General features: G+C 45.6%; 52 protein-coding genes, 2 tRNA genes and 1 riboswitch (1 of these 55 running past the window's edge). Of the genes, 23 read left to right on the top strand and 31 right to left on the bottom strand.

The window, feature by feature from the left end:
• The 4 genes from BM367_RS06755 to BM367_RS06740 form a co-directional block, all read right to left on the bottom strand.
• Nucleotides 1-64, bottom strand: the beginning of a protein-coding gene (locus BM367_RS06755; RefSeq protein ID WP_092459178.1) for an HlyD family secretion protein. The gene continues 989 nt to the left of window position 1, outside the view; 64 of the gene's 1,053 nt are visible here — the first part of the coding sequence; the start codon lies at nucleotides 62-64; its stop codon lies off the left edge, out of view.
• A gap of 46 nt (nucleotides 65-110) precedes the next feature.
• Entirely contained in the window at nucleotides 111-1,448 is a 1,338-nt protein-coding gene (locus BM367_RS06750; RefSeq protein WP_143103975.1) for a TolC family protein, read from the bottom strand.
• Nucleotides 1,449-1,516: 68 nt separating this feature from the next.
• Nucleotides 1,517-2,134 (bottom strand): TetR/AcrR family transcriptional regulator, encoded by a 618-nt coding sequence (locus BM367_RS06745; RefSeq protein ID WP_092459174.1) that lies wholly within the window; start codon nucleotides 2,132-2,134, stop codon nucleotides 1,517-1,519.
• Nucleotides 2,135-2,265: 131 nt separating this feature from the next.
• On the bottom strand, nucleotides 2,266-2,922 hold the full coding sequence (locus BM367_RS06740) for a tetratricopeptide repeat protein (protein WP_092459172.1): 657 nt from the start codon (nucleotides 2,920-2,922) through the stop codon (nucleotides 2,266-2,268).
• Between the two features lie 48 nt (nucleotides 2,923-2,970).
• On the opposite strand from BM367_RS06740, the gene BM367_RS06735 reads away from it, so the two are divergent.
• Both BM367_RS06735 and BM367_RS06730 read left to right on the top strand, forming a co-directional pair.
• Nucleotides 2,971-3,594 carry a MarC family protein gene (locus BM367_RS06735; protein WP_245759924.1) on the top strand — a complete coding sequence of 208 codons (624 nt, stop codon included), beginning with the start codon at nucleotides 2,971-2,973 and terminating at the stop codon, nucleotides 3,592-3,594.
• A 38-nt stretch (nucleotides 3,595-3,632) separates the two neighbouring features.
• Nucleotides 3,633-3,704: transfer RNA gene (locus BM367_RS06730), tRNA-Arg, on the top strand.
• Here the strand turns inward: BM367_RS06730 and BM367_RS06725 are convergent.
• Nucleotides 3,702-5,990: an NADP-dependent malic enzyme gene (locus tag BM367_RS06725; protein WP_092459170.1), complete on the bottom strand. Its 2,289-nt coding sequence runs from the start codon at nucleotides 5,988-5,990 to the stop codon at nucleotides 3,702-3,704. The two genes, BM367_RS06730 and BM367_RS06725, sit on opposite strands and share 3 nt — an antisense overlap.
• 19 nt (nucleotides 5,991-6,009) lie before the next feature.
• Between BM367_RS06725 and BM367_RS06720 the strand changes: the two genes are divergently transcribed.
• On the top strand, nucleotides 6,010-6,513 hold the full coding sequence (locus BM367_RS06720; protein ID WP_092459168.1) for a DUF4293 domain-containing protein: 504 nt from the start codon (nucleotides 6,010-6,012) through the stop codon (nucleotides 6,511-6,513).
• A 9-nt stretch (nucleotides 6,514-6,522) separates the two neighbouring features.
• On the opposite strand, the gene BM367_RS06715 is transcribed toward BM367_RS06720, so the two are convergent.
• Nucleotides 6,523-7,758 carry a T9SS type A sorting domain-containing protein gene (locus BM367_RS06715; RefSeq protein ID WP_092459166.1) on the bottom strand — a complete coding sequence of 412 codons (1,236 nt, stop codon included), beginning with the start codon at nucleotides 7,756-7,758 and terminating at the stop codon, nucleotides 6,523-6,525.
• Between the two features lie 207 nt (nucleotides 7,759-7,965).
• Nucleotides 7,966-8,919 carry a D-2-hydroxyacid dehydrogenase gene (locus BM367_RS06710; protein ID WP_092459164.1) on the bottom strand — a complete coding sequence of 318 codons (954 nt, stop codon included), beginning with the start codon at nucleotides 8,917-8,919 and terminating at the stop codon, nucleotides 7,966-7,968.
• Nucleotides 8,920-9,065: 146 nt separating this feature from the next.
• On the opposite strand from BM367_RS06710, the gene BM367_RS06705 reads away from it, so the two are divergent.
• From BM367_RS06705 to BM367_RS06695, 3 genes are all read left to right on the top strand, one after another.
• Complete coding sequence (locus tag BM367_RS06705) at nucleotides 9,066-10,259, top strand: glycoside hydrolase family 27 protein (RefSeq protein WP_092459162.1); 1,194 nt, start codon at nucleotides 9,066-9,068, stop codon at nucleotides 10,257-10,259.
• 90 nt (nucleotides 10,260-10,349) lie between these two features.
• Complete coding sequence (locus tag BM367_RS06700; protein ID WP_222842584.1) at nucleotides 10,350-10,793, top strand: carboxymuconolactone decarboxylase family protein; 444 nt, start codon at nucleotides 10,350-10,352, stop codon at nucleotides 10,791-10,793.
• Between the two features lie 50 nt (nucleotides 10,794-10,843).
• Nucleotides 10,844-11,824, top strand: a complete 981-nt coding sequence (locus tag BM367_RS06695) for an EamA family transporter (protein ID WP_092459158.1) — start codon at nucleotides 10,844-10,846, stop codon at nucleotides 11,822-11,824.
• Between the two features lie 5 nt (nucleotides 11,825-11,829).
• Here BM367_RS06695 and BM367_RS06690 read toward each other — a convergent pair whose 3' ends face one another.
• The 3 genes from BM367_RS06690 to BM367_RS06680 form a co-directional block, all read right to left on the bottom strand.
• Nucleotides 11,830-12,810, bottom strand: coding sequence for a potassium channel beta subunit family protein (locus tag BM367_RS06690; protein ID WP_092459156.1), 981 nt, complete (start codon nucleotides 12,808-12,810; stop codon nucleotides 11,830-11,832).
• Between the two features lie 185 nt (nucleotides 12,811-12,995).
• Nucleotides 12,996-13,586 (bottom strand): LPS export ABC transporter periplasmic protein LptC, encoded by a 591-nt coding sequence (gene lptC, locus BM367_RS06685; RefSeq protein ID WP_092459154.1) that lies wholly within the window; start codon nucleotides 13,584-13,586, stop codon nucleotides 12,996-12,998.
• Nucleotides 13,587-13,589: 3 nt separating this feature from the next.
• On the bottom strand, nucleotides 13,590-14,225 hold the full coding sequence (locus BM367_RS06680) for an LON peptidase substrate-binding domain-containing protein (RefSeq protein WP_092459153.1): 636 nt from the start codon (nucleotides 14,223-14,225) through the stop codon (nucleotides 13,590-13,592).
• A gap of 63 nt (nucleotides 14,226-14,288) precedes the next feature.
• Between BM367_RS06680 and BM367_RS06675 the strand changes: the two genes are divergently transcribed.
• The 5 genes from BM367_RS06675 to BM367_RS06655 all read left to right on the top strand — a co-directional run bounded on the left by BM367_RS06675 (nucleotide 14,289) and on the right by BM367_RS06655 (nucleotide 18,106).
• Nucleotides 14,289-15,047, top strand: a complete 759-nt coding sequence (locus tag BM367_RS06675) for a glycosyltransferase family 2 protein (RefSeq protein ID WP_092459151.1) — start codon at nucleotides 14,289-14,291, stop codon at nucleotides 15,045-15,047.
• Nucleotides 15,048-15,267: 220 nt separating this feature from the next.
• The gene (msrB, locus tag BM367_RS06670) at nucleotides 15,268-15,708 is read left to right on the top strand and encodes a peptide-methionine (R)-S-oxide reductase MsrB (RefSeq protein WP_222842583.1); all 441 of its coding nucleotides are present in this window, start codon (nucleotides 15,268-15,270) and stop codon (nucleotides 15,706-15,708) included.
• A gap of 97 nt (nucleotides 15,709-15,805) precedes the next feature.
• A complete protein-coding gene (locus BM367_RS06665; protein WP_143103974.1) occupies nucleotides 15,806-16,348 on the top strand; it encodes a L,D-transpeptidase family protein in 543 nt (180 codons plus the stop codon).
• Nucleotides 16,349-16,535: 187 nt separating this feature from the next.
• Nucleotides 16,536-17,231, top strand: coding sequence for a ferritin-like domain-containing protein (locus BM367_RS06660; protein WP_092459148.1), 696 nt, complete (start codon nucleotides 16,536-16,538; stop codon nucleotides 17,229-17,231).
• Between the two features lie 35 nt (nucleotides 17,232-17,266).
• Nucleotides 17,267-18,106 carry a ferritin-like domain-containing protein gene (locus BM367_RS06655; RefSeq protein WP_092459146.1) on the top strand — a complete coding sequence of 280 codons (840 nt, stop codon included), beginning with the start codon at nucleotides 17,267-17,269 and terminating at the stop codon, nucleotides 18,104-18,106.
• Nucleotides 18,107-18,174: 68 nt separating this feature from the next.
• Here the strand turns inward: BM367_RS06655 and proC are convergent, their stop codons facing one another.
• The 16 genes from proC to BM367_RS06575 form a co-directional block, all read right to left on the bottom strand.
• On the bottom strand, nucleotides 18,175-18,987 hold the full coding sequence (gene proC / locus BM367_RS06650) for a pyrroline-5-carboxylate reductase (RefSeq protein ID WP_092459145.1): 813 nt from the start codon (nucleotides 18,985-18,987) through the stop codon (nucleotides 18,175-18,177).
• An 82-nt stretch (nucleotides 18,988-19,069) separates the two neighbouring features.
• The gene (gene dusB / locus BM367_RS06645) at nucleotides 19,070-20,086 is read right to left on the bottom strand and encodes a tRNA dihydrouridine synthase DusB (RefSeq protein ID WP_092459143.1); all 1,017 of its coding nucleotides are present in this window, start codon (nucleotides 20,084-20,086) and stop codon (nucleotides 19,070-19,072) included.
• 80 nt (nucleotides 20,087-20,166) lie between these two features.
• A complete protein-coding gene (locus BM367_RS06640) occupies nucleotides 20,167-20,712 on the bottom strand; it encodes a DUF420 domain-containing protein (protein WP_092460953.1) in 546 nt (181 codons plus the stop codon).
• A 22-nt stretch (nucleotides 20,713-20,734) separates the two neighbouring features.
• Complete coding sequence (locus tag BM367_RS06635) at nucleotides 20,735-21,412, bottom strand: SCO family protein (protein ID WP_092459141.1); 678 nt, start codon at nucleotides 21,410-21,412, stop codon at nucleotides 20,735-20,737.
• Nucleotides 21,413-21,517: 105 nt separating this feature from the next.
• Nucleotides 21,518-21,916, bottom strand: a complete 399-nt coding sequence (locus BM367_RS06630; protein ID WP_245759923.1) for a cytochrome C oxidase subunit IV family protein — start codon at nucleotides 21,914-21,916, stop codon at nucleotides 21,518-21,520.
• Between the two features lie 23 nt (nucleotides 21,917-21,939).
• Nucleotides 21,940-22,620, bottom strand: a complete 681-nt coding sequence (locus BM367_RS06625; protein WP_092460951.1) for a cytochrome c oxidase subunit 3 — start codon at nucleotides 22,618-22,620, stop codon at nucleotides 21,940-21,942.
• A gap of 22 nt (nucleotides 22,621-22,642) precedes the next feature.
• Entirely contained in the window at nucleotides 22,643-23,209 is a 567-nt protein-coding gene (locus tag BM367_RS06620; RefSeq protein ID WP_092459139.1) for a cytochrome c oxidase subunit 3, read from the bottom strand.
• 14 nt (nucleotides 23,210-23,223) lie between these two features.
• Entirely contained in the window at nucleotides 23,224-24,126 is a 903-nt protein-coding gene (gene cyoE / locus BM367_RS06615) for a heme o synthase (protein ID WP_245759922.1), read from the bottom strand.
• Nucleotides 24,127-24,143: 17 nt separating this feature from the next.
• Nucleotides 24,144-25,994 carry a cytochrome c oxidase subunit I gene (locus BM367_RS06610; protein ID WP_092459137.1) on the bottom strand — a complete coding sequence of 617 codons (1,851 nt, stop codon included), beginning with the start codon at nucleotides 25,992-25,994 and terminating at the stop codon, nucleotides 24,144-24,146.
• Between the two features lie 33 nt (nucleotides 25,995-26,027).
• A complete protein-coding gene (locus BM367_RS06605; RefSeq protein WP_092459135.1) occupies nucleotides 26,028-27,080 on the bottom strand; it encodes a cytochrome c oxidase subunit II in 1,053 nt (350 codons plus the stop codon).
• A gap of 147 nt (nucleotides 27,081-27,227) precedes the next feature.
• On the bottom strand, nucleotides 27,228-28,436 hold the full coding sequence (locus tag BM367_RS06600; protein WP_092459133.1) for a hypothetical protein: 1,209 nt from the start codon (nucleotides 28,434-28,436) through the stop codon (nucleotides 27,228-27,230).
• A gap of 33 nt (nucleotides 28,437-28,469) precedes the next feature.
• Complete coding sequence (locus BM367_RS06595; RefSeq protein ID WP_177224137.1) at nucleotides 28,470-29,096, bottom strand: c-type cytochrome; 627 nt, start codon at nucleotides 29,094-29,096, stop codon at nucleotides 28,470-28,472.
• 22 nt (nucleotides 29,097-29,118) lie between these two features.
• Nucleotides 29,119-29,712, bottom strand: coding sequence for a DUF3341 domain-containing protein (locus BM367_RS06590; protein WP_092459129.1), 594 nt, complete (start codon nucleotides 29,710-29,712; stop codon nucleotides 29,119-29,121).
• Between the two features lie 35 nt (nucleotides 29,713-29,747).
• Complete coding sequence (nrfD, locus tag BM367_RS06585; RefSeq protein ID WP_092459127.1) at nucleotides 29,748-31,193, bottom strand: NrfD/PsrC family molybdoenzyme membrane anchor subunit; 1,446 nt, start codon at nucleotides 31,191-31,193, stop codon at nucleotides 29,748-29,750.
• A gap of 37 nt (nucleotides 31,194-31,230) precedes the next feature.
• Complete coding sequence (locus BM367_RS06580; RefSeq protein WP_092459125.1) at nucleotides 31,231-34,317, bottom strand: TAT-variant-translocated molybdopterin oxidoreductase; 3,087 nt, start codon at nucleotides 34,315-34,317, stop codon at nucleotides 31,231-31,233.
• A gap of 54 nt (nucleotides 34,318-34,371) precedes the next feature.
• Nucleotides 34,372-35,658, bottom strand: a complete 1,287-nt coding sequence (locus tag BM367_RS06575) for a c-type cytochrome (RefSeq protein WP_092459123.1) — start codon at nucleotides 35,656-35,658, stop codon at nucleotides 34,372-34,374.
• Nucleotides 35,659-35,928: 270 nt separating this feature from the next.
• On the opposite strand from BM367_RS06575, the gene purN reads away from it, so the two are divergent.
• Nucleotides 35,929-36,519 (top strand): phosphoribosylglycinamide formyltransferase, encoded by a 591-nt coding sequence (purN, locus tag BM367_RS06570; RefSeq protein ID WP_092459121.1) that lies wholly within the window; start codon nucleotides 35,929-35,931, stop codon nucleotides 36,517-36,519.
• An 86-nt stretch (nucleotides 36,520-36,605) separates the two neighbouring features.
• Nucleotides 36,606-37,217, top strand: a complete 612-nt coding sequence (locus tag BM367_RS06565) for an SCO family protein (RefSeq protein WP_092459119.1) — start codon at nucleotides 36,606-36,608, stop codon at nucleotides 37,215-37,217.
• Between the two features lie 4 nt (nucleotides 37,218-37,221).
• Here the strand turns inward: BM367_RS06565 and BM367_RS06560 are convergent, their stop codons facing one another.
• Nucleotides 37,222-38,376: a glycoside hydrolase family 172 protein gene (locus BM367_RS06560; protein WP_092459117.1), complete on the bottom strand. Its 1,155-nt coding sequence runs from the start codon at nucleotides 38,374-38,376 to the stop codon at nucleotides 37,222-37,224.
• Between the two features lie 173 nt (nucleotides 38,377-38,549).
• Nucleotides 38,550-38,758: riboswitch (cobalamin riboswitch) on the top strand.
• 160 nt (nucleotides 38,759-38,918) lie between these two features.
• Between BM367_RS06560 and metE the strand changes: the two genes are divergently transcribed.
• From metE to BM367_RS06545, 3 genes are read left to right on the top strand one after another with little or no spacing between them, the layout of a single operon-like run.
• Nucleotides 38,919-41,249, top strand: a complete 2,331-nt coding sequence (gene metE, locus BM367_RS06555; protein ID WP_092459116.1) for a 5-methyltetrahydropteroyltriglutamate--homocysteine S-methyltransferase — start codon at nucleotides 38,919-38,921, stop codon at nucleotides 41,247-41,249.
• Nucleotides 41,250-41,259: 10 nt separating this feature from the next.
• Nucleotides 41,260-42,018, top strand: a complete 759-nt coding sequence (locus BM367_RS06550; RefSeq protein WP_092459114.1) for a glycoside hydrolase family 25 protein — start codon at nucleotides 41,260-41,262, stop codon at nucleotides 42,016-42,018.
• Between the two features lie 37 nt (nucleotides 42,019-42,055).
• Nucleotides 42,056-42,343: a hypothetical protein gene (locus BM367_RS06545; protein WP_143103973.1), complete on the top strand. Its 288-nt coding sequence runs from the start codon at nucleotides 42,056-42,058 to the stop codon at nucleotides 42,341-42,343.
• On the opposite strand, the gene BM367_RS06540 is transcribed toward BM367_RS06545, so the two are convergent.
• The gene (locus tag BM367_RS06540) at nucleotides 42,340-43,146 is read right to left on the bottom strand and encodes a hypothetical protein (protein WP_222842582.1); all 807 of its coding nucleotides are present in this window, start codon (nucleotides 43,144-43,146) and stop codon (nucleotides 42,340-42,342) included. The two genes, BM367_RS06545 and BM367_RS06540, sit on opposite strands and share 4 nt — an antisense overlap.
• A gap of 107 nt (nucleotides 43,147-43,253) precedes the next feature.
• Here BM367_RS06540 and BM367_RS06535 point away from each other — a divergent pair, with 107 nt between their 5' ends.
• Nucleotides 43,254-44,204 carry a hydrogen peroxide-inducible genes activator gene (locus tag BM367_RS06535; RefSeq protein ID WP_092460949.1) on the top strand — a complete coding sequence of 317 codons (951 nt, stop codon included), beginning with the start codon at nucleotides 43,254-43,256 and terminating at the stop codon, nucleotides 44,202-44,204.
• 6 nt (nucleotides 44,205-44,210) lie between these two features.
• Here BM367_RS06535 and BM367_RS06530 read toward each other — a convergent pair whose 3' ends face one another.
• Nucleotides 44,211-44,570 (bottom strand): response regulator, encoded by a 360-nt coding sequence (locus tag BM367_RS06530; RefSeq protein ID WP_092459108.1) that lies wholly within the window; start codon nucleotides 44,568-44,570, stop codon nucleotides 44,211-44,213.
• Between the two features lie 92 nt (nucleotides 44,571-44,662).
• Nucleotides 44,663-47,608, bottom strand: a complete 2,946-nt coding sequence (locus BM367_RS06525; protein WP_092459106.1) for a PAS domain S-box protein — start codon at nucleotides 47,606-47,608, stop codon at nucleotides 44,663-44,665.
• Nucleotides 47,609-47,870: 262 nt separating this feature from the next.
• Here BM367_RS06525 and BM367_RS06520 point away from each other — a divergent pair, with 262 nt between their 5' ends.
• On the top strand, nucleotides 47,871-48,653 hold the full coding sequence (locus BM367_RS06520) for an outer membrane beta-barrel protein (RefSeq protein WP_092459104.1): 783 nt from the start codon (nucleotides 47,871-47,873) through the stop codon (nucleotides 48,651-48,653).
• A 24-nt stretch (nucleotides 48,654-48,677) separates the two neighbouring features.
• On the opposite strand, the gene BM367_RS06515 is transcribed toward BM367_RS06520, so the two are convergent.
• A complete protein-coding gene (locus BM367_RS06515; protein WP_092459102.1) occupies nucleotides 48,678-50,789 on the bottom strand; it encodes a S9 family peptidase in 2,112 nt (703 codons plus the stop codon).
• On the opposite strand from BM367_RS06515, the gene hflX reads away from it, so the two are divergent.
• The 5 genes from hflX (at nucleotide 50,727) to cas2 (ending at nucleotide 57,590) form a co-directional block, all read left to right on the top strand.
• Nucleotides 50,727-52,043, top strand: coding sequence for a GTPase HflX (gene hflX, locus BM367_RS06510; protein WP_245759921.1), 1,317 nt, complete (start codon nucleotides 50,727-50,729; stop codon nucleotides 52,041-52,043). The genes BM367_RS06515 and hflX overlap by 63 nt on opposite strands.
• A gap of 80 nt (nucleotides 52,044-52,123) precedes the next feature.
• A tRNA-Asn gene (locus tag BM367_RS06505) sits at nucleotides 52,124-52,197 on the top strand.
• Between the two features lie 238 nt (nucleotides 52,198-52,435).
• Nucleotides 52,436-56,215, top strand: coding sequence for a type II CRISPR RNA-guided endonuclease Cas9 (gene cas9, locus BM367_RS06500; protein ID WP_092459098.1), 3,780 nt, complete (start codon nucleotides 52,436-52,438; stop codon nucleotides 56,213-56,215).
• Nucleotides 56,216-56,342: 127 nt separating this feature from the next.
• Nucleotides 56,343-57,239, top strand: a complete 897-nt coding sequence (gene cas1 / locus BM367_RS06495) for a type II CRISPR-associated endonuclease Cas1 (RefSeq protein ID WP_092459096.1) — start codon at nucleotides 56,343-56,345, stop codon at nucleotides 57,237-57,239.
• Nucleotides 57,240-57,284: 45 nt separating this feature from the next.
• Nucleotides 57,285-57,590, top strand: coding sequence for a CRISPR-associated endonuclease Cas2 (gene cas2 / locus BM367_RS06490; RefSeq protein ID WP_092460948.1), 306 nt, complete (start codon nucleotides 57,285-57,287; stop codon nucleotides 57,588-57,590).
• Nucleotides 57,591-57,671 lie beyond the last annotated feature (81 nt).

The raw sequence follows: 57,671 nt of genomic DNA, 5'->3' as shown, positions 1-57,671 counted from the left end.
CCAGGCCCAAAACAATGGGCATAATAGTTTTGCCAATCGATCTCTTTCCTGTTCTTTTTTCCATAGGTGATGTACAATTTAATGTCGAATCAATATGTTTACATTTTCTGTTATTGTGATAATGTGCCTGTAGATGCCAGCAGCTGATAATAAGCCAGCACGGCATCTACCTGCGCTAATTGCAAATCAACCCTGGCTTTAAACAGCAAGGTTTCTGCATCAATACGATCTGTGGTGCTGGCCAGCTGATTGCGATATTTTGATTCCATCATCCGGTCATTCTCTTCAGCCTGTGCCAATGCTACCTGTAACACTTTGATGCGTTGCATGGCCAGCTGATAATTGCGGTATTGCTGATGAATTTCCTCTTTGATCTGATCAGTGAGCAGCGATTGTTGCAATTGAGTTTCTGTTTTTTGCACCTGTGCTTCAGCAATGCGATGCGGTGCGGTATAGAGACTGCTAATACTCCATCCCAGTGTGAGCCCTACCGTTACCGGAGCCAGATAGGTATTTTTGGGTGGGAAGAAATCATTGTTCGGATTGATGTAGTATCCACTCACACCCACTCCCAGCGTAGGCAGGCGGCTATCTTTTTCTTTTCTAATCTGCAAATCATTCAACTGCAGGCGATATTGAAATGCTTGCAGATCTTTTCGGTTCTGCAAAGCCATTTGCAGATAGGTTTCCATAGGTTGCAAAGAGAATGCTTCGGGCAAGCTATCCGGCATAATTTCGGTTGTATCAGGCAATCCCAGCAAGATATTCAGATTGTAATTCACAATCTTGCGATTGTTTTCAAGATCCAATGCGGTAAGCTGCACATCGGAAAGCTGCAGCTGAAAACGAAGCACATCGTTTTGCGTAGCCAATCCTTGCTCTTCAAAATGCCGGGTTTCAATCAATCGTTGCTGAACATCTTCAATATTTTGTGCCACCACTTTCTGATTGCCTATGATTTTCAGCAAACTTCCATAGGTTTGAATGATTGCATTTGTAATTTGATTGCGATAGTTGGAAGTATCAAGTGATGCTATTTTTTCCAGTATTTCGGCTGATTGCCTCGCATATCGCAATTGATTACCTGCAAAAATCGGCTCCTGAATGGATAAAGTACCCAGGTAAAGACGCGATGTACCTGGCAGATGCAGCGTATCCCGACCGAATACGAGCTGTTTGGTAGGAATGAAAGCTTCACTCGCACCATAACTAATTTTTGCAGAGGGCAGCATGGCATCTTTTGCCTGCTGATACTGCAACAAAGCCTGTTGCACCCTGGCACGGGAAATCTTCAGCTGTTTGCTGTTTTGCAGTCCCAGCTCAATGGCCTGCTGCAGCGAAAGATGAAGCGTATCTTGTGCTGATGCTGTAAAACCCAGATACATAAACAATACTACAGGAATCCAAACTGCTTTCCATTCAATGAATCGTTTGCTTTTTCTATACATATGCTGCAAGTCTTTCTGAATCAGATAAAACCAAATTTTATTTTGCACCTGCAATCGGATATACTTTACTATTCCATATCACAGGTCAGATAAGTAATAATCAATTTTTTTAAATGTTTTTTCACCCTGCTTTTTATGCGCATGCTATATTCATCAAAACTGATTTCCGGAATATGCATGAGCTGGCAATAAAAAGATTTGGAAAGAGTTACCTGTGAAATAGTACCTATGATGGTAGCTACTGTGAGTTCAATATCTACTTTCCTAAATATTTTTTTTCGCTGGCCTTCTTCGATGATTTTTTTGATGATTTCCAGATTTTGTTTTTTGATTTCAATCATCTGATCTTTAATCTTTTTTTCAGAAATCATCGAAAGCTGCCGGCTCATGATGTTGTGAAACCTATGATGCGTAAGAATACGGTCTACATACAGGTCAATGACTTTTTCAATTTTATGAACAGGGTGATCGTCCGGATTTTTCTTTAATGCATCCAACAAATCACTCGTGTACCCTGCACGATACTGGATAAGCGACTCCAGGAGCTTTTCTTTGGAACCGAAATAATAGGATATCATGGCGATATTTACACCGGCTCTGTTGGCAATATCGCGCACAGATGTGCCCTCATAACCCTTTTCGGCAAACAGTTCCTCAGCAGCTTCCAGGATTTTTTCTTTCTTCATCTGCGACGCTTATCCTATAAAGTGTCGCAAAGTTAAACGAACGTTTGATTTAAACAAATGTTTGTTTGCAGGAATTACAGAAAATTAACAATCATATCCTTGATGCATGTTTTTAACAAACGCTCTAAGATTTATCCGGGAATGCGGGTAATATATTTTTCCATTTCTTTGATTTGCTTCACGAGCTCGGGGGTAGTGGGCTTCAGGTCCTTGGCTTTTTTAAAATACATTTTCACAGCTTTAAAATCACGCCGGTTCATGGCGATGGCACTTAATTGCAGATAAGCAGCTGCTGTATTTTCTTTATCCGGCAAACCCAATCTGATGGCGGTTCGCAGGTTGGCATAAGCAGTCTTCAGATCACCTTTTTGGTAGGCAATAGCCCCTAACTGAAAATAAGATACCCCTTCATATTCCTTCATGGTCTTGCTCTTCGTCTCCAGGCTTTTTTTAATGTTTTCTTCTGCACTGGATAAATCCTGGTTGACCATGTCCAGATTGGAGCGAATCAGGTAATAAGCCTGGCGTAAGGGCTTAAACAATAATCTGGGGAAACGAATCGTATTGAGCAACCGGCGGGCTTCCTCAAACTCACCAGCCTCTACGGCTTCCTGAATCAGCCGCATGGGACCCACCATAAAATGTCCGACCAGCAAAATCAAACCCAGCAAATAAATGATCCAGGCAATGAGAATACCGCTGCTGATGTTTACCCACACACCAATGGCTATTACCACGATGGCAACATACAAACGATACAGGATAAGATATCTCCAGATTTTTTTCATGAAATGTTCTTTATTTTCTTGAAATGGGCTGACAAATTTACGATTTCCATGCCCATAGAAATCACCTGGAAAACCTGGATATTTGAAATGCAAAATCAGATACGAATGCTTCATATCAAAGACATTGTAACTATTACATTCACTTTGTTTGCTGTGATTGACATATTGGGTTCCATTCCAGTATTGATTGCATTGAAAGAAAAACTGGGCCGCATCCAGCCCGTGCGGGCCACGCTGGCTTCCGGGCTGCTGATGATTTTATTTCTGCTGGTAGGTGAACCTTTTCTGGCACTGATGGGTGTAGATATTCATTCCTTTGCTGTGGCGGGTTCGGTAGTGATTTTCATTTTAGGGCTGGAAATGGTATTGGGGGTTGAGTTTTTCAAAAGTGAAAAAAGTACGCAAGCCGGTGAGCTGGTGCCCATCGCCTTCCCGCTAATTGCGGGTTCGGGTACATTGACCACGATCATGTCGCTGAAAGCCAATTTCAATTTTTATGATATCCTGATTGGCATTTTAATTAACCTGATTGTGATTTATGTCGTACTGCGTTCTTTGCATTACATCGAGCGCATGCTGGGCGAAGCCGGTTTGCTGGTTGTCCGGAAATTTTTTGGTGTGACTTTAATTGCCATTGCGGTAAAAATATTCAAAACCAATCTGGGTATCTGATCTGCAGAGTAGGGAAGAATTGCTAATTTTGCCGGGCTGGCCCCGTAGTACAATGGATAGTACATGAGTCTCCGGAACTCAGGATCCGCGTTCGATTCGCGGCGGGGTCACTGAAGATTATCCTGTTTGCGGCATTTCTGCTGTGCATCCACCACTGCAATTGTAACCATATTGACAATCTGCCTGACTGTGCTGCCCAGTTGCAAGACGTGCACAGGTTTTTTCATCCCCAGCAGGATCGGACCAATAGCTTCAAATCCTGCCACACCCATCAGCAGATGATAGGCAATATTGCCGGCTGCCAGGTTCGGAAAAATCAGGGTATTCACATCTCCTTTCAGCAAATCAGTAAACGGATAATTGTCGCGCAGCACTTCTTTATTGAATGCCAGGCTGGCCTGAATTTCTCCATCTACCAGCAGATCGGGATTTTTTTGTTTGACGATTTGCACGGCATCGCGCACCAGAATGGCTTCGGGTGTGTCGCTGGTGCCGAAATTGGAATAAGAAAGCATAGCCACCACCGGCTTGATACCAAACTGCTCCACTTCACGGGCCACCAGCAACGTGATGTCGGCCAGCTCTTCGGAAGTAGGATTCAGGTTGATAGTAGTATCGGCCAGAAACAACGGTCCTTTGCGGGTAAGGATAATGTACATGCCAGCCACCCGCTTCACGCCGGGTTCTGTGCCAATGATTTGCAAAGCCGGACGAATGGTATCCGGATAATTGCGCAACAAACCCGAAATAAATGCATCGGCTTCGCCGGTTTCTACCATCATGCAGCCAAATGGGGTCCGGGACCGCATGGCCTTGCGGGCTTCGTAGAGATTAACACCTCGTCGTTTTCGCTTATCAAAATAAATTTCACCAAAACGAAAACGTTTTTCCTCCATCTCGTCGGCCTGCGGATCAATAATGGGTACGCCCGGCAACTCAATGCCATTTTCCCGCATGAGCCGCTCGATTTTGCGTTTGTCGCCCAGCAGAATAGGATGGGCAATTTTTTCCTCCAGCACAATTCTGGCTGCTTTCAGGATTTTCACATTATCGGCATCGGCAAAAACAACTTTGCGAGGGTCCTTGCGCGCTTGTGTTCCCAGCGAACGAATAAGCTGATTATCGAGCCCCAGCCTGTTGCTGAGCTCCACCCGATAAGCTTCCCAATCGGTAATCTGTTTCTGCGCCACACCACTTTCCATGGCTGCTCTGGCCACCGCCGGAGCTACGGTGGTAATAAGCCTGGGATCAAAAGGCTTGGGGATGATGTATTGGCGGCCAAATGAAAGTGTCTTTTCCCGGTAGGCAATATTTACAATATCGGGCACCGGCTGGCGGGCCAGCTCTGCCAGTGCATACACGGCAGCCAGCTTCATGGCCTCATTGATCTGGGTGGCACGCACGTCCAGGGCACCCCGAAAAATGTAGGGAAAGCCCAGCACATTGTTAACTTGATTGGGATAATCCGAACGCCCGGTGGCCATAATGATATCGGGACGAACCCGGATAGCTGTTTCATAATCAATTTCGGGTTCAGGATTGGCAAGGGCAAATACGATTGGATCTTTAGCCATCACGGTCAACATATCGGCCCTGAGCACATTGCCCACACTTAATCCCAGAAAAACATCGGCTCCTACCAGCGCTTCGGCCATGGTTTTGACCGGCAGATCCGTGGCAAAAGCCCGGCGGATCTCATCCAGATCGGTACGGTCAGTACTGAGCACACCATCTTTATCAAACATGATGATATGCTCTTTTTTGGCTCCCAAAGCCAGATATAATTTAGCACAAGCAATAGCTGCTGCACCGGCACCGCATACCACAATTTTTACCTGATCAATTTGCTTGCCTACCAGCAATAAAGCGTTGATAAGTGCAGCACCTGATATGATGGCCGTACCGTGCTGATCATCGTGCATCACGGGAATATGCATTTCCCGGCGCAGGCGTTCTTCAATGTAAAAACACTCCGGGCTCTTGATATCCTCCAGGTTGATACCGCCAAATGTGGGTTCCAGGGCTTTTACTACTTGTACAAATTCATCTACATTCCTGACATTCACCTCCAGGTCAAACACATCAATGTCGGCAAACATTTTAAAAAGCACGCTTTTCCCTTCCATCACAGGTTTGCTGGCTTCCGGACCTATATCGCCCAGGCCCAGCACCGCCGTACCATTGGTGATAACAGCCACCAGATTGCCCCTGGCAGTATATTGGTAAACGGCTTCCCGGTTCTGATGGATTTCCATGCAGGGCTGGGCAACTCCAGGAGTATAGGCCAAAGAAAGATCACGCTGAGACTTGGTTTCCTTGGTGGGGACCACCTCAATTTTTCCGGGACGGTCTTTGGCATGGTATTGCAAAGCATCCTGCCAGGTAGTGTCGTTCATAATTCAACAGGCTTAGCAAATGCAAGTTAACAAACCTCGTGCAGAAGCCCCTATGCAAATGGGGATTGCTTATCTTTACACCAAACAAAATGGCATGATTCAACGCATTCAAACCGTTTACCTGCTGCTATCAGGCCTTTGTGCTGTACTAAGCTGGAAGATTCCGTTCGGCAAAGTAGAACTGCTCAATCAACCCGTGAAAGTGTATGTGGCCAACGACAGCTTTCCACTTACATTGCTCATGATCCTAGCCATTCTCCTTGCAATTATTGCCATTTTTCTTTTTAAAAAACGCCGCCTGCAGCTACGCCTTAGCTGGCTGGGATTTCTGGTAGGAGCTGTTGCCTTATTCCTGGAATATTCCATCGTACACGATTTTCAGACACAACCCGCCCTGGTTCAGCGGGCATATTACTGGATAGGTATTGCTTTGCCTGTATTGATGATGTTGTTTTTCTTGCTGGCTGCAAGGGGTATTCGCAGGGACGAAAAGCTGGTGCGCTCGCTCAACCGGCTTCGGTGAATTTATTGTTTACAGATGCACTACTGGGAAGGCATAAGCTGGTGCTTGCCATTCCTGAATCCACAAATAATACAAACCCGCGGGCAAACCCTGAAGCGGGACATTGAGCTGAGTTTGACCTGCCCGAAGATGCCCGCTCCACCTTGTTTTTCCATCGAGGCCAAGCAGCCGGCATTCTACCCTGTTTTGCAAGGGCATGCTCCATTCCACATACAACCTGTCGTGCGCAGGATTGGGGTAAATCCGCTTTAGATAGGGCGTACGCCAAACCACTTTTACTACCGGACTGTAAACAACGTGCCCGTCTAACTCAACTATGCTAAGGCGGTAAAACCAGCTCCCAGCGCTCTCAGGAAAATCAGTAAAATGATAGGTTTGCTGCACATCACTATTTCCTGCAGCCGGTACCTGTCCAACAGGCTCAAAATGCATCGCATCGGGGCTTCGTTCTACCACAAAGCGCGCGATGTGCTGCTCGCTATCTGTGATCCAACGCAAAACCACGGCCAATTTAATCATTTCTGCCTCAAATAAAACCAGCCGCAGCGGCATATCTTGCTCATGAGCTTCTACGGCCAGGTTGTCAATAGCAATTCTTGGCCGTGATCCTTTGCTGCCACCTGAACTATTGAAACTGTAGAATCGAAACATGACAACATGATTGGCTAAACTGTCGGGCAGATCCGTCTGCAGATGAATGGTAGTATCCTGATAGTTAATGGCTTCAAATTGCAAATCCGGAATCAAATGAAAGGCCTGCAAATCAATGCTGTAATACACCTGCAACCTGGCTCGCCTGTCAGAGCCCGGGTTGCCGTTATGAATGGAAGAAACATCGAAAGCAAATTTTCCCGGAATGATATGTTGAAAGTCCACCCAAAAGTCCACAGCCAGCGCGCTGGAATAATCTTCACTGCCGGAAGTAAGCAATTCCAGATAGGTCTCAGAGGTTGTGGAAGGGCTTTTATGCACTCCGGGAGTAAGATATGCTTTAGCGAAAGTGTCGGTAGTGATCGTAGTGGTGATTCCATCGGGAATGGTGCCACCTGGCCGTATGCCTACTGGCGACCAGTGTTCGGCTCCGGCTCCATCTGTAAAGCCATCTGCCCAGTTGCGCACGCTGTCGAAATGCTCTTCAAATCGTAAATTGGGTTGATTTACAAGCGATACCGGAGTCTGGCTCCATCCGAAAAAAACAGGACATAGGTCTGCCCCGATGCACAATAGGGTAATCCAGGGTTTCATTTTTCAAAGGGTTTTATAATCGCATTCCATTACACATTGCAGGAAATATCAGCTCGCCCCCATCCAATTCGCCCGGCATTTTTCAGGAGGATAGGTCAACCGATGTGTGTAGAAGCTGGAAAGAGAAAAGAAAACACTTACACCAGACAATGACTCATGAAAAATAAGGCAAACAAAGCATTTATGCAAGGGATATTGAAACTTTATTCAGTTTACGACATGGATGGGTTTGCCGGCCTGAAACGCTTTCAAGTTTTCTACAACCTGGTTCATTAATCGTTGGCGTGCGGCACGGGTAGCCCAGGCCTGGTGGGGAGTGATAATGCAATTGCGGGCATGCAACAGAGGATGGTCGGCCGGAGGAGGTTCTACTGAAAGTACATCGAGCCCGGCACCGGCGATTAAGCCACTATTCAAGGCTTCGGCCAAATCGTTTTCCTCAATCAGTCCCCCGCGGGCGGTGTTAATAAGAAAGGCGCCCGGCTTCATCAGCGATAATAAAGCCTTATTCACAAAACCGGCGTTGCTGGCTGTGAGTGGACAATGCAGGGTAACCACGTCGGCCTGCCGAAAACAGGTTTGCACATCTACAAATTCCACCCCATCCATCAGATCGCGCTCCGGATGGGTATGCACGGCCAGCACACGCATGCCCATAGCCAGCCCAATCCTTGCCACAGCTCGACCGATCCGGCCCAGACCCACAATACCCAGCGTGAGTCTATGTAATTCAATTAATGGGGTCAATTGATAGCTAAAGTCGGCACAGGCCGTCCAATCACCCGCATGCACACTTTGGTTGTGCAGCCCTACATGCTGGGTGAGCTCCAGCAACAGGGCAAACGTATGCTGAGCTACGGAAAACGTACTATAATCGGGCACATGGGTAACCACAATACCTTTTTTTCTGGCTGCAGCAACATCTACCACATTGTACCCTGTAGCCATCACGCCAATATATTGCAGGGAAGGAGCCTGCTGGATAACATCGCTCGGTATCACCACTTTATTGGTAAGGATAGCATCCGCATGTGCCACGCGATCCCATAACTGATCGGGCGTGGTACGATCGTAAATATGTACCTCACCCAGCTTCAACAGAGGTTCCCGGCTTAAATCACCCGGATTCAGGGTATATCCATCCAATAGGGCTATACGCATGTGAAAAAATCTTTTGGGATAAAAAAGAAAACAAACAGATCACTCATTGAAAAAGCCTGGAAATTTGTCTTTATATCCGTACAAAAGTTCAAAATTGTCCGGGATTGTTCAAAAATTTGTGTTTATTCATCTAAAAACCTGCTACCATGTTTAAATTTTCTGTTTCCCGCCTGCTTTGCCTGAGTGGGATATGCTTTTCAGCTCTGTATTTTTCGGCAAGTGCCCAGAGCTCCCAGGCCTCTTCCGTAACCCCCAACGGGCTGGCTCCCACACCTCCTATGGGCTGGAATAGCTGGAACCATTTTGGCTGCAACATTGATGAAAATATCATCAAAGAAATGGCCGATGCCATGGTATCGAGTGGCATGAAAGATGCCGGATATGAATACATCAATATTGACGATTGCTGGATGGATACCGTACGGGATGCGCAGGGCCGGCTGCAAGCCGATCCAAAGCGTTTTCCGCATGGCATCAAATGGCTGGCCGACTACGTGCACAGCAAAGGATTGAAACTGGGCATTTATTCTTCTGCCGGCACCAAAACCTGCGCGGGCTATCCGGCCAGCCTGGATCATGAAGAAATTGATGCAAAAACGTTTGCCAGCTGGGGCGTGGATTATCTGAAATATGACAATTGCTACAATCAGGGCCGCCCGCTTATTGAGCGCTACCAGGCCATGCAGCAGGCACTGGCTCATTGTGGCCGTCCTATTGTTTTCAGTATCTGCGAATGGGGCCTGGAAAACCCCTGGGAATGGGCTCCCCGATTGGGTAATCTATGGCGAACAACCGGTGATATTCGCGACAGCTGGGAAAGTGTGATGAGTATTCTCGATCAGCAGGTGGGCCTGGCCAGTTATGCCGGCCCCGGCCACTGGAACGACCCCGATATGCTGGAAGTGGGCAATGGCGGCATGACTACCACCGAATACCGGGCGCATTTCAGCCTCTGGTGTATCCTCGCTGCCCCGCTGATTGCAGGCAACGACCTGCGCCACATGAGCCCGGAAACCAAAGAAATTCTCACCAACCGGGATATGATTGCTGTAGATCAGGATCCACTCGGAAAAGAAGGATATAAACTGCAGGATGATGGTGATGAGGAAATCTGGGTAAAGGAAATGGCCGACGGCAGTCGGGTGGTGCTTTTCCTGAACCGGGGCGAACATACGGCATTTATGACTACAGACGCTCACCAGGTGGGCCTTCCTGATGCACCGCAATATCGGCTTAGAGACCTATGGTCCCACAAGGAATCGCATACCGAATCCCTGATCCGTGGCTTTGTACCATCCCACGGTGTGCTGGTATTCCGCGTGTGGCCAGTAAAATCATAATGTCAGAATAATTTCAGAATGCTGTTTCAAAATAATGGGCTGCGGCCTTTTTCTCGGTCAGGGGCGTAATTTGTTGACCAAAATAAGGTTATGTTTTCACAGCGAATGGATCTTCCTTCCCTGGCACCCGAAGCTTATGAAGCTATGAGGGGGCTGGAAGCTTATATCCGCCAAAGCGGGCTCGATCGCAGGTTGTATGAACTGATCAAAATCCGAGCTTCCCAAATCAATGGGTGTGTGTTTTGTCTGAATATGCATACCCGCGAAGCACGCGCCCTCGGGGAAACCGAACAACGCATTTATGCTTTGAATGCCTGGCAGGAAGCTCCTTACTATACGGAAAAGGAAAGAGCAGCGCTGGCGCTTACCGAAGCCATTACCCGGGTGGCCGAAACCCGCGTTCCCGATGAAGTGTTTGAAGCTGCGCGACAGCATTTTGATGAAAAGGAACTGGCCGCACTCATCATAGGCATTACCACCATCAATGCGTGGAACCGGCTGGCTATCGCGACCCGCATACCCCCAAAAGATTAAATGAAACCCATACAAAGGCTACCTTTGCAACAGCCGAATTGTTTCACTTCATGAACTTTCCAGCTTCCCGGCGCTCACGCCGCTATCTGACACCTTCTTACTTAGCTGTTGCGCTGGTGAGTTTTTTCTGGGGCACTACCTATCCGGCTATCCGGGTGGGTGTGGCACACATGCCCGGATTGATGCTGGCCTCGGTGCGGCAAACGCTCGCCGGGACCTTGTTGATTTTGTTTTACCTCTTGAAAGGACAGGCCTTGCCCCGACCTTCGGAAATGGGCAAGCTGCTGATCATGGGATTTTTGCTGTTAGGAATTAGCAACGGACTTTTAAGCTGGGCTGAACAATATCTTCCCAGCGGGCTGGCTGCTATTATGGCTGCCACCTGCCCGCTCGCCATTGTATGGTTTAGCATCTGGTTCATGCCTGGCTCCAGATTCACGGCCGGATTATATCTGGGGATGGTGTTGGGTCTCTGTGGCATTGTAATTATCTTTTCACCGGAAATTTTTCATACTCCCACACATGGATTTTTGCTGGGAGCAGGTCTTATCCTTTGTTCGGTTATAAGCTGGGCAGGTGGTACCATTTATGCTGCCCGGCATCCGCTTTCCCTTCCCCTGCTGTATGCAACCGGCTGGCAGATGCTGCTGGGAGGTATGACCCTGATGCCAATCTGCGTGTTTACAGGGCAATCCATTCCCTTATCGCGCATCCCATCGGAAGCATGGTGGGCTATCGGATATCTCATTGTATTTGGCTCCATGATTGGTTATGTGGCTTATGTGTACGCCATTTCCACCCTACCGCCGGCACAGGTTTCCATCTATGCCTACATCAATCCACTTGTGGCTGTAGCCATAGGTGTCTGGTGGCTGAAAGAACCATTGACCTTGCGCACAATCTTGGGCGCAGGGGTTACGCTTTGCGGGGTATATCTGGTTCAGAAAAGTTTTAAACCTGCTTCTTCAAAATCTGCCTCACCTCCTCCAAAGGCCGAAATCCCCGGAGTTCGGACACATCCGGAATTGTAACAGGCCTATTCATTAGGCCTATTGTCCACAATAGCCTCTATTTGTTGCAAAATTTCATCCCGCAGTTGATGATAAAACTGAACTGCCCGTATGTTTTCCTCCAGCTGCGAAAGCCTGCTGGCTCCAAGTATTACAGTACTTACATGCGGATTGCGTATACACCATGCAATGGCCAGCACAGCCAGGCTCACGCCACAGGCATCAGCCAATTTTTGCAAGGCCTTTACCTTTTCAAGGTTTTGGGGTGTCAGCAATTTTTCTTTTAACCATTCATATCCGGGAAGTCCCAACCGGCTATCGCGGGGAATACCTGCGTTGTATTTTCCGGTGAGCAGGCTGGAGGCCAGCGGGCTCCAGGTGGTGGTTCCCAAGCCAATGCTTTCGTATAGGGGCAAAAATTCTTTTTCTACTTTTTCCCGATAAAAGAGATTATACTGTGGCTGTTCCATAGCGGGGCCTATAAGCCCATAGCGTTCTGCAATCATGTGGGCCTCCATAATCTGAGCCGCACTCCATTCCGAGGTTCCCCAATAAAGAATCTTGCCTTGCTGAAGCAAATGGTTCATGGCCCAAACCACTTCTGAAATGGGAACCTGAGGATCGGGGCGATGGCAAAAGTATAAATCCAGATAATCGACCTGCAGGCGCTGCAGGGCTTCATGACAGGCTTCTATGATATGCTTGCGGCTAAGCCCGTGCTGGTTGGGTTTGTTTTCCTTGCCATGCCATCCAAAAAACACTTTGCTGGAAATCACATAGGAAGAGCGCTCCCATCGCTTTTGTTTAAGCACTTTGCCCATCAGCTTTTCTGATTCGCCACCCGCATAACTTTCGGCATTATCAAAAAAATTTATCCCTTGATCATAAGCATAACCCATGAGGGCATCTGCCAGATGTTCATCTACCTGATGATGAAAGGTGGTCCAGCTGCCATAGGAAACTACGCTCAGCTGCAGGCCCGATTTTCCTAATCTTCTGTATTCCATGGTGTAAGATTTACACAAGAAAAAAATTTAATGATCCCCCCATCGTTTGTCAAGTATCAGAATTCACATCATGTGGACAAATTTTAATAGGTTTTATGGCATGGATGTTGGTATTTTTACCAAAAGGATTTTAGGTTAAAATAGGTTAAAGCGTTGAAGGCTCCGTTTATACGGAGCCTTAGCTTTTACGGGCCAGGCAATTCACTTTTGTTCACCATTATCTGGCTGTTTTCTACTTCCAGCACTTTATATGTTGTAAAATCAGCCGAAGCTTCCAACCCTTTTCCGTAAATCAACTGAGAAGCCGTGGTAATTTTCACCTGGCCTGGAGCTACAAAAAGCTGGCGTCGGGGATCCCAGTACAGGCTATCACACTCGAGCCGTTCCCCCTGCACATTCATGACCACTACATGATTTTCCACGGTAATGCGGTTGTTTTCTTCGTACAATACACCTTCGCCTGCTGTTAAAGTTGACTGAACCCGCAGGCTATCATCAAAAAAATGAGCCACCACACCGCCATACATAATGACTCGGGGGGTATCGGTCTGAAAATGTTTTAAATAGGGCGCCAGAATTTCCGCACGCACTTTGCCACCCTGGCTGTAAAGAATACGCACACTATCGGCAGATTCCACGTTGGTGAACGGAGCATGCAGTGCATGAATATCTTCCAGTTTATTCACACACCCGGTGTGAAGCAAAAACAAAAATCCCACACCACACAGCCCGATGCATTTTGCACGACGCATCACAGGTATGATTGATCTTTTCATGGGTCAAAAATCAGGAATTTGCAGTTCCCTGAAATGACCATTCATTTTTATTTTTTCTCTGAGTTTTTCAATCTCATCAATCAGGGGCCTGATGTTTTTCAGATGCCTGCGCAAATATTCCTGCCGCTGCCGCTCATGCAGGAGTTCCAGCATCTGATATTCACCTTCCAATCCTAAACATGCATGATGAGCCAGGTCATAAGTGGAAAGATGGTCAATCGGTTTATCGAATGATTTTTCCAGATGCAATTTCTGGTGAAGCCAATGCAACGCCTGCACCAATGATTGCATGAGCCGGTGATCTCCCTCGGTATGGTTATCCGGATAATGCACAATGGCCCCAGCATAGGGTTTTTGCGGAATGTCGCGAATCACTTCCAGAATCCGGAACACCTTCAATCCACGAGTGCGAATATCCAGACTGCCATCTGAATGGATTTTTTCGATATGTAACAGCCGCATAAGTGTGCCATATTCATGCAACCTACCTTTGATTACCGGTGGAATCCCGAAATCTTTTCCCTGTTCAGCACATTCCCGGATCATTTGCTGATAGCGTTTTTCACGAACATGCAGGTTCAGCTGCTCACCGGGATATACCACAAGTTCCAGCGGAAAAATGGGAATGAAATTCGTCATATTTCAATATTAATGAAAAAATCAGAATTTGCCTGCGCATTCAGGATTTGACACTATACGGACATGCAATCTATTTCAGCAATCGTGATTACATACAATGCGGCTGCGCATTTGCGGGCCTGCCTGCAATCCTTGCTGCCTGTGGCTTCGGACGTGCTGGTCGTAGATAGTTTTTCCACAGATCGAACAGCTGAGATTGCACAAACCTTCCCTGTACGATTTGTCCAGCATGCATGGGAAGGTTATGGCCAGCAAAAGAACTGGGCTATGGAACAGGTGCAACACGATTATGTGCTATTTATTGATGCCGATGAAGTGCTTTCAGCGGAATTGCAACAATCTATCCTCGATGCCCGCCAGCAAGGACTTTCCGGTTGTTACATGTTGCAAAGGTTGAATCGGTATTTCAATCGCTGGATATATCATGGACTTGAATATCCGGATCATAAGATACGTCTGTTTGATCGCCGGCAAGCGACATGGAGCACAGATCCCGTGCATGAAACCGTTGTTTTCCATGCAGAAGTGCAAACCCATTTGTTAAACGGGTATTTGCTGCATTACACTTATCAGGATATGCATACGCTGTGGTTGAAAATAGACCAATATGCGCAATTGGGTGCTAAAAAACTTCATCAGCAGGGCAAAAAATCATCCCCCTGGCAATGGATCTCTCATCCTTTTGCCACATTCTGGAAAGCTTATCTGCTCAAATCCGGATGGAAAGAGGGAACAGCAGGATTGCTGCTTGCCTTTCTTGCAGCCATTTCTGTGTTTCTGAAATATGTGCGCTTATGGCTGAAACAGCATCAGCTGAATTAAAAATTCTGTTAAAACTGGTGGTTTATTCAACTGCAATCTTCTTTGATGCGTAACTTATAAGACTTTATGTGTTATTCATTTGAAGATGCATACCTTCATGTCCAATATTTTCCGATACAGATGGATGGGCATAGCTGCGATCGGTTTGTGCTGTTACGGATGCAGTTTTTCACAACCTCGGCCATCTCATCAGGTATCATCAACCATTCAATCTTTTACCATGGATCACAGCCATAATCCGTATTATTCTCGGACAGACACCACAACTTTGCATGTTTCTGACGCCGAATGGAAAAAAATTTTACCCCCGGAAGTGTATCGGGTTGCCCGTGAAAAAGGTACGGAACCACCATTTCACAATCGTTTCTGGAATTTCAATGGCAAAGGCACGTATTACTGTGCCGTATGCGGTAATCCACTGTTTCGCTCAGATGCCAAATTTGCCAGCAGTTGCGGCTGGCCCAGCTTTTTTGAACCGGTTCGCAAAAACAGTGTGATTTACAAACCCGATCATTCCTTCGGCATGGAACGCACGGAAGTGATCTGTGCCCGCTGCGGATCGCATCTGGGACATGTATTCGAAGACGGCCCTCCACCCACAGGTTTGCGTTATTGCATGAATTCCATTGTGTTGGATTTTGTGCCCGACAGCACACCGTAAATTAAATCTGCCCACCGGCAGGCAAGTACGCTGTTGAATCACTTAAACATGTAAAAATAAATGAACAGGGTTTGCGTTATTGCAAAAAACCCTGCAGATGCTTTCCCTCATAAGCCTGATTTTTTCTGTGATGTGGGTATTGCATCCGGCTGATCCGGGCGATCGGATTGATGTGAAACATGTGGACCCGGATAAAGTGTTTTTGCTGATTGATAAATTGCATCATCGCCTGTATGTATATGAAGATACCCGCTTGCTGGCTTCGTTTCCTGCTGTGTTTGGCAGCAACGATCTGTCGGATAAAATGATGGCCGGCGACCGTAAGACACCGGAAGGTTTATTTCATATTATTGCCAAACGATACGATAACCGCTGGTGTCGTTTCCTGCTGCTGGATTATCCTACAACTGCTGATTATCAAAAGTTTAATGCAAGAAAAGCAGCCCATCTGATTCCGGAAAATGCTCAGATTGGCGGTGGTATTGGCATTCATGGTACCTGGCCAAAAGATGATTTTGTGTTTACCTACATGCAAAATTGGACCAATGGATGCATCAGCATTCCCAACGAAGCCATCCGACAGATTTTTGAAATTGTCAAAATCGGTACGCCTGTGCTAATCAAAAGACAGATTCCCTGATTGCTTCTGCACGACAAATCATACAAATTATTTCATTCCATATTCGGGCATGTACAGAAACAAAATCAATCCGATTTTAATCTTTCGGAAAATAAAATTTTGAATTTTCAAATCCAGGCACAAAGATGTTTCGTAATTAAAATCAGATTCAAGAAACTGATTTGTTCATCCTTAAAACAATATCATTATGAAACATCAGAATGTGCCTGTTTCGCAGGATCAAATGCTCATGCACAAATTGCCACGCAGAGCTTTTCTTCGATATGCAGGTTTCGGATCAATAGGTCTCACTGCATGGATGATGGCTGCCAGCTGTCATAAAGATCACAACAGTTCACCTTCTGCAGAAGAAGTAACACTGGGTAGTGGCGATGTAGGAATACTGAATTATGCTTATGCGCTTGAACAGCTGGAAGCTGCATTTTACACACAGGTGGTGCAAACACCCTATAGTGGTATCACCGACATGGAATTATCTTTTTTTACGGATATCAGGGATCATGAAATTGCACACCGTGAATTTTTCAAAGCAGCATTGAGTACCCAAGCCATTGCCAGCCTACAGTTTGATTTCAGCAGCATCAATTTCAGCAGCCGCAGCAGTGTGATTGCAACAGCCAAAGCATTTGAAGATTTAGGTGTTTCAGCTTACAATGGTGCGGGTGTGTATTTGCAAACACCTGATTATCTGACGCTGGCCGGTAAGATTGTATCTGTGGAAGCACGCCATGCTGCTTACCTGCGAGAGCTGGTGATGACCGATACTTTTGTGGATAGTGATGTGGTTGATCAAAACGGACTTGATTTATCACGCAAACCATCTGAAGTACTGGTCATTGCTTCCACATATATCAAAACAAAAATCAACAGTCAATTGCCTTAACATAATTTTTCAAACCATTTCAAAATCATTATACCATGAACATGTATCGTATTTTCCGGGCTATTGAAGAAATAGATCCCGAAGTGTATGAACGCATCAACACAAGGCGCGAAGCGATGAAAGAATTTGCACAAGTAGGCAAAAAGCTTTCTCTTGCTGCATTACCACTTGCTTTGGGTGCTATGTTAAACAAAGCATACGCACAAAGTAACACATCTGCAAGTGTAGTGGATATCCTGAATTATGCTCTTACGCTTGAATATCTGGAAGCTACTTTTTACAGCATGGGAGCTACCCAGGGCAGTGCTTTGATTCCAAATGCAAATGATCTGACAGCTATTCAGAAAATCAGTGCCGACGAAACAGCACATGTAAACTTTCTGAAAGCCGTGATTCCCCAGCTGGGTGGCACACCGGTCAACAAACCCAATTTTGATTTTACCGCCAATGGCACCTTTGCCGATGTGTTTTCCAACTATCAAACCTTTTTGGCAGTTGCACAGGCTTTTGAAGATACCGGTGTTCGCGCCTACAAAGGACAAGCCGCTAACATAATGAGCAACAGCACCGTGTTGCAGGCAGCGCTGAATATTCATTCCGTAGAAGCCCGTCATGCTTCAAAAATCAGGTTGATGCGGCGGCTGAACGGCTTCAGCAACAGCGTAAAACCGTGGATAACCGGCAATGATACAGGCGGGATTGGATCATCGGTGCAACCCGTGTATGCAGGTGAAGATAACACCGTGCAGGCGGGTGTGCAGATCACAGGTATTGGCGGACTTTCCATCAGCGCCAGTGCAGCCTCCGAGGCCTTCGATGAACCATTGGATATGCAATCAGTACTGGCCATAGCCAGTTTATTCATTAAATCCTGACGCTGAATATAGCATATGTCTCAGGTGGTGAAAGGCCCGTCTGGTCTGCAGGCGGGTCTTATTTATTTTTATTCATCTCTGGCAATTTTACGGTATGAAACCGTGATACCTTTGATGAGAGATGAACTGAAGCCCTGATGTTCCATTTCATTCAAACCCGCTATGGTACAACCCTTCGGGGTCGTTACCTTATCAATTTCTTCTTCGGGATGACGATTACCACGGATAAGCAATTCAGCTGCACCTTTTACGGTTTGTGCCGCAATCAGATTGGCTGTCCGGGCATCAAAGCCAATTTCAATACCGCCCTGTATGCTGGCACGGATGAAACGCAGGGCATACGCAATGCCACAAGCACCGAGAATGGTAGCAGCATCCATGAGTTTTTCGTCAATCACAATGGCTTTGCCTAATTGATTAAACAATTGTTCCGTCCAGGTAATTTGTTCAGTTGTTGCTTTTTTGAAACTCAGGCAGGTCATCGATTCGCGAATAGCAATGGCGGTATTGGGCATGGCCCGAATAACGGCCACCGGCTTTGCAAGCAAGGCAGTTAATTCATCTATCGTTACGCCTGTTACCACACTGATCAGCAAATGCTTTTCCGGAAGCAGGGCCGGAGCCACCTCGGTGAGCACATCTTTCACATTGTATGGCTTAACAGCCAGAATCACCACATCGGCCTGCTGAACTGCTGCCGAATTGCTGGTGAGCAACTGCACGCCTTTTTGTTCCAAATAGCGGATAGGAGCAAGATTGCGACGGGTAATAATCAACTGATCGGGCAACAGAAAACCCGTTTGCAACAAACCTTCGGCAATAGATGTACCCAGATTACCCCCACCAATAATCGCAATACGGGAAATAGCAATAGACGACATAGGGATTTTTTTGAAAACATGTAAAGTTAACGGGAAAATATTAGAAAGATTCTTAAAAAAGATCAAGAATGAAGCCTTTCATCTAACAAACCCCTGTAGGCGCGGGAGTCATCTTTCCGGTACTATAATGAAATGCTATTTCATGGAGGATGTCTTCTACTTCTGCAAGGCTTGTTGCCTGCATCAGCCGGGTTTTATATTCGCGAATAGCAGGCAGATTCTTGAAATAATGACCATAATGGCAGCGCATTTCCACCACACCGATCCGTTCACCCTTCCATGCCACAGCTGCATGCAGATGCTTCAGGCATACCCGCACCCTTTCAGTGATATCGGGTGGAGGTAAATGTTTGCCGGTTTGCAGGAAATATTTGATTTCCCGGAAGATCCAGGGATAACCGATGGCTGCCCGTCCAATCATAATTCCATCCACACCGTAACGCTGCTTCATTTCCAGCGCTTTTTCGGGACTATCTACATCCCCATTGCCAAACACAGGGATATGCATGCGCGGATTATTTTTCACTTCCCCGATCAAGGTCCAATCGGCCACACCTTTGTACATCTGGGTGCGGGTACGACCGTGTATGGTGATGGCCTGAATGCCTACATCCTGCAGGCGTTCGGCCACTTCTACAATATTCTTGGATTGTTCATCCCATCCCAAACGGGTTTTTACTGTCACCGGTAAACGGGTAGCTTTCACCACGGCAGCCGTGAGCTTTACCATTTTCGGTACATCTTTCAGGATGGCCGCACCAGCCCCCTTACACACCACTTTTTTGACCGGACAACCGTAATTGATATCGAGCAGATCGGGCTGAGCTGCTTCCACAATCTGGGCAGCCTCGGCCATAACTTCATCATCACCGCCAAAAATCTGAATGCCAATGGGGCGTTCTGCATCAAAAATATCCAGCTTTTTGCGGCTTTTCATGGCATCGCGGATCAGCCCCTCTGAAGAGACAAATTCGGTGTACATCAGATCGGCTCCTTGCTCTTTGCATACGGCGCGGAATGGCGGATCACTCACGTCTTCCATGGGTGCCAGCAACAACGGAAAATCGGGCAGCTCAATATGGGCAATTCTTACCGGCATAACCAACCAATCAAATTTCTTTCATACAAAGTTACGCCCTCAGCTTCACATTCACCCGTTATCTACTAATGATATCCGTTTTAATGCGGATAGTATGGAGAAATAAGTACATATACCAGCACACCCGTAACTGCTACATAAAACCAGAGCGGCCAGGTAATGCGGGCAATTTTTTTATGTCTGTCAAATCTTCCCTGCAGGGCTCTTACCAGTGTAATCAATACCAAAGGTACTATCACTGCTGCCAGTAAGATATGGGTAATTAAAATAAAAAAATACACATACCGGATGACACCCTCTCCTCCGAAATGTGTTTCGGGTGCCAGGCTGTGATAAATGACATAGGAAATTAAAAAAAGCACAGAAAGCACTACGGCGGCCAGATTGCAACGCATATGCCATTGACGTTGACCATGTTTTATGAAATACAAACTTGCAAGCAACAAAATTGCCGTCACGGAATTGCAGATGGCATTGAAAAAAGGCAGGATAGTCAACCGGAATCCCACACGTATGTCGGGATGCGGAAGAATGAAAAGTGCGGCAACTACCAGTGGAATGACCACCGAAATAGTTACGATAATACCCGTGTAAGAATGTTGAACCCCATTTTTTTGTTTATCCATATTCATTATCGGACGTAAAATTTTATTTTTTCTTTTCTTTTTCAAGCATCAGCAAAGCAATATCATTCATGCACACCGGCAGCTGGCTGCTATCAGCTGGATTATAAAATCCTCTTACATATTGATGTTTATCAAGCAAAACCCATAAAGTAGTATCAGAAAGCTCTTCCAGAGGCAAATTGATACCTGTATCAAATAACATCTGATTGAGTTGATCCACATGCGCAGCATCCGTTGTGAGAAACCACCAGCTGTCTTCATCAATTTGCAACTGATTGGCAACGGCTTTCATAATGTCCACACCATCATCATGGGGGTTATAAGAAATAGTCAGCATCAGCAATGCAGAATCATTTTTATGAAAAGCATCCTGTACCATTTTCATACGCTTTAGCCAGTGATAACCTGAATCATCCTGGCAACTAAAACAATAAAAACTGATCAGTACAACTTTGCCCTGTAAATCTTTAAGCGTAACTACATGCCGGAGCTGGTTGATAAAATAGATTTCATTCAGCCGATAATACATGGTATCATACACCCATCCCTGAGGCGTACGGGAAGAATCAACGCGATCAAAATAATAGCCAGGCATATTCAGGTCACGCTTGCTGAAGTGCACCATCGCCCAGAATCCAATCAGCGGCAACAGGATGATAAGCACGAAGCCTAATATCATTTTTTGATTGCGCCTCTGCATGAGGAGTGTGTTGTGGTAAAACGAATTTCGGGAAAATAAAAATAAATATGCAGGATGTCGGTTGCATCCTGCATAAAATATTTGAATTTAATCTACCCATGCAGGTCAGGGAGCCGGACTCACCTGTTCAGTCTGCGTGACGCGGCGCTCCCTATCCACACGCCATGAATTTCCATCGGTTAAAAATGCAGTGATAAACCAGATGAAAAGCAGCAAAGGAATCATAATGGAAAGAATCAGGTTCTTCACTTCATGACGAAGATGCATGAATTCAGCCACAATATAAAATGCTTTTACCAGTGTAAGACTCAGGAAAATTACATTTCGCAGCAAGACTGGTGGCATACCCGTAAAATAATGAACAGTAGCCAGCGCAATTTCAACAAGTGTGACAATTAATAAGATCCAGAATACACGCCAGATGCGGGCTACGGTAGAGTCAAACGCATGTGCACTTTCATCTTCAAGTGTTGCCGCAAGCGTTGTCTGTTGTTCCATTTCCATATCTGCAGATTTTAAATCTGAAACTACAAAAGATAAAAACAGGTGAACACAAATACCCATACCAAATCCACAAAATGCCAGTATAACCCAACTTTTTCTACCATTTCATAATGACCCCGGCGATCATAGGTGCCTTTCAAGACATTAATTAACACAATAGTATTGATCACAACTCCCGAAAACACATGTCCTCCATGAAAACCAGTAATGGTGAAAAAGAATGCACCAAATGCAGCCGGGCCGGGCGTGTGGTGTCCATCGACAATGGGTCCAAACATGTTATGCGATATGGTAGTGCCTCCTTCAATCAGATGTGTCCATTCATAGGCCTGACAGCTTAAAAACAAAATACCTCCCAGAATGGTAAGCGATAACCATTTAGCCACTTCTTTACGCCTGCGCAGATGACCAGCATGTACGGCAAGCACCATGGTTACCGAACTCATAATGAGAATAAAGGTCATTAAACTTACAAACACCAGCGGTAACTTGGCATTGATAAATGGAGCCTTGTCGAATACCTCGTTCGGATCAGGCCAATAGCTGGCACTCAGGCGCGTGGTGCCATAGGAAATTAAAAATGCACCAAACGTAAAAGCGTCTGACATCAGGAAAAACCACATCATCAGCTTGCCATAGCTGACGTTGTAAGGAGAAACACCTCCTTTCCAGTTCACTTTCTGCGTGCTTGCAATCGTACTCATAACATTGGGCAATTTCAATTGTTTATCGCATCCAGATAAAAAAACCAAACAAATATATCCATAAAATATCAACAAAATGCCAGTAAGTGGCAGCTACTTCAACCGGTACCGGATCATAAGAACGTACGCGTGAGCGAAAAGCCCGGAAAAACATGACCAACAAAGCTATCACACCCCCCAGGACATGCAACATGTGCAAACCCGTAATGATAAATAACAGACTCGCCGATACATTGAATGTAAGATTCACACCATGTGCATACAAGAAACGAAATCCCATAAACTGGGAAATCATAAAAACCACTCCCAAGGCAGCTGTTATGGTAATCAACATTTTATATCGGTTCATCTGATGTTGTCTGAAGCTTTTCACAGCAAGCGCCATGGTAAGGCTACTTAACAAAATTATAGTGGTAGAAAAAATAAACTGATGGGGAAGCTGAAAACTCACCCAGCGGGATTGGCCATGCATCACCACATAAGCACTTGTCAACCCTCCAAACATCATCACGATGGCAGCAATTGCCACCCACATGTTGAATTTGTAGGGATGTATTTTTTTTCTCTGCACACGCACCGTATATGCCATCGTTTAAGAATAACTTATATTTTATCAATCAACATGGCCAATTGCACTGCAATGAAATAAATATAGGCTGCAAACATCAATTGCCGGGCCGAAGCAGCGTCGCATTTTTCCACCAGCTTCCATGCCCGATACAACAGATAAGCGCCGGTAAGCAACCCTGCTGAAAGCGCGAAGCTGCCATATACATGCAATAAATAAGGTAAAAATCCGGCCATGATCAGCAGGATGGTAAAACTCAATACTTGCATGGCCACATAAGCATTGCGTGTACCATTTCCGGGCAAAAGCCTGAATCCGGCCCGCTGGTAGTCATCGTGTGCAATCCAGGCAATAGCCCAGAAATGCGGAAACTGCCAGAAAAACTGCAACAGAAACAACGACCATCCCCCAGCACTCAATGTACCGCTACCTGCAATCCAACCGATCAAAGGAGGCAATGCACCCGGAAAGGCACCTACAAACACGGCCAGCGAGTTCCATCGTTTCCAGGGCGTGTAAACAAAAGCGTACAGACAGAGAGAAAGCAAACTTACCCAGGCTGACAGGGGATTAAAATATACACTCAATAGGATCAAGCCTGTGAAAGTCAACACCAGGGCTACGGTAAGCGCTTCGGCTGGTTGCATTCGTCCTGCGGGTAATGGCCTGCCAGCAGTACGCCGCATCAGTGCATCCGTATCCCGTTCCATCAATTGATTAAATGCATTCGCTGCGCCTGTGATACATATGCCTGCAATAAACAGCAGCAGCACCTTTGCAGACCCCATATTCACTTGAGGCACCATCAGATACCCTACCACACAGGAAAACACCACCAGAAAACTCAGCGTGAATTTGGTGAGCTGCAAATAATCCTTCGCTTTCCCAAGAATCGCCTCTGACAACGATAAGCTGGCTGTTTGCTCTCTGTACATCATCAATAGAATAATCTGAATTACTGGGGTGTTTTCACCGTTTCTCCTACTTCTTCTTCAGCAGGCGATACGGGCACGGTTTGCGGAATGAAATCAATACCGTTCTTACTGTAGTCGTAAGCCCAGCGATGAACTTCTGGAATTTCACCCGGCCAGTTGCCATGACCCACATGAATAGGTGTGGTCCACTCCAGTGTATTGGCTTTCCAGGGATTGGGATCCTTCACAGGTCTACCCTTGAAAATGCTATAGAAGAAATTAAATACAAACATGAGCTGTACAGCAAACACGATAATAGCTACCACACTGATGAATTCATTCAAGCCTTGAAAGCGGTGGTAAATGGCCAGTGCATCGGCTGAATATTCATAATAACGGCGCGGCATCCCTGCCAGACCCTCATAATGCATGGGCCAGAACATCAGATAGGCTCCGATGAAAGTTACCCAGAAATGAATATAACCAAGCGTATTGTTCATAAACCGGCCAAACATCTTGGGAAACCAGTGATAAACTCCAGCAAACATGCCAAAGAAAGCGGCAATACCCATCACCAGATGGAAATGCGCAATCACAAAATAGGTATCGTGCAAATGCAAATCCAGCGCGGAATTCCCCAACCATATACCCGTAAGCCCTCCGGAAATGAAAAGACTGACAAAACCAATAGCAAACAATGCAGGTACCGTATACTGGATATTCCCCTTCCAGAGCGTGGCCAACCAGTTAAACACTTTTACAGATGAGGGTACGGCAATCAACAAGGTAAACAGGACGAAGAAGGCTCCTAAAAAGGGATTCATACCTGAAACAAACATATGATGCGCCCATACCAGAAACGAAAGGGAAGCAATGGCAAATAAGGAACCCACCATAGCCAGATATCCGAAAATAGGTTTGCGGGAGTGCGTTGCCAGCAATTCGGACGTAATACCCATCCCTGGTAACATCACAATGTACACTTCCGGATGGCCTAAAAACCAGAACAGATGTTCATATAAAATAGGACTTCCGCCCTGATTGGGAAGTGCATGCCCGGCAATATAAATGTCTGAAAGATAAAAGCTGGTACCCAGGTTGCGATCAAACAAAAGCAAAATAAAGCCCGAAAGCAAAACCGGGAACGAAAGCACTCCTAATACAGCCGTAAAAAACAGTGCCCAGATGGTGAGTGGCATGCGGGTCATACTCATTCCCTTGGTACGCATGTTTAGGATGGTAGAGATATAATTCAACCCAGCCAGCAACTGCGAAACCACAAATACGGCCATGCTGATCAGCCACAAATCCATACCTGTTTTGGATCCTTCCGAGGCTTCATGCAATGCACTCAAAGGTGGATAAGCCGTCCATCCAGCCTCAGACGGACCGGTTTTCAAGAACAACGATATCAGCATGATAATGCTGGCCGCAAAGAAAAACCAGTAAGAAAGCATGTTAAGAAATGGAGAGGCCATATCACGCGCACCCAGCTGCAAGGGAATCAGGAAGTTGGAAAATGTGCCACTTAAACCCGCTGTCAGCACGAAGAAAATCATGATGGTGCCATGCATCGTCACAAGCTGGTAGTATAATTCCGGACTGATGTGACCGCCTGCAGCCCAATGCCCGAAAATGGTTTCCAGAAAAGGAAATGACTTATCTGGAAAACCCAGCTGCAACCGGAAAATCACCGAGAAAAACCCGCCGATGATGGCCCAAATCATCCCGGTAATTAAAAACTGCTTGGAAATAACTTTATGATCCTGGCTAAAAATATATTTGGTGATAAAGCTCTGGTGGTGATGATGGGCATGACCATCGCCGTCATGGACAGCTACAGCAGCTACCGCTGCCCTTTGCGCCTGTCCGGTATAAACTTCACTGCTCATAGGTATTGATTTTTAACTTGTATCAACAAAAGTCTATTTTGCCGACACCACGGATGGTTGTGCCTTCACAGGCAACATAGCCATCTTTGTGGTGTCTGATGGAATAGCTCCACCTTCTTTGGCCAGTTCGTATTGTGATTTCTGCGAAGCCAGCCACTGATCAAACTCCTGCTGGGTTTCTACCACAATGTTGGCCACCATGGAATAATGACCCGCCCCGCAAAGCTGATCGCAAACCAATTTATATACAAAGTTAGGATCTCCGGTCATCTTCGCCATTTCAGCAGTGGTGTATTTGGGTGTAAACCACAATGTGGTGGGCACACCGGGTACCGCATCCATTTTCAAGCGGAAATAAGGCAATCCCACATCGTGTATCACATCGCGGGAGCCTATTTCCAGCTTCACCGGCCGGCCTACAACCAAATGCAATTCACTGGATACTACATCATCATGATTGTATGGGTCGCTCCACACCTGTCCTAACGGATTGAATTTGCCTTCATCAATCAGCCGGTAGTCACGTTTGCCTAAAACCCCATCCTTGCCTGGATAACGGAATATCCAGTTAAATTGTTTACCGGTTACTTCCACAACCATAGCATTGGGAGGAGCTGCAGAAGTGATGCTAAACCAATGCTTTAGCCCAATCGCCACTAAGATAGTCATCGTCAATGCCGGAATGGCCGTCCAGAAAAATTCTATTCTGGAATTCTCATGATAATAGCTGGCCTGATGCCCTTCTCGACCTCTGTATTTGTAAGCAAATACAAACAACAAAATCTGGGTAATGAAAAACACAATACCCGTGATAACCAGCGTAACCGTCATCATGTGATCTATAGCCACCCCCTGTACAGATGCAGCTACCGGCAGCAATTTATCCTTGAGCAACTCATGGCATATGTACAAGCCGATTAACCCGGCAATCAAAAACACCAGCATCAGCGTGGCATGCAAGCGATTGTTCTGTTCCTGGGTTTTCTTTTCCCCTTTCAGGATAGCCACATATTCACTCGCTTTGGCTATCTGTACCACAATGATGAACAAAAGCAGCAGTAAGACGACAACAAAAAAGCCTGACATGACTAACAACAATTATGGTGAATCTCTTAAATCTTTTACGATTCGGTAAATTCAAACTTTCCAGCTAATTGGCAATTTAACTTTCAGCATCATTTTGTCGTGTAACACACATAACCTTTCATTCAATTTCTGATAGAGCTTTGACAATCATCCCCAATCAGATTTGTGAATGATTGCTTCTTTCAGATAAGGATGATTGACCGGGTAAAGAGGAGCACGCGATAAGGCTCTGCTAACCAACCCAATCATTAATCCTACAAAACCCAGCGTAATGCCGATTTCATACCATCCAACCACTCCCTGCGTTGGTAACACGGTAGGCATTACCATCAGGTAAAAATCCAACCAGTGACCGAAAAATACGATCAGGGCAATAATGGTTACCGTCGTATAATTCCGTTTGGCGTCGCGTGTCATCAGCAACAGGAAAGGCACGGCAAAGTTAATCACCAAATCCAGCAAAAACCAAAACCGGTAATGCCCCCACAGTTGCGGACGGAAGTACTGGGACTCCAGCGGAATGTTGCCATACCAAAGCAGGAAATATTGTGCAAACCAGATATAAGTCCAGAAAATAGAAAAGGCGAAAATGAATTTTCCTAAATCATGTAAATGTTCTTTGTTCACCAGGCTTAGCTGTCCGCTGTTTTTGATGGCAATAACGAAGAGGCTAATAATAGCCATTAAAGAGATAAATGATCCAGCAAAAACATACCAGCCATACATCGTAGAATACCAGCGAGCGGCAATGCTCATCAACCAGTGCCAGGATGAAACAGAAATGGTAACAGCATAAAATGCGATAAACACAGCACTGAAAAAGATGGTCTTCCACAGAAAACGTCTAACCCCCCGTTCAGCCCGGTCTTCCTGCAAGGAAATCTGCCGCAACTTCAGGCTTAGAAGCGACCATCCCAACATGATAATCACCGTGAAAATCACAAACAATTTCACATTCAGGAAAGGAGTTTTACCCGCTACAATGGTATCATGCGCCAATACCTGCGGATCGGTCCAGGGGTAAATGAAATATTTATGCCCGATAAGTACAGCCATCAAGACAATAAAAGCAATTATGGCAAACACCGGAATATTCACCATAATGGCTTCTATGACCCGCTTGTAGGCAATGTGCCAGGAAGCTTGTGCCAGAGAAGCTGCACAATATAAAAAGAGGGACGCAGCCGATATGTAAAGAAAAAACAGGCTATCAAAAACAAGAACCGACCAGAAGCGCTTCACACCTACATCTCCGTGTAAGCCGAACAAACCTGCCAGAAAAGCCAGCACACCAATGGAAATAAAAATCAGGCTGGTGTTTCTGAATCGCCGTGGGATAACAAAACGTTCCTCCATGTTTCTTTCAGACTTATGATTTGATAAATAAAATTATTTCTTTGCTACCGCTGTACTATCAGTACCTTTTGCCAAATCTTTTGCCTGCACACTTTTAATATAGGCAATTACTTCCCAGCGTTGTCTTTCACTAAGCTGACTTGCATAGCTGCCCATCAGGTTTTTACCATAGGTCACCGAATAAAACATAGTACCTTCAGGCATGTTCAGATACTGGGGCAGGTGAAAATTGGCCGGTTGTACAGGAAATTTGCCGCTTTTGTACAACGGCCCCTGACCATCAAGTTGTTCGCCATGGCAAATAGCACAATAGATATTAAACAATCGCTGCCCTTCTTCCAGTGTGGCCTGGGTGATAACGGGAAGTGGATTTTTCACCTGTCCCGAAACAGCATAAGCCGAATCACTCTGGGGTAAATTAAATGGCAATAATTCATGTGCATTTACGGTATGTCCCCGGGGCACAGTACCTGGTACAGGAAGACGGCTGCTCATGGAATCAGCATACACCAGATTGACCGAATATGAATTGTAAGCACGCGAATAATACATATCGGGGGCATAAATACGGCCTGGATTGTTTCGTCCGGCGTGACAGGCAAACAAAGCCAGAGAAAGCATTCCAGCGCTCAACCCGATTAATACATATTGTTTTCTCATGTTCAGAAACATTATCTAACAATCATTGAACAGACCACTGCGGATTGATATCATCATATTTTTCACGTTTGGAAAACAGGCCATACCACCAGCCTTCTTCCGCGGTTTGTACCTGCACTTCTTCTGCGCCGTTGTTAAGCAGAAATTGCTTTACCTCCTCCACCTGGGTTTTCGGTGTTATTTCAATAGCCATCACAAAGCGGTCGTCACTTTGTCGGGGATGGAAAATATGTTTTTTCACTCCAGGCATGATCTGGTTCAGCCAGCAGAAAGTCAACGTAGTGCCTACTGCTGAAAACAATACCGTCAATTCAAAAGTAATGGGTATAAAAGAAGGAAGCGGAAAATGGGGCTTTCCTCCGATATCCAGCGGCCAGCTGACCACAAAAATCCAGCTCATTCCCAAAAGCGCCGTTGCAGTACCCAATGCACCATAAATAAATCCTGCTGTATGAAGAGCCGTCTGTCGCAATCCCATAGCTGCATCCAAGCCGTGTACCGGAAAAGGTGTAAACACGTCATACAGTTTATAACCCTGCATCCGCACTTTTTTCACAGCCGGCAACAGCTGATCTTCATCCCGGAAACTTGCCACTACATATTGTTTGATTGCCATATCGGTTTAGTTTTCAGTCTATCGAGGTTATTATGTTAATGGGCGGCCAGTGCATGTTCGTGTTGAACCTCCTGCAAAAACTCTTCTGTATCTTTTTGTTCCAAAGCAGCCATTTTCTGCTTGTAGTTTTCCCCACTGGTTTTCAAAACACTGCGGATTTCCCACACAGCTATAACCGGGAAATATTTCGCAAACAACAGATAACAGGTAAAAAACAATCCGAATGTACCGATGTAAAACCCAACTTCAGGCCAGCGCGGAGAGTAATACACCCAGGCTGATGGCATATAATCATGATACAACGAAAGCACAATAATCACAAAACGCTCAAACCACATTCCTATATTCACCACAATGGACATCACAAAGGTGAAAGGAATATTACGACGTAGTTTTTTGAACCAGAACAGCTGCGGGGATACCACATTGCAGGTAATCAGGATGATATAAGCCCACCAGTATGGACCCAATATTCTCCACCAGAATGCACCCTGTTCATACACCACATTCGAATACCAGGCAATGAACAATTCGGTGATATAGGCCATGGCAACAATACCACCGGTAAGCATGATGATTTTGTTCATGGCCTCAATATGGCCAAGGGTTACATATTCTTCCAGATGCAGAATTTTTCGGGTAAGAATGAGCAGGGTTTGCACCATGGCAAAACCGGAGAAGATAGCCCCAGCCACGAAATAAGGCGGGAAAATCGTTTCGTGCCAGCCAGGAATTACAGATGTGGCAAAGTCCATAGACACCACGCTGTGCACCGAAAGCACCAGCGGCGTGGAAAGACCTGCCAGCAATAGGCCGAGGGCTTCGAGCCGCTGCCATTCTTTAGCGGTACCCCGCCAGCCAAAAGAACACAATCCATAAAAGAATTTGGCAAATTTCTTTTTAGCCCGATCTCGAATGGTGGCTACATCCGGAATCAAACCAGAATACCAGAACAAGATTGAAACCGTCAGGTAAGTACTCACAGCAAATACATCCCACAGCAGGGGCGAATTAAAGTTTACCCAAAGCGGACCGCGTGAATTGGGATAAGGCAAGATGAAAAAGGCCAGCCATACACGCCCCATGTGCCACACCGGAAATTGACCCGCGCAAAGCACGGCAAAGATGGTCATAGCTTCTGCAGCCCGATTCACACCTGTGCGCCATCCCTGGCGAAACAGCAACAAGATGGCCGAAATCAGCGTGCCAGCATGACCGATACCTACCCACCAGACAAAGTTGGTGATGTCCCATGCCCAACCTACGGTGCGGTTTTCACCCCACACCCCAATTCCCCAGTAAGTTTCCCAGAATACTGACCATACGCCGAACAGCAACATCGTGACGGCAAAACCAAGCGCAATCCACCACAGCTTGCCCGGCTTCTTTTCAATAGGGCTGATAATGTCTTCCGTGACCTGATGATAATCCTTGTTCCCATTGACCAGGGGCTCACGTACGGTTGACTCGTAATGAAGCATAGCGTAAGGTTATGATGTTTTCAATATCAAAAGTTCATTACAATACATGTTGGACAGGCTCTACGTAAAAATCACCCGGATCTTTGTTTACGACCTTGACCAGATAATTGACATTGGGCAATGTATGTAAATCGTCCAGCACGTAGTAGAGCCGCGTTTCTTTGTTTTCTTCACGAAGCTGGCTGATGGCAGCTCCCGGATCATGTACATTGCCGAATACAATAGCCTGTGTAGGACATGCCTGCTGGCACGCTGTCATAGCTTCTCCATCCATCAGAGGACGACCGGCTTTCTTGGCAGCCAGCTTTGCATCCTGCAGGCGCTGCACGCAGAAGGTACATTTTTCCATCACTCCACGGCCACGCACGGTTACATCCGGATTCAACACCATACGGGTAAGCTCGCTTTCCATGTCGGCCGTATCCTTGGTACCTCCAAAGCTGGTCGCCCCCCACCAGTCACGCCAGTTAAAGCGCCGCACCTTGTACGGGCAGTTGTTCATGCAATAGCGCGTACCAATACAGCGGTTATAGACCATCTGGTTCAGGCCTTCATCACTGTGGTTGGTAGCCGCTACTGGACAAACATTCTCGCAGGGTGCATTGTCGCACTGCTGGCAGAGCATGGGCTGAAATACTACTTGCGGATTTTCCGGATCTCCGGAAAAATACCGATCAATGCGAATCCAGTGCATCTCTTGATGCGCGATTACCCGATCCTTGCCAACAACTGCTACATTGTTTTCGGCCTGGCAGGCAATCGTGCACGCTCCGCAGCCTATGCAACTATTTAAATCGATGGACATGCCCCATTTCAGTCCGGGAAAATCGTACAGATTGGGATACAAGGTACCCTGCGTATCATAATTTTCACCACCATATCTTTCCCTTTCTTCCCGCTGCTCACGAGTAGCTTCACCCGGGTCTTCGTTGTATTGTTTTTGTGTGGTCTCCAAAATAATGGGGCGACCTTCAAAGCTATTATGTGTCTGGGTAATAGCCAACGGATAGGTTTCACCTGTAAGGGTAAAAGTTGCAGCGGGTTGATAATATTCAAAAGTCAGGCTCTGGCTGTTCAGGTTTACCCAAGGATATACATTTTTACCTACTCCCCCAGCAGCTTTCCCTACCTCAGGGCTTCTTCCATAGCCAACGGCCACGGCAATTACGTCTTTAGGCATGCCGGGCAACACCAGCACGGGAAGCGTGATTTCCTTGCCAGCCGCTGATATGCGGGCTACCGGACGGTTCAAATCATTTTCATTAAACCGGTTAATGGAAATACCTAACTTCCACGCCAGTGCCGGTGAAATGCATACATAATTATCCCAGGTACACTTGCTGATGGGATCGGGCATTTCCTGCAACCAGGGATTATTAGCCCAACGGCCTCCGCGGATACCCACTTTTTCATACAACACCAACTCCAGCTCACCCATCTTTGGCTGTTGTGCAGTGAGCTGAGCTGCTGCACCCTGTACATCCCCTTTGAAAGGGGCTGCGGCCAGGCTCACCTGTTTGGGTTCTATAACACCGTTCTGCAAAGCTTCTTCCCATGCTTCCAGTCCGCCCAGCTTCGGCTCCCAGAATTTCATCAGATAGCCGTGCCAGTCGGGTGTTTGTCCCATCCAGGCAAGCAGGCTTTCCTGAAAAGCACGCGTTTTAAACAGAGGGAAAATAGTGGGCTGAATAAAGCTGTAATAGCCTGCCTTGGGTTCGGCATCGCCCCAGTTTTCCAGATAATGATGATCCGGAGCTACATATTGGCAAAGTACGGTGGTTTCATCTTTCCGTTCGTTACACGAAACAGTTAGCTTCACTTTCTTGAGGGCTTCGGCAAACCTTTGCCCGTCATAATAGTCATAAACCGGATTTGCACCATAAATCAGCACAGCACCCACTTTGCCGGCTTCCATATCGGCCACCAGCTGCTGCATATCGGCGTCAATGCCTTTGCGGTAGTTGACCGGTGCATTCCAGTCAATTGTTTTGCCTCCGGCTCCCAGCATTTCATTCAGGCCGTTGACGACTATCTGCACATGGGGGTTATTAGAACCACACACGACCAACGCCTCGCCGGGATGGGAAGCCAGCAACCTGGCAGCGCGCTGAATGCCTTTTTGTAAGGATTCATCCTGCAAAGCTGGAACATTGGACAGCTGGGGTTTACCCAAAGCCTGCGCCACAGCATTGTAAAGATTCAACACAACAGCAGGCTGTTGGGATGGCCTGTGTGTATAACGATAATCGGCGTTGGCACCGGTGAGGCTCATGTAACTTTCAAACTGAATATGCTGACTGAGATCAGCCTTTTTACCCTTGATTTTCCGGGTTTGTGCGTATTGGCTGGCAAATTCTACTGGCGAAAGCCATGTGCCCAGAAAATCAGCCCCCAGGCTCACTATGGCTTTGGCATTTTCGAAATGATAGGAAGGGATAGCCCTTTTGCCGTAGCAGGCTTCATTAGCCAGCAGCATGCCCGCATAGGAAACGGCATCATACGTCACATGGCGGGCTCCGGGATATTTTTGGATGAATTCCTGAATCAGCTGTTCAGTGGCCGGGCTCATCAGGGTTGTGGTCAATAACACCACAGGAGCTCCTCCCAGGCTGGCCAGGCCCTGCATTACGGCCTTGTCCAGCTCTTCCCAGGTAGCTTCTTTCCCCTGAATCATCGGATACCGCAACCTGGCCGTATCATACAGGCTCAATACCGATGCCTGCACCATGGCCGATGTCCCACCACGGGTAATAGAAGAAGAAGTATTCCCTTCAATCTTAATCGGACGCCCATCCAGGGTTTTCACCACAACCGGGCAATAATCACCATCCTGCGCATAAGTGGATGCATAATAATTGGGCACGCCGGGCGTAATATCCACCGGCTTATTGATATAGGGAATGGCTTTTCTCACCTGGATTTCGCAGCTGGCGGCAATAGTAGCTGCTGTAATGCTGAACCCGAGATATTTCAGAAAATCTCTTCGGGGTGTCTTCGCATCCATCAGGCGCTCAATCTCTTCCCCGAAAGGCAATTCTTCGCGAAATTCATTCCTGACCGTCTTCTGGTAAGAAGGGGTGTTATACAACTCCTCCAATCCTTTCCAGTATTTTTTTTCGCTCATATGCTGAAACAGTAATATGTGATATAATCAGGTTTCAAGGATTTAATCAATATCTTAATAATGGCAACGCTGACATTCCGTACCTCCCAGCATAGCCTCGGTTACACTATCAATCTTGCCTTCCTTCAGCTCTTCGTGGTATTTCATGAAAATATTGCTGTAGTAGGCATTATCTGCAAAATTCACCTTGGTAGTGCGATGGCAATTTACGCACCAGCCCATAGACAAATCGCTGTATTGGTAAACCACATCCATATTCTGGATAGGACCGTGGCAAATCTGGCATTGAATTTTGCCCACAGCCACATGCTGCTCATGGCTGAAGTACACAAAATCAGGCAGGTTATGAATCTTCACCCACTGAATAGGATGACCAGCGTTTACATATTTCCGTTGCTTGGGATCCCAGCCGGCATAGTAATACAGTTTTTGAATTTCTGCGGTGCCATCCACAGGCTTTCCTTCAGGCGTATAAAGCTGAGGGCCTGAATAGCTGTTAATGGCCATGTGGCAGTTCATACAAATATTTTGAGATGGAATCATGGCATGCTGACTTTTTTCAGCTCCCGCATGGCAATACAAACAGTTAATCTGGTTAATGCCGGCATGCACACGATGAGAATAAAAAATCGGCTGGGTAGGCTCATAATTTTGCTGGCGCCCGATGTTTACGGCAGCATTGGTAAGAAAATATCCGGCAACAAGGAACAATACCAGGGAAACAATGGCGATATAGGTTTTATTTCTGTAAAAGGGCACCGGCTCGGGGGTTTCAATGCCTTCTTTTTCATTGGCCATGCGGTTGAGGCTGTTGTTGACCTGCAGCAGGATAAGTGCTACAACCGCAAGCACCAGTGTGATGATACCGTATAGCAAGTTGTTATTACTTGCCGGCGCTGCACCACCCCCGGCTTGGCCAGCAGTTGCGGCAGGCGCACTGGCCGCTTGCTTGGCCTCATCACCCACCTGCTTCACATAATCCAGAATATCATCTATATCCTGTGTGCTGAGTTGTGGGAAGGGTGGCATCTGCACATGATTCCACTGATTAAACAGATTCACGGCATACTTATCGCCACTGGCAATGACTGCAGCCGAATTGTGCACCCAGTTGTAAATCCATTTCCGCCCGCCCGGCACTTCATTTTCCTTGCCATAAAGAGCCGGCCCTGTGGCATCGCGCAGGGGATTGTGACATTGGGCACAGTTTTGCTGAAACAGCTGCTTGCCTTTCTGAGCATCGGCAAAGGCATGATGAAGTGGAAGGAAAAACAGGCAGGCCGTGAGGGAGCAAATCACCAGGTGTTTGACAGTCCTCCCAAAATAACTTAGATCGCTCATGCTAACGTATTGGATTTTGGTTGAACTTCGGTTTTCCAAAAAAGCGCCACAAAGTTAAGGCGCGCAGCTGACAATTTCTCAACAAAACAGAAAAATTATTTAAACCTTCCGTTAACCCTGCTCAAAACATGCATGTATAAATAATTTTTTGTATAAACCCTGCATTTCTATTTTTGTATTTTGTGCAATGTAAAGAATCCATTGGCCCCTCTTTCAGATTTAGGTTAATTGCTAAAGAATAAAGGGCTGAATATTTCAATTTCCATTAACATGAAACAAATCTTGATTCTGGCCTCCGGCAAAGGAACCAACACAGCTCATTTGATTGCTTATTTCAACAACAAACCCATTGCTCGCGTGAAGGCTATTTTGTGCAATGTGCCCCATGCAGGTGTAATTCAGGTAGCTTCACAGGCCGGAATCCCCGTCATGCTGCTGGAAAAAAACACCTTTTACAACACCTCTATTTATTTAGACCTGGTAAAAAAAATGAAACCCGACCTGATTGTGCTGGCCGGTTTTCTGTGGAAAATTCCTGCGTCCTGGATCGAGGCTTTCCCCCGTCGGATTATCAATATTCATCCGGCTCTGCTACCGAAATTCGGTGGCAAAGGTATGTACGGCCATCACGTGCATGAAGCTGTGCTGCAGGCCGGTGAGGCTTATAGCGGTATTACCATTCATTATGTAAATGAAGAATATGATGCGGGCGATATTATTTTTCAAGAAAAAGTAAAAATAGAGCCTACCGATACCGTTGAAACCCTGGCGCAAAAAATTCATGCGCTGGAATATGAATATTATCCGAAAGTAATTGCCGATCTGCTGACTCAGGATCTGGCGGTTGAGACAACCTCTTGAAGTGCGAAAGTTTCACATTCTTTTATTGCTGTATTCAGTCATTCTGCTTTGTATGCACCTAACTTTGCCGCAAAGTACAAACTCCCATGAAACGCTATTTCTGGATTGCAGGATTGGGGATCTTTATTCTTCTCCTGTTTGCAGGGTTTTATTATTTTACCTATGTACATCAGAGCGATAAACTGCCTGTACTCGGCAACCCCGGGCATGTAGTGGGTGATTTTAGTTTTACCGATCAGACGGGGCAACCCTTCACCCAGCAGGATATGAACGGGAAAGTGAGTGTGGTAGAATTTTTCTACACCACCTGCCCGGATCTTTGTCCGCGCATGAATGCCAACCTGCAGAAGGTGTATGAAAAATTCAAACACACGCCTGGCTTTGAAATCCTTTCCCATACGGTTAATCCAGCTCACGATACGCCTCCTGTACTGGCTAAATATGCCGAACAGTACGATGCCGACCCAAGGGTCTGGAAGTTTCTCACCGGCCCCGCACAAAAGATTTATTCCATGGCTGAAAATGATTATCTGATCGGATCGGTAGATAGCGCCCATGTATCAGGGTTGTTTGTACATTCCCAATGGTGGGCATTGGTTGACAAACATCGGCGCATCCGCGGATTCTATGATGGTACCAATCCGCAAGATATCAGCAAACTGGAGCACGATATCCCCATCTTGCTGAAAGAAAAATAAAGCTTCAGTCGTCTTCCAGTTCTTCTTTGGCAGGCAATGGTGGAAATGGCGCGTGCGGCTCGGTTTGATACCAGTAAGCCACCGATGAAATATCCGAGCGCTGGGGCAGGTAGGTGCCATTCCTTCGCCAGCCCAGGTCCTGAATGGTTACCCGAAGATCATGCTGAAAACGAATCGGATCCATGATATGCCAGCGGTACATGCCAAAGCGTTGTTGGGTTTGGTATAACCCATCGGGCTTGATAACCTGGCACAAACCAGAATAGGGCGAAGTAAAGGTTTCATACTGATGGGTTTGCTGGTTTTCAAAATCATAAGATCCGCAGAAATAATCTTCCGTGCCCGTGCCATTGATCGTGGGAAATTGTTGATCACCATCCATATAAAACTTAATTTCCCCTTCCCCCCACCAGCCATTGTTGTGCACACCCCAGGCCAGATAAGTACCCACATATTGTCCGCGGCCTTTGACTCCATCCAAGATGACGTAGGGCTGTTTGTAGGGATTGGGATTCACGTGCCGGAATTGTGCATGGAAATAGGCTGCATCTTCGGGAATAGTTGTAAGCGTATAATCAATCTGATAATACAGGGTCATAGGCTCATCGCCTATATTTTGCAGGGTTATCAGGCATTTTTTCCGGAAAGGCATCACCCAGTAGCAGTTGAATGCACTGCCTGGATTTACGCATACGGCCAGCGATTGCAGAGGGGCATATTTTCCCCATCCCATGCAAAAAAAATCGCCCAGGGGCACTTCGACCGACGGCGTTTTTTCATCATCCCAGTACATACGCAGGATTTCAAATCGCCAGAAGCCGGTAGCGGTCATCCAGATATGTTGAATAGCCCCCGGACCCTGAATCAGGGCCAGTGTATCGGTATGCCCGGGCTGGATGCGAATAAAAGGATTGACTTTCCAGCCCTGCCCCAAATCCCGGGCTGCCGAAGCGGCCGTACCATGGGCCAGCGTGGCCATGCCGCCTTTGCCTTTTTCGCCTGTGGGATTTTCGGGGCTGATGGAACGGGTCTGCGCATCTGAAAGCCGGAACAAATTGCCCATATTCATCTGTAACCCGTTGAATGCATCGGTTTGCTGGGCACGCAGCAACTGGCTGTATCCGCATAATGTAAGCAAGAGAAAAACCAGGTATTTCATGATACAGGATTTGTAGAAAAATACACAAATCTGGTCGCTTTTTAAATGATAAGGTCTATCCCGGGTTGCTATCAACCGGTTTGTCACAATTTATACACAAATAGATGGAAAAAGGATCTGATCAACATATCGGATGATTCTTCCTGCTTACTTTCGCATTTGCAAATTCGGTTTTGAGTTTGCCAGAGAAAGGTTGCTTGCCTAAACAGCAAACGTGAAAAGGGAACCGTGTGCAAATCACGGGCTGACGCGCAACTGTGAGTATCCATACGCCTTTCATCCTCGCCTGCAAAAGGCTTGCGTGCCACTGTTTGCATCTGCAGATGGGAAGGCCGATGAAAGGGATACGAGCCAGGAGACCTGCCTTTTTCTGCTATGACGGGCTTTCGCGGAATAAAGCCAACGTCAGGATGGTTGTAGGTACTGATTTTGCCCTCCTGTCATCACCCTGCCCATGGGCAGGTAGCTTTGTCCGCATTGCCTGCCTGTTTTGATTTTCAAGCTGAAAAATTTTTCAACTAACCACAAAACACAGAACAATTATGTTCACACACCTATTGGGTTATCCCCGCATCGGACTTCATCGCGAACTGAAACGCGCCTGTGAGCAATATTGGGCAGGCAAAATTTCACAGGACGAGCTGTTGCGTACCGGCAAAATGATTCGAGAGTCAAACTGGCTGCAGCAGATCGCTGCAGGCATAGACTGGCTGCCCTGCGGCGATTTTTCCTTCTACGATCATGTGCTCGATATGAGCCTGATGCTGGGGGTGATTCCGGAACGATTTGTCCCTTTGAAAGAAAAAGGAGTGGATGGGCTCGATCAGTATTTTGTGATGGCAAGGGGCTATCAGCGCGACGGACTGGATATTCCAGCGCTGGAAATGACCAAATGGTTTAATACCAATTATCATTATCTCGTACCCGAATTTGCGCCTAATCAATCATTCAGGCTACAACCCGATTCTTTACTGGCAGCGCTCGCAGAGGCCCAGGCATTTCAACGCCCGGTCAAGCCCATCCTCATTGGCCCCGTGTCCTACCTGTTGCTCGGGAAGATGGGCACCGCTCACGGCAATCCCCTGCATTTGCTACCTGCTCTGCTTCCCTGCTATGCCGATCTGCTTCGCTTGCTGCACAGGCATGGTGTCCAATGGGTTCAGCTTGACGAACCTTTTCTGGCAACGGATCTTTCTGCCGACTCATTACAGGCTTTCCGGGAGGCTTATAGCTATTTGCATGGCGAGATGCCAGAAATAAATTTATTGTTGGCTACCTATTTCGGGGGGCTGGGAAATTATCTGCCCCAGGTTGTGCAATGGCCGGTGCAGGGAGTTCATCTGGACTTGATCAGCGATCCTGAACAGCTGCAACCCGCCCTGCAGTGGTTGCCCCGCGATAAATGGCTTTCACTGGGCATCGTGGATGGGCGTAATGTCTGGAAAAATGATTTTACCTATTCGCTGAGTATTATCGAACAGGCCGTTCAAAAGCTGGGACAGGAACGCATCCTGCTGGCCCCCTCCTGCTCACTGCTTCATGTGCCATATGATCTGCAACTGGAAACCAACAGCAAAGGTCTGCCCGACATGGTGAAAAACTGGCTGGCGTTTGCCCGTCAAAAGCTGGAAGAGCTCACCTTGCTCAAACAACTGGCCTTTGCCGGCACCCATCGGCAGGCCCTTCCCAGGCTGATTGAAAACCAGTTTGCGATTGAACAAAAAAAGATGGCAGCTTTTGCCCATCTGCCTGAGATTCAGCAACGCATAGCCCGTTTGCAGGAAAACGATTTGCATCGCCTGCACCCATTTGCCATCCGGAAAGCTGCCCAACAACGTGCCCTTCAGCTACCGCTGCTTCCTACCACGACCATAGGCTCTTTCCCGCAGACAAACGAACTGCGCCAATTGCGCGCACGCTGGAACAAAGGAGAAATCTCCGATAAAGCGTATGAACAGGCTTTGGAACAATCCATCCGGAAAGTAATCGCCCTGCAGGAACAGATCGGCCTCGATGTGCTGGTACATGGCGAATTTGAGCGCAGTGATATGGTGGAATACTTCGCCCGGCAGCTTACCGGCTTTGCGTTTACCGAACACGGCTGGGTACAGAGTTACGGAAGCCGTTGTGTAAAGCCTCCCATCCTGTACGGCGATGTGGCACGCAAACAGGATATGACCGTACGCTGGATCCGTTTTGCCCAATCCCTCACATCCAAACCCGTCAAAGGTATGCTCACCGGGCCGGTGACGATGTTGAAATGGTCGTTTGTACGTAACGACCAACCGCTTGAACAAACTGCTTATCAGCTGGCATTGGCTATCCGCGACGAAGTCAAAGCCCTCGAAGAAGCCGGCATTCGGGTAATCCAGATCGATGAACCCGCATTCCGCGAAGGACTCCCGCTGCGGAAAGAACAACAACCGGCTTATCTTGAATGGGCGGTAAAAGCCTTCCGCCTGGCATCGTGCGGGGTCAAAGACGAAACCCAGATCCACACCCACATGTGCTATAGCGAATTCAATTCCATCATGCAGCCTATTGCCGACCTGGATGCCGATGTGATTACCATAGAAGCTTCTCGTTCCCACATGGAGCTGCTGGATGCTTTTGGAGATTTCCAGTATCCCAACGACATAGGTCCGGGCATCTACGACATCCATTCACCCCGCATCCCCTCGGCCGATGAGATGGTAGCATTGCTTCAAAAAGCTGCCCGCATCATTCCGGTTGATCAACTGTGGGTGAATCCGGACTGTGGATTGAAAACCCGCAACTGGCCCGAAGTAAAAGCATCCCTGCAAAACATGGTGGCAGCCGCCCAACGGGTACGGAACATGTATATTTCATCCCGGCAGGTTGCGAATCCATAGCTTTGCAGCCATGTTTTCTGGCAAATGGAAAGTCTGGATGGGAATTTTAGGGCTTGTGCTGGCCGGCACAGGCGCATGGGTATGGGGGCTGAAATATTTTGCTGCGCGGCCCGCCTTTGTGGAAGACCGGACACACCGGGTTTGGCTGCCCGTCGGGTACACCGTATTTGGCATAGATATTTCTCAGTATCAGCGGAGCATTGACTGGGAGAAACTCAGCCAGGAGCGGATTGCGGGCCAGCCCATCCGGTTCGTATTCATCAAGGCTACGGAAGGCATCAGCCGCCAGGATCCCCTGTTTGCCAAACATTGGACCCAGGCTCATGCTGCCGGCTTTATCTGCGGAGCCTATCATTTTTTCTATGCTACCCGCAATCCCCTGCTACAAGCCAGAAATTTCGAACAAACCGTCAACCTGATGCCGGGCGACCTGCCACCCGTGCTGGATGCGGAAGTGGACAACCATCAGCCCGATTCCGTCATCCGGCAAACCATCCGTATTTATCTGAATGAATTGACACGTTATTACGGGGTAAAACCCATCATTTACACCAACCTGCATTTTTACCGAAAATATATCAGGGGATATCTGGATGAATATCCCATCTGGATTGCCCAACACAACCTGCGCTCCCTGCCTCAGGATGCAGCTGACTGGCTTTTTTGGCAAATCAGCGACGAAGCGCGTATCAGAGGAATAACCGGATTTACTGATCTGAATGTTTTTCGGGATGATTTTGATAAACTTCGCGCTCTGTGTTTACCCTGAATTTCCTGAAATGCGGATTTTTTCATACATTCATCAAATGAATCAGCAACCAAGAATTGATCCAGAAATCAAGCAACAATTCAAAAAAATCTGGCTTTCCTTATTCATCTGGGTTGTGTGGCTGAATGTAAACATGGTGGCCGGTGTAATTTTCGATCTGGGATTTTTTGACAATCCATTGATTCCCGTCTGGGCACACGTGCTTTTTTTCATCTGGTTTTTATCCAGTTTTCTGGGTATGAGCTGGATTACGTATCACATCTGGGGCAGAACCCTGCATATTCCTTTCTTCACAGGACATCATCTACCCACCAGGCATCATTAAAATCGCCTACCCAGAATGAGTTTTACGATATCCCGATCGGTACTGGGCGTAAGCCCCCACCCATAACCTGCATTGAGCTCCCATTCCGGAGAAAAGAAAAAATCAAATGCCAGAAACAACTGATGCTGTTGTTCATCAACCGGCGGAAAATCACCCGGAGGACCCATAGCGCCGTAATATTCAATCCCAACTGCGGCCCATTTCAAAATAGCATCATCTATCTTAAGATTGGGAGAAAATTCAAAACCTTGGCCGGCGTTAAGGCCTTTCAACGATTTTTCAAAGCTGGGGTTTAATGAAAAATACCAGGTACCCAGGGTTTTATCTACAATGGGTCTGATTTCAAGCGTCCAGGTATCTTCGCTGAAACTGCGTTTCTGAAATCCAAATTCCATAGAAAGACTTACCCCCACAGGCCAGTGCAGGCGCTCAGGCACGGCCACACGCGGCCTAAGATGACTTCCCACATAAGCTGTACGCCCATCGCTACCCAGGCTGTTAAAAAAATAAACACCCGTTTCAAACCATTCATTAAATCCATGTGTAATTTCTACGGTTTCGTGAAATGCGTGCTCGGTGGGCAATACACCGTTTTCTTCCTGTGTGCTGCCTTCGAGGGTATAATTGCTGTGCAGTTCCACCATGGTGTGATGCGGTTCTACGATATCTGAACCATACACCTGAATCTCATAGTTGTCCTGCGCCAAACAGGAAAACCACATACATAATCCCCAAATGAGCACAACCCATTTCATGGTGAAACAAATATATTCCACAAAGGGCAACAACTTCCTTCCTAGCATGTTACAGATCGGTTAACTACCCAACAGCATCGGGCAGGAAATTGTATAATTTCGCATCTTAGATAATTTCAATCATTCTGGTTAATACATTGAAAAAATCTATTCTCATGAACCTTCAGCAACTGGAATATATCGTAGCGGTTGATCAATGCCGGCATTTTGTAACAGCTGCCGAACAATGCTTTGTTACCCAGGCGACCCTGAGCATGATGATTAAAAAACTGGAAATGGAGCTCGATACTGTGATCTTTGATCGAAGCCGGCAGCCTGTTACGCCCACGCCCATTGGAGAAAAAATCATTGCCCAGGCCCGGCTGATTCTTTCCCACGTAGAGCGACTCAAAGCACTGGTAGATGAAGAAAAAAACTGTTTGCAGGGTGAATTTAAACTTGGCATAATCCCTACGCTGGCACCCTATCTGCTACCGCTTTTCCTGCAGGATTTCCTTAAAAAATATCCACAGATCAAGTTGCGGATCAGTGAGCTCACCACGGAAGAGATTGTGAAACGTATTCATCAGCACCATCTGGATGCTGGACTGCTGGCCACCCCCATTGAAGATCATTCCTTGAAGGAACTCCCCTTATTTTACGAACAGTTTGTAGTTTACCATGCCCGGCCTGATAAGAAAAATCATAAAAAATATGTACTGGCATCCGACATTGATGTCAACCGGCTCTGGTTGCTGGAAGAAGGCCATTGCCTGCGTACCCAGATCATTAATCTTTGTGAACTAAAAGACAAATCAAGCGCATTGCATCAGTTGGATTTTGAAACAGGTAGCCTGGAAATGCTGAAAAAAATTGTAGAATCCACGCAAGGCATTACCATTTTACCGGAGCTGGCTGTCCGCTATCTTAGTCCGCAACAGAAGAAATGGATTCGATATTTCAAGCCTCCGGCTCCTGTACGGGAAATCAGCCTGGTTACGCATCCACATTATGCCAGAACCCAAACACTGGAAGCCCTGAAAAATCAGATCCTGGCGCATATTCCCGAACACATGAAAACCCGAAAACAAAAAGCCATCATACCTGCCACTCCTGTTGTTCCCTGAACTGATTCAGTTGAGCAAACGACGTACCCGAAGGGAAAGCTCACGCGGATTAAATGGCTTGGTCACATAATCATTGGCGCCCAGACGAAATGCATCCAGCACACGGGCTTCTTCCCCGGAGGCACTTAACACCAAAATGGGAATATGGCTTTGCAAATCCTGCCGGATGTGTGTGACCAACTGAATACCGTCCATTTCTGGCATGAACAGATCTGTAATCAGCAGGTCGGGCATGCCATTAGCCATTTGTTCAACGGCTTTTTTTCCGTTTTCACACAATAAAGTTTTATACCCCTCTTTTTTCAACACCTGGCCAAGCGTTTTCAGCAACAGCGGATCATCTTCGGCTACCAAAATCATTTTCATGTACGTAATGTTTATACGCAAGATGCGAACTCGCTTCAAAATAAAGCATGTGATGAAAACGAAAACTTACCAACAGATATTTTGCAAATATTTTACGAGAGGCCCGGATTTCCTTCAGATGATGAGTACAATTGGTTGCGCAACCCATCGGCTTCCTGCCGCAAAGGTTCCATATATTGTTGCAGGATAGACTTAGCCCGAAGAATGTCTTCAAAAATATGATCATCTTTTTCTTGTGCAGCTTGTTGTTCAATGTTTTTCATGATTGCCAGCAAAGTATGCATGTTTAACAGACCCAGGCTGCTTTTCAGGCGATGGGCTTTTTCACGGACCTGACGAAAATCTTTATTCTTATAGGCTTGTTCAATCTGATCAAGAGTTTCGGGAGCCGTTTTCAGAAACAGATCCAGCACTTCGAGTGTGTATTGATCGTCGTCCAGTTCAAGAATGGTGCTCAGGTCATAGCCTTTTTGCCCGTTTACAGCGGGTTCCACATGCTTAGAATCGGGGGTTTGCACGAGGGCATCTTTGTGCGCGTTTTCCAGATGCTGAGCTGGAAGCAACTGATAAATGACTTTCAGGATATCTTGCGGCGTAAAAGGCTTGCGAATGCAAGCATTGGCACCTTCCTGATACGATCGTTCTTCTTCATCGCTCAACACCGCAGCCGTCATGGCAATGATGGGCAGGTTCAGGTGCATTTCCTTTCGGATATGCCGGATAGCCTGATATCCATTGACAACAGGCATACGCATGTCAATGAGCAACAAATCATAATCTGTGCGCTGCTCCAATTTATGTATGACTTCGCGGCCATTATCCACCACATCCACTTCGGCGCCCAGCCGATGCAACAGGCGTGAAATAAATTTCTGGTTCACATAATTATCTTCTCCTACCAAAACACGAAGTCCCCGCAGGGCAAGCATGGGTTGTGAAATTTGTTGCCTGGGTTGTGATTCACCAGCAGGGTCGTGCTGATAAGGAATGGAAACGGTAAATACACTGCCCTTACCCGGTTCACTTTCCACTTCAATGTGTCCACCCTGCAATTTCACCAGGTATTGTGTGATGGACAATCCCAGCCCGGAACCGCCATATTTTCGACTGATAGCTGCTTCAGCCTGGGTAAAACTTTCAAAGATTTGCTGGATTCGATCTGCCGGGATGCCTATACCGGAATCGGCCACGGCAAACTGCAGCATGACGCTATCCTTTGTTTCGCCAGGCAAGGCTTTTACATCTACCCGAATAAATCCCGTTTCAGTAAATTTCATGGCATTACCTACCAGATTCACCAGAATCTGCTTCAGCCGGTGAGGATCCCCTATCAGCCGATCCGGAACATCGGGCGCACATACAATATCAAAGGATAATTTCTTTTCCTGAGCCCGAAAGTGAAACAAATGATCGAGCGATTGCAAGATTTCTTTTAAAGAGAAAGGCAATTTTTCAATGACCAGTTTGCCGGCTTTGATTTTCGACAAGTCAAGCAAGTCATTGATAAGTGTTAGCAGCGTATCTGCTGCTTCCTGTATGGAACGTAAAAATTCTTGTTGCTCTGCGGTAAGAGAGCTGCTACTCAGCAAATAGGTCATCCCCACAATGCCCTGTAGCGGCGTGCGCATCTCGTGGCTGATAGTGGTAAGAAACTGTTCCTGAAATTTTTCGGCATCTTCGGCCCGTTGCTTGGCTTCGACCAGCTGTTGCTGATATTGTATGAGGTCGGTAATATCGGTAGCAATGCCGCATAATCCAAAAATTCTCTGCTGCTCGTCTCTTAGCGGGAATTTGGTGATGAGAAAATGATGTGGTTCGTTGTTGACATAAATAATTTCTTCTGTTTTATCAATACTGGCTCCCTGATAAATGCGATCATCACTTTCGTGATAGCGTTGGGCCAATTCGGGTGTAGTGATTTCAAAATCGGTTTTACCATATACCTGTTCACCGGTGAGTTGCAAAGTTTGCTTGAAGGCTTTGTTGACAAACTGGTAGCGATGTTGGAGATCTTTGATGAAAATAAGGGAAGCCGTATTATCCATCAAAGCTTCGAGCAGATGCTGATTTTCCCTTCGCTGGCGTTCGGCCTGGCGAAGCCTCATCAGCATTTCTTTTCTTTCAGATGTATCGAGCACGACGCATTGCAAACCCACGGGCTCTTCGTTTTCCAATAACAAAGTCGAATACATCCGGATCCATTTTTCCTTGCCATCTTTTGTAACGATCGGAAAATCGAGGGAAGTATCGGCAAGTTTATTATCCAGTTGCCGCAAATAAAATTGTGTGACACGCTCATGCCAGTCGGGATGTACCAGTGTTTTATAACTTCTGCCCAGCAGTTCTTCGGGTTTATATCCGGTAAGTTGTTGCACCCTGCGACTGATGAAGCTAAAACGCCCATCCAGGTCGGTGGTAAACACTACTACTCGCACGCCTTCAATCAGTTTGCGATAACGGGCTTCATTGGCCAGTGCCTCCTGTTCGGCTTTTCTGCGTTTGGCTTCATCTTGTTTCAATTGCCATAAGCCAGCCACCACGAATAGCAAAAAGCTTATGCACGCTATCAAGGTATAGGCCAGCAACCTGCGGGAAATATGTTGATAAGATTGGTCGCGCAGGAAGAGTAACTGATTTTCATCCCTTTCTATGTTACGCAAAGTCAGCAACCAACCGCTTTGGGGCACGGCAGCACTGGTGGAACGAAAAGCCGATGCAACACCATAGGTGCTAAATGTTGCAATCAAGGAATCAACTCTTTTGCTTTGCACAGGATTGTCAACCACCAGTTTTTGCAGTGCCAGCAATTGATCCATGACTTTATTACGCCAATTGCCAGCAAGACTACGTGTGGAAAAGAGATTCTGTTCAAAAAGGTCTCGCAGTTGCTGGGTGTGCGAAAGCACCTGGTAGCTATGTTGTACCTGCTTGCGTTCACCTTCAAACTGACGATAGTAGATAAGTGCGCTGATAGAAAAATATAAAAACAACCCCAGCGCAAGAATGATAAAAACGGAAATGCGTTTCGTGAATGACATGGTTTAACAGGATAGGTTAATACTTTGCATATACGAAAACGATTGATAGTTTGATGCGAAAATTAAAAAATTTTTCATACTTGAAAAACAAAATATAATCATTTATCATAATTCAAAATTTTTAACGGATTTATGATTTGAATTGATGCTGAATTCTACATACAAATGTCTGTAAAGCAATAAAAAATACTCACCCATGTATTTTGTCCGACGGTAGATTTCCCTTTATCTTTGTCAATACAGCCATTAAAGGTCAGTTGGTATGCTTTTATTTTCATGCAAATTCCGGAAAATCCGCGTCACATCCGTTTCATATTTATTCCTTTGGCTGATTGTGGCCGCAAGTCTCTTAGGATTTTTGCCCATTTCAGCTCAGGCTCAGCAAAGTGAAGGATATGCTGGATCGGTAAGAACTAATCATGAAGGCATCAGCCAGATACCGGTTTCTTATTCCCGGGATTTTCTTCTTCTGCAGCTTGGGCATGATGTATGGAGTGGACTCCCAACAGGTATCAGCACGCGTGGCTGGAACCGCGATTTCAATATTGCCCTGCTCTATGATTTTCCTTTTCAACAAAGCCATTTCAGTTTTGCGCTGGGATTGGGCGTAAGTACAAGCAATGTTTTTTTCAAAAACTATACCCTCAACATTGCCGATAGTGTTTCCTCTCAGTTGAATTTTACCAGCGACAGCAAATACAGCAAATACAAAATTGCTACTACCTATCTGGAGATTCCGCTTGAATTTCGTTTCCGCCAGGTTGCACAAAATGCTAACAAAGGATTTAAGGTGGCACTGGGAGCCAAACTGGGTTTGAATACGGATGCGCATGCCAAGGGAAAACGTGTAGTAGCCGGTTTCCCGGAAGTGGAAAAATTCAAAACCCGCCGATTCTTCAATCCTTACCGGGTAGCAGCAACCGCCCGCATTGGCTGGGGTAATTTCAACCTGTACGGGAGCTATAGCCTCACGCCCTTATTCCGGCAAAATACCGGCCTGGATGTTCATACCTATTCCATCGGCATTTGCCTGAGTGGTCTATAAAAAACCTGAACCGCTTTAGTTTCGTCAGGGATTTACTGCCGGAGTTTGCAGCCAGTTCAAAACCTGGTGTTGCCATACCAGTAGATCATGGCCTATTTGCCAATGATGCGCCATGTCAGGAAAATAAATCAACCTGCCGGGTATTTGTCGGTCCTGAATTTTATCAAACAAACCCAAACCCTGTTCAGCCGGTACCCAGCCATCATTCCCGCCTACACCGATCAGCATGGGCAATTGCGCCGAAGGCAAGTCTGTGTGAACGATGTTCTTATTTTGCTGCATCAGTTGCACTATCTCCCGTGCTATCCACCGGGCAGCCGTTGTGGTGCTCCAGGAAGCAATATCCACCACAGGATTCCAGAGCACCAGCGTACGAACCGAAAAACACGATGCTATGTGCTGATCCGATGCCCACATCAGAGCCGGATAGGCTCCCCATCCGCTGCCCATGAGTATTACCCTTTGCGTATCTGCCTGGTTGATGGTAAGCAATCGACAAAGACTGTCGGCCAAACTATGAAGGGTTGCCGGATCCAGGTAAAAATTCAGCCTATCATCAGACAAACCCGGTTCGGGTGAAATGGTAAACACCTGATATCCTGCCTCGACAAACATGTGTGGCTGATCCCACCTCGTTTTGCTGTCGTTTTCTGAAAACCATGCAAGATCAGGCAGACAAATGATGGCCGGATATCTGCTGCCGGAGTCAGTTTGAGATGGGCGATATTGGTGAATCCACACTTTCATCCCGTGGGCAAGTGAAATAAGCCAGGAAGAAAGGCGGGGCATGGTGTTCTGCGTAGTATCGGCCTGAACAAGCATGCGGGCGCTGCCGTTTTGTTTGTCCACAGCAAAAATACGCTGCATGGGGTGCCATCCGGAAACTGCTACCAGCCAGGCCGAAGGGGTTTCCCCCACCAAAGCCTCTATCCTGGTATGCAAATGGGTAATTTGCCTGATGACGAGGGGTGTATGCAAACGTCCTTCATCGAATACCTGCACCCGATAGAGTTCAATCCATGCAGAATCTGGAAAGGTAGCCGTGAAAAGCAAACTCTGTCCGTCGCTTGACCACCAGAAATGCAATACCCTTCCTGCCCGGCCATGTGTAAGGTTGTACAAGGTTTTGCGCTCCAGGTCTTCCAGGATCAGATCTCGTTGGCCTGTGTGTACACCTGCAACGGGCTCAGCTATCCAGGCTATCCAGCGGCTTTTGCCCTGGCCGGTAGCCGGACTGAATGCGGGTGATTCATGCCTGATCCAGGCTGAGCCAAGACCTCTGTCAACATCCGTTTCACAGGTGAGACAACTGGTAAGCCCATCCTGCAGATCATACAGATAAATCTGGCTCACTTGGGGCGTAACCAGAGTATCCTGCGGCGTATCTGTTGCTATTTCCTGCAGGGAGGGCTTATAGGCGGCATACACAATGTAACGCTCATCCGGACTCCAGTGTACCTGAGCCAGATAGCCATTGATCAGCGCTGTATCCACATCGGTCTCTTCATAAGGCATCAAATCAACCGGCATCCCTAACCTCCCCATCGAATCAATCCTCGCATACAACAAATGATGCACATATCCATCAATCCAGCCATCCGTACCAAATGCCGGTAGCCTGTGATAAATGCGGGCACGTGTTTTTCCAAACTGCGGATAATAATCTTTGGCCTCCACATCTCGCACCTTTTCGGGATGCACAAACAACACATAATCTTTTTTGGGTGAAATCAGCATATGTGCATACGGCGAATCAGCCTGCGTAAACGGGCGCAACGAGGGAGTGTCGGTTCGCAATAAATAGCATTGATTTCCCCTCGTGAAAATAAATTGATGCGGGGAAATCCGGATCAGATTTTCCAGTTGTGGACCATCGAATGTAAAAAGCCTGTTTGCGCGAGCCGCCATTGGATGGAGTGGCTGCATCCAGAGTTGATGCCGCATTCTATCCCGTTCGATATCATACGCTGATATCACATAATACAAAGCCTGCCCGCTGGCATCTTCATCCGTCCAGCATGCACTGATATAAGGGGCTTCTGCTATCCGTTCGGGCGTCCACACCAGTTGGGCATGAGCGGCATGCAGTCCACTCATCCATCCCAGACAGATCAGGATTTCTCTCCATTTGCTCATAGCTGCTATCCAAGCCTTTCCCTGCAATGTACTAACTTTGCATGGCTAAAGGAACCAGCTTTGATTGATTTTCAACCAACTGTCCCGCAAACCGAAAAAGCCGTTCTGGTTGGGATTATCACCCCGGATGTTACGGAAGCCCAGGTGAATGAGTATTTAAACGAACTGGCCTTTCTGGCTGAAACAGCCGGAGCCCAGGCGGTAAAAACGTTTGTTCAGAAGCTTCCTCATCCCGATCCTCGTACGATGATCGGAAAAGGTAAACTGGAAGAAATCAAACATTACCTGGAAGGGAAAGATATTTCCATTGTGATCTTTGACGAAGAACTGAGTGGCACGCAAATCACGAATATTGAAAAAATCCTCGGTGTGAAAACCATTGATCGCACCGATCTCATTCTCGACATCTTTGCCAAACGTGCGCGTACAGCCCGCGCAAAAACTCAGGTAGAATTGGCCCAATACCAATACCTGCTGCCCCGGTTAAAAGGCATGTGGACTCACCTGGGCCGTCATGGCGGTGGTATCGGTACGCGTGGCCCCGGCGAAACCGAAATTGAAACCGACCGCCGCTTGGTAAAAGATAAAATTGCTCTGCTGCGGAAACGACTGAAAGAGATTGAAAAGCAGGCACAGCTGCAGCGCAAGGAACGCTCCGGATACATCCGCGTAGCTCTGGTGGGTTATACCAATGCCGGCAAATCAACCCTGATGAATGCATTGAGCAAAAGCGAAGTGTTCGCTGAAAATAAGCTGTTTGCAACCCTCGATACCACCACCCGAAAGGTGGTCTATCAGCAAACACCTTTCTTGCTCAGCGATACGGTGGGCTTTATCCGCAAGTTGCCCCATCACCTGGTGGAAAGTTTTAAATCCACACTCGACGAAGTACGCGAAAGCGATATCCTGCTCCACGTGGTAGATATCAGCCATCCGCACTACGAAGAACAGATTGAAGTGGTGAACCGCACGCTGCAGGAACTGGGCGCACTGGAAAAGCCCACCCTGCTGGTATTCAACAAAATGGATCTGTATGAACAGCAGCATTTCGATCCTTATCTTCCGGCCGAGATATGCCAGGAGCTGCTGCAACAACTGAAAGCCGAGTGGGAACAGCGCACCCATGGCCATGCCATCTTTATTTCAGCTACCGAAAAGCGCAACCTGGATGAGTTGAGACAAAAGCTCTGGGAGCATATCGTGGCACTGTACCGCCAACGCTATCCCTACCAGACAGAATTTTTCACGGCATAGGCGTTATAAAAACAAAAAATCCCTAATTTTGTCGTCCCTTCCGCTGGTACCACGCACCAGCCACGCAACCATACCGACACTCCTCCTTAGCTCAGCTGGTTAGAGCATCTGACTGTTAATCAGAGGGTCGCTGGTTCAAGTCCAGCAGGAGGAGCTTTGTGTGTTTTGCTATTTTTTGTGCTCCCACCCTAAAATAAAAACTTGCATATATTCGTTAAAAAATAATAAATATCAACTTAAACAAATCTGCGTTGGCAGAATCAGACAAAAAGAAACAATCCAAAATCCTCCACACATAATGCAAGATCTTACAAATCTAATTACTGACTAAACATGAGCACTAAAAAATGTAATTGAAAAACTTCTTACATAGCTAATTAAACTCTATAAACATGAAAAAAATCTTAGGACTCGATTTAGGCGTCAGCTCAATAGGTTGGGCATTAATTAAGGAAGAAAACGAACAACCCACAGAAATTATAGGAATGGGGGTTAGAATTATTCCCTTAGATACCGACGAAAATGACGAGTTTACCAGAGGAAGTGCTATTACAAAAAATCAAAAACGCACCCAAAAACGATCCATGCGTCGAAATTATTATCGGTATATATTAAGGCGCACCGCTCTAACTAAAGAATTAAAAAAGCACGGAATGTTTGATGAAAACTTATTCAAACTTCCGAAGTTAGAATTATGGCAACTGAGAGCAAAAGCGGCAACCGAACAGGTATCAATAAAAGAATTGGGACGAATTCTTTACCACTTAAATCAAAAAAGAGGATACCAACCTACAAAAGGTGAAGCAACAGAGGACTCACAAGACAATAAAAAAGATACTCAACATGTAAAAGAAATAAAAAATAGATACCAACAATTAAAAGAAGAAAATAAAACTATAAGCCAGAAATTTTTTGAAGAATTATCCAAAAATCCCTTCTATCGAACCAAACAACAAATCTTTCCACGCGAAGCATATATAGAAGAATTTGATAAAATCATGAAGAAACAACAGGAATTCTATCCTGATGTTTTAAGTGACGAACTTATTAATCATATCAGAAATGATATAATTTACTACCAGAGACCACTAAAATCACAAAAAGGACTTGTAAGTATTTGTGAATTTGAAGGGTTTCATGTATTAAATAAAGAGGGTAAAAAAATTTTTACTGGACCAAAAGTAGCTCATAGAAGTAATCCTTTATTTCAGATTGAAAAAATTTGGGAATCCATTAATAACATTGTTATCAAAAACAAGAAAAATGAAGATTTCCCTATTACTCTCGAACAAAAACAAAAAATATTTGAATACCTAAACGAAAATCCCAAACTAACCCTTAAAGAATTATTTAAAATTTTAGGCATTAAAGAAAGAAGCGGTTGGTATGGAAACAAAATGTTATACAAAGGCATACAGGGAAATGTTACCAAAACTCTCATAAAACAAGCAATTGGAAATGATGAATCGGCCAAAAAATGGTTACAATTTAATCTCAAAACACGGCCTAACGCAAATAATGAATCAAAAACATACTTAGTAAATAAAGATAACGGAGAAGTTATTAGTGATGAAGATAGGTTGATTATTGATGAATCATTTATAAATGAACCGCTTTATCAATTATGGCACGTCATTTATTCAATTTCCGACATTAACGAATGTAAAAAAGTTTTGATCAACAAAATGGGACTTAGTGAGGAAGTGGCAGACCGTCTGTCCAAAATAGATTTTGCAAAATTATCATACGGAAACAAATCTATTAAAGCCATTAGAAAAATACTTCCTTATTTAATGAAAGGTTATCAATACAGCGATGCGTCCTATTTGGCCGGCTATAATCATTCCAATTCTCTCACAAGCGAAGAAGTAATGAAAAAGCGTCTTCTTGAAAAGCTGCCATTGCTATCCAAGAATGCTTTGCGCCAACCCGTTGTTGAAAAAATTTTGAATCAAATGATTCATATTGTCAATGATATTATTGATGAGAAAAGAGGATGGGTAACCCGGGAGGAACGAGATAAAGGATTATTCGAAATTCGGATTGAACTCGCCAGAGAGCTCAAACAAACCAAAGAAGAAAGAAACGAAACTTTCAAAAACATTTCCAAGATAGAAGAAGAGAACAAAAAAATAGAAAAGAAGTTGCAAGAATTAGGCGTACGCGCAACAAGGAAAAATATTATTAAATATCGGTTATTTAATGAAATTTCAGAAAACAAAATAAATGCCTTATGTATCTATACCGGCAAAATGTTTTCACTGTCCGATGCACTGAATGGAGATAATATAGATGTTGATCATATCATCCCGCGATCTTTATTATTTGACGACTCACAAAGTAATAAAACGCTGACATTCAGTTACATTAATCAAGAAAAAGGAGATCAAACAGCTTATGATTACATGGCTTCAAAAGGTGAAACTGCTCTGAATGATTATATTGAAAGAGTAAATAAATTGTATGAAAATAAAATAATATCTAAAGCAAAACGAAATAAATTGTTGATGCCGGCCAGTAAAATTCCACAGGATTTTATTAACCGTCAACTTAGAGAAACCGCTTATTTATCCAGAAAAGCAAGAGAAATTTTAAGTCAAATATCAAAAAATGTTTGGGCAACCAGCGGAAACGTTACCTCATACCTGAGAAGGTTGTGGGGATGGGATGATATTCTTATGAATCTTCAATTAAAACGAATTAAAGAACTGATAACCGATCCCTTATCCGAAGGAATTACTGAAAAAATTGAAATAGAAACCTCCGATGGGCAAAAACATTCTAAGGAAATAATTAAAGATTGGTCCAAACGAGACGATCACAGACACCATGCCATTGATGCGCTTGTGGTAGCCTGTACTAAACAAGGTTACATACAAAGAGTCAATACCATTAGTGCGCAAGCCACAAGAGACGAACTCTTTAAAGAAGTAAATGAACGCAAAGAAGAATTTCGCGAACAACTCAGCTTGCTCGATAAATATTTCATCCTGCATCGTCCCTTTACCACATCACAAGTAGAAAGAGAAGCTTCTAAAATAATTGTTTCTTATAAGCCAGGGAAAAAAGTGGCTACGTATGGAAAACGTTTTATTCGCAAAAATGGGAAAAGAATTAAAGTGCAAGATCATATTATTGTTCCTCGCGGGCCGTTAAGTGAAGAATATGTTTACGGAAAAATTAAAGTACTTGATAAAAATAAGTCGCTCAAATATCTTTTTGAAAATCCGCATTTAATCTTCAAGCCACATATTAAAGAATTGGTTGAAAAAAGGTTGGAGGAATTTGACGGGGATATAAAGAAAGCTTTGGCGTCAACCAAAAAGAATCCCATTTATTTACCTAACAAATCAGAACCCGTAATTTTAGAATATGCTACATGTTTTAAAGAAGAGTACGTATTAAAATATCCAGTCACCAAAATCACTCTCAAAGATATTCCATATATAGTTGACAATAAAATCCGAGAATTGATAAAAGAGAGATTGGAACAATTCAAAGGTAATACAAATGAAGCTTTTAAAGAACCTATCTACATAGATAAAGAAAAACAAATTCCCATTCGTACCGTTAGAATGTTTACTGGATTATCTGGTGTAGAACCCATTAAATACAATGATTCCGGTATGCCCATTTCTTTTGTTAAGCCAGGGAACAACCATCACATTGCTATATATGTAGACAAAGACGGAAAAAAATATCCTCATTTATGCACCTTCTGGCATGCTGTTGAAAGAAAAAAATATGAAATTCCTGTTATAATTGATAATCCTCAATCCGTATGGGATAAAATACTCTCAAGTTCTTACCAATACCCCCAATCTTTTTTAGAAAAATTACCTAATGATAATTGGGAACTTTTATTTACCCTTCAACAAAACGAGTATTTCCTGCTTCATGAAAACAAAGAATATTTAGATGATATACTTCGCCGATTTGATTATCAAGAATTGCCCAAAAATATATTTAGGGTGCAAAAAATTTTCTATAATGGTAAACAACTGGAAATTTTTTTCAGACATATCTATGAAACAAAACTCATTGATAACGAATGGGCGAGAAAGCAAAAAAAATACTATCCCGTAAAAAGCTTAGGTGCATTAGAAAAACTAAATCCAATAAAAATCAGAGTAAGCCGGCTAGGCGAAATTGAAGCCATTGGAATAAAATAAAAAAAGGGCGAGTTGCCCCGCCCTGTCTGTTTTCACAACGGTCATTTAAGACCTTATTGTGATTAGCTTCAATCACAAATGTAAAAAAATATTTTTTAAAAATTCAAATGTTCCAAAAACGTATCCTATGATTAAGCGCACCCTTTATTTTGGCACACCCGCCTACTTGAAAACCAAAAATGAACAGCTGGTTATTGAAAAAACGGATACAGGAGAAGTTATATCCACCCCTGTAGAAGATATTGGTATTCTGATCTTGGATCACCAACAGATTACCATTACCCAATCCCTGCTGGCTAAGTTGCTTGAAAACAATGTGGCTCTGATTACTTGCGATCATACCCATCACCCGGCAGGACTTCTGTATTGCCTGGATGGACATACGCTACAAACCCAAAAACATCAACGACAAATAGAGGCTTCCATGCCATTAAAAAAACAACTCTGGCAACAAACAGTTATCGCCAAAATCAAAAATCAGGCTGCCTTACTGAGGCAACAACGCGTCGAAAATCAATACTTACTCAAGTTATGCAATCAGGTAAAAAGTGGTGACCCGGATAACTGCGAAGCCAAAGCTGCTGTGTATTACTGGAAAAATTTATTTCCTGACTTCCTACAATTCCACAGAGACCGAAACGGACCTCCTCCAAATAATCTACTCAACTATGGATATGCTATTCTTCGCGCATGGGTAGCTCGTAGCCTTACGGCAAGTGGTCTTATGCCCACACTGGGTATTCATCACCGCAATCAATACAATGCCTTTTGCCTGGCCGATGATATTATGGAACCTTACCGGCCATTTGTGGATGCAGTTGTGTGCCATATTGTGATGATGAATGGAAAATTTCTTGAAATGACACCTTCTATGAAAAAACAACTATTATCCATCCCCGCTATGGATGTAAAAATAGAAAATCAGAAAAGCCCATTAATGAATGCAGTTCAACGCACAACTGCATCCCTGGCAAAATGCTTTGAAGGAACCTCAAGAAAAATTATTTATCCCAGTTTCTGCTAATTGTGATATGATGTGAATTATTCCCGCCTTAATGCTTACCGTATCATGTGGATTCTAGTTTTTTTTGACCTACCCACTGAAACCAAGAAAGATCGGAAAAATTACGCCATCTTCAGGAAACATATGCTGGCCGATGGTTTCCAGATGTTTCAATTTAGCATGTATATTCGACATTGCAGCAGCCGGGAAAATATGGAAGTACACCTACAACGGATAAAGAAAATTCTTCCTCCTAAAGGACATATTGGAATTATGACGGTCACTGACAAGCAATTTGGACAAATGGAAGTATATTATGGAAGAGATCCGGTGAATACCCCATCCACCATACAGCAATTAGAATTATTTTAATGACCCCACAGGAATAAAAAATGTAGCTTAGCTCTAATTTTTTCTTCCTAAAAATCGCCTGAAATGCTCTATCATAGGTCA

This window comes from Thermoflavifilum thermophilum, assembly GCF_900116565.1.
Lineage (GTDB): Bacteria > Bacteroidota > Bacteroidia > Chitinophagales > Chitinophagaceae > Thermoflavifilum > Thermoflavifilum thermophilum.
Note: the sequence above shows the minus strand (reverse complement) of the source record. Positions and strands in the feature narration are given on the sequence as shown.

Bases quoted from the DNA above. Each gene is read 5' to 3' on its own strand.
- BM367_RS06515 (WP_092459102.1), bottom strand. From the start codon at position 50,789: ATGAGCAAATGGAGAGAAATCCTGATCTGTCTGGGATGGATGAGTGGA.
- lptC (WP_092459154.1), bottom strand. From the start codon at position 13,586: ATGAAAAGATCAATCATACCTGTGATGCGTCGTGCAAAATGCATCGGG.
- BM367_RS06675 (WP_092459151.1), top strand. From the start codon at position 14,289: ATGCAATCTATTTCAGCAATCGTGATTACATACAATGCGGCTGCGCAT.
- hflX (WP_245759921.1), top strand. From the start codon at position 50,727: ATGAGCGGCATGCAGTCCACTCATCCATCCCAGACAGATCAGGATTTC.
- BM367_RS06625 (WP_092460951.1), bottom strand. From the start codon at position 22,620: ATGAGTACGATTGCAAGCACGCAGAAAGTGAACTGGAAAGGAGGTGTT.
- BM367_RS06725 (WP_092459170.1), bottom strand. From the start codon at position 5,990: ATGAACGACACTACCTGGCAGGATGCTTTGCAATACCATGCCAAAGAC.
- nrfD (WP_092459127.1), bottom strand. From the start codon at position 31,193: ATGCTTCATTACGAGTCAACCGTACGTGAGCCCCTGGTCAATGGGAAC.
- BM367_RS06720 (WP_092459168.1), top strand. From the start codon at position 6,010: ATGCAAGTTAACAAACCTCGTGCAGAAGCCCCTATGCAAATGGGGATT.
- BM367_RS06525 (WP_092459106.1), bottom strand. From the start codon at position 47,608: ATGTCATTCACGAAACGCATTTCCGTTTTTATCATTCTTGCGCTGGGG.
- BM367_RS06620 (WP_092459139.1), bottom strand. From the start codon at position 23,209: ATGGCATATACGGTGCGTGTGCAGAGAAAAAAAATACATCCCTACAAA.
- BM367_RS06680 (WP_092459153.1), bottom strand. From the start codon at position 14,225: ATGACGAATTTCATTCCCATTTTTCCGCTGGAACTTGTGGTATATCCC.
- BM367_RS06575 (WP_092459123.1), bottom strand. From the start codon at position 35,658: ATGAGCGATCTAAGTTATTTTGGGAGGACTGTCAAACACCTGGTGATT.
- BM367_RS06540 (WP_222842582.1), bottom strand. From the start codon at position 43,146: ATGCTAGGAAGGAAGTTGTTGCCCTTTGTGGAATATATTTGTTTCACC.
- BM367_RS06595 (WP_177224137.1), bottom strand. From the start codon at position 29,096: ATGAGAAAACAATATGTATTAATCGGGTTGAGCGCTGGAATGCTTTCT.
- BM367_RS06520 (WP_092459104.1), top strand. From the start codon at position 47,871: ATGCTTTTATTTTCATGCAAATTCCGGAAAATCCGCGTCACATCCGTT.
- BM367_RS06630 (WP_245759923.1), bottom strand. From the start codon at position 21,916: ATGGAAATGGAACAACAGACAACGCTTGCGGCAACACTTGAAGATGAA.
- BM367_RS06745 (WP_092459174.1), bottom strand. From the start codon at position 2,134: ATGAAGAAAGAAAAAATCCTGGAAGCTGCTGAGGAACTGTTTGCCGAA.
- BM367_RS06580 (WP_092459125.1), bottom strand. From the start codon at position 34,317: ATGAGCGAAAAAAAATACTGGAAAGGATTGGAGGAGTTGTATAACACC.
- msrB (WP_222842583.1), top strand. From the start codon at position 15,268: ATGGATCACAGCCATAATCCGTATTATTCTCGGACAGACACCACAACT.
- cas1 (WP_092459096.1), top strand. From the start codon at position 56,343: ATGATTAAGCGCACCCTTTATTTTGGCACACCCGCCTACTTGAAAACC.
- BM367_RS06750 (WP_143103975.1), bottom strand. From the start codon at position 1,448: ATGTATAGAAAAAGCAAACGATTCATTGAATGGAAAGCAGTTTGGATT.
- BM367_RS06695 (WP_092459158.1), top strand. From the start codon at position 10,844: ATGAACTTTCCAGCTTCCCGGCGCTCACGCCGCTATCTGACACCTTCT.
- BM367_RS06655 (WP_092459146.1), top strand. From the start codon at position 17,267: ATGAACATGTATCGTATTTTCCGGGCTATTGAAGAAATAGATCCCGAA.
- BM367_RS06530 (WP_092459108.1), bottom strand. From the start codon at position 44,570: ATGAAAATGATTTTGGTAGCCGAAGATGATCCGCTGTTGCTGAAAACG.
- BM367_RS06545 (WP_143103973.1), top strand. From the start codon at position 42,056: ATGAATCAGCAACCAAGAATTGATCCAGAAATCAAGCAACAATTCAAA.
- cyoE (WP_245759922.1), bottom strand. From the start codon at position 24,126: ATGATGTACAGAGAGCAAACAGCCAGCTTATCGTTGTCAGAGGCGATT.
- BM367_RS06565 (WP_092459119.1), top strand. From the start codon at position 36,606: ATGAAACGCTATTTCTGGATTGCAGGATTGGGGATCTTTATTCTTCTC.
- BM367_RS06715 (WP_092459166.1), bottom strand. From the start codon at position 7,758: ATGAAACCCTGGATTACCCTATTGTGCATCGGGGCAGACCTATGTCCT.
- BM367_RS06735 (WP_245759924.1), top strand. From the start codon at position 2,971: ATGCCCATAGAAATCACCTGGAAAACCTGGATATTTGAAATGCAAAAT.
- BM367_RS06560 (WP_092459117.1), bottom strand. From the start codon at position 38,376: ATGAAATACCTGGTTTTTCTCTTGCTTACATTATGCGGATACAGCCAG.
- BM367_RS06690 (WP_092459156.1), bottom strand. From the start codon at position 12,810: ATGGAATACAGAAGATTAGGAAAATCGGGCCTGCAGCTGAGCGTAGTT.
- BM367_RS06640 (WP_092460953.1), bottom strand. From the start codon at position 20,712: ATGGATAAACAAAAAAATGGGGTTCAACATTCTTACACGGGTATTATC.
- BM367_RS06610 (WP_092459137.1), bottom strand. From the start codon at position 25,994: ATGAGCAGTGAAGTTTATACCGGACAGGCGCAAAGGGCAGCGGTAGCT.
- dusB (WP_092459143.1), bottom strand. From the start codon at position 20,086: ATGCCGGTAAGAATTGCCCATATTGAGCTGCCCGATTTTCCGTTGTTG.
- proC (WP_092459145.1), bottom strand. From the start codon at position 18,987: ATGTCGTCTATTGCTATTTCCCGTATTGCGATTATTGGTGGGGGTAAT.
- purN (WP_092459121.1), top strand. From the start codon at position 35,929: ATGAAACAAATCTTGATTCTGGCCTCCGGCAAAGGAACCAACACAGCT.
- BM367_RS06605 (WP_092459135.1), bottom strand. From the start codon at position 27,080: ATGTCAGGCTTTTTTGTTGTCGTCTTACTGCTGCTTTTGTTCATCATT.
- BM367_RS06740 (WP_092459172.1), bottom strand. From the start codon at position 2,922: ATGAAAAAAATCTGGAGATATCTTATCCTGTATCGTTTGTATGTTGCC.
- BM367_RS06700 (WP_222842584.1), top strand. From the start codon at position 10,350: ATGTTTTCACAGCGAATGGATCTTCCTTCCCTGGCACCCGAAGCTTAT.
- BM367_RS06635 (WP_092459141.1), bottom strand. From the start codon at position 21,412: ATGCAGAGGCGCAATCAAAAAATGATATTAGGCTTCGTGCTTATCATC.
- cas9 (WP_092459098.1), top strand. From the start codon at position 52,436: ATGAAAAAAATCTTAGGACTCGATTTAGGCGTCAGCTCAATAGGTTGG.
- BM367_RS06550 (WP_092459114.1), top strand. From the start codon at position 41,260: ATGTTTTCTGGCAAATGGAAAGTCTGGATGGGAATTTTAGGGCTTGTG.
- cas2 (WP_092460948.1), top strand. From the start codon at position 57,285: ATGTGGATTCTAGTTTTTTTTGACCTACCCACTGAAACCAAGAAAGAT.
- BM367_RS06710 (WP_092459164.1), bottom strand. From the start codon at position 8,919: ATGCGTATAGCCCTATTGGATGGATATACCCTGAATCCGGGTGATTTA.
- BM367_RS06705 (WP_092459162.1), top strand. From the start codon at position 9,066: ATGTTTAAATTTTCTGTTTCCCGCCTGCTTTGCCTGAGTGGGATATGC.
- BM367_RS06600 (WP_092459133.1), bottom strand. From the start codon at position 28,436: ATGGAGGAACGTTTTGTTATCCCACGGCGATTCAGAAACACCAGCCTG.
- BM367_RS06535 (WP_092460949.1), top strand. From the start codon at position 43,254: ATGAACCTTCAGCAACTGGAATATATCGTAGCGGTTGATCAATGCCGG.
- metE (WP_092459116.1), top strand. From the start codon at position 38,919: ATGTTCACACACCTATTGGGTTATCCCCGCATCGGACTTCATCGCGAA.
- BM367_RS06590 (WP_092459129.1), bottom strand. From the start codon at position 29,712: ATGGCAATCAAACAATATGTAGTGGCAAGTTTCCGGGATGAAGATCAG.
- BM367_RS06660 (WP_092459148.1), top strand. From the start codon at position 16,536: ATGAAACATCAGAATGTGCCTGTTTCGCAGGATCAAATGCTCATGCAC.
- BM367_RS06665 (WP_143103974.1), top strand. From the start codon at position 15,806: ATGCTTTCCCTCATAAGCCTGATTTTTTCTGTGATGTGGGTATTGCAT.